General features: G+C 65.0%; 49 protein-coding genes (2 of these 49 cut by a window edge). 25 read left to right on the top strand and 24 right to left on the bottom strand.

Annotated elements, in window-relative coordinates; all coding sequences use genetic code 11:
* From FHR21_RS02935 to FHR21_RS02915, 5 genes are all read left to right on the top strand, one after another.
* Positions 1-1,074: the 3' portion of a putative bifunctional diguanylate cyclase/phosphodiesterase gene (locus tag FHR21_RS02935; RefSeq protein WP_184095114.1), read on the top strand. Its footprint begins 567 nt before the window's first position; only the last 1,074 of its 1,641 coding nucleotides appear in the window; the start codon falls outside the window, past its left edge; the stop codon is at positions 1,072-1,074.
* An 82-nt stretch (positions 1,075-1,156) separates the two neighbouring features.
* Complete coding sequence (gene dapF, locus FHR21_RS02930) at positions 1,157-1,963, top strand: diaminopimelate epimerase (protein ID WP_184095112.1); 807 nt, start codon at positions 1,157-1,159, stop codon at positions 1,961-1,963.
* Positions 1,960-3,258, top strand: coding sequence for a MiaB/RimO family radical SAM methylthiotransferase (locus FHR21_RS02925; RefSeq protein WP_184095110.1), 1,299 nt, complete (start codon positions 1,960-1,962; stop codon positions 3,256-3,258). Before dapF ends, FHR21_RS02925 begins: the two co-directional genes overlap by 4 nt.
* Complete coding sequence (ftsY, locus tag FHR21_RS02920) at positions 3,255-4,181, top strand: signal recognition particle-docking protein FtsY (RefSeq protein ID WP_184095108.1); 927 nt, start codon at positions 3,255-3,257, stop codon at positions 4,179-4,181. Before FHR21_RS02925 ends, ftsY begins: the two co-directional genes overlap by 4 nt.
* Positions 4,178-4,840, top strand: coding sequence for an inner membrane-spanning protein YciB (locus FHR21_RS02915; RefSeq protein ID WP_184095106.1), 663 nt, complete (start codon positions 4,178-4,180; stop codon positions 4,838-4,840). Before ftsY ends, FHR21_RS02915 begins: the two co-directional genes overlap by 4 nt.
* Before the next feature lie 79 nt (positions 4,841-4,919).
* On the opposite strand, the gene FHR21_RS02910 is transcribed toward FHR21_RS02915, so the two are convergent.
* The 4 genes from FHR21_RS02910 to FHR21_RS02895 form a co-directional block, all read right to left on the bottom strand.
* The gene (locus tag FHR21_RS02910; protein WP_184095104.1) at positions 4,920-5,477 is read right to left on the bottom strand and encodes a gamma carbonic anhydrase family protein; all 558 of its coding nucleotides are present in this window, start codon (positions 5,475-5,477) and stop codon (positions 4,920-4,922) included.
* Positions 5,474-7,723, bottom strand: a complete 2,250-nt coding sequence (locus FHR21_RS02905; protein ID WP_338113034.1) for a spermidine synthase — start codon at positions 7,721-7,723, stop codon at positions 5,474-5,476. Before FHR21_RS02905 ends, FHR21_RS02910 begins: the two co-directional genes overlap by 4 nt.
* Before the next feature lie 13 nt (positions 7,724-7,736).
* Positions 7,737-8,735 carry a porphobilinogen synthase gene (gene hemB, locus FHR21_RS02900; RefSeq protein WP_184095102.1) on the bottom strand — a complete coding sequence of 333 codons (999 nt, stop codon included), beginning with the start codon at positions 8,733-8,735 and terminating at the stop codon, positions 7,737-7,739.
* Between the two features lie 88 nt (positions 8,736-8,823).
* The gene (locus tag FHR21_RS02895) at positions 8,824-10,350 is read right to left on the bottom strand and encodes a M23 family metallopeptidase (RefSeq protein WP_246427000.1); all 1,527 of its coding nucleotides are present in this window, start codon (positions 10,348-10,350) and stop codon (positions 8,824-8,826) included.
* A 296-nt stretch (positions 10,351-10,646) separates the two neighbouring features.
* Between FHR21_RS02895 and FHR21_RS02890 the strand changes: the two genes are divergently transcribed.
* The 6 genes from FHR21_RS02890 to sppA all read left to right on the top strand — a co-directional run bounded on the left by FHR21_RS02890 (position 10,647) and on the right by sppA (position 19,038).
* Positions 10,647-13,412: a helicase-related protein gene (locus tag FHR21_RS02890; RefSeq protein ID WP_184095098.1), complete on the top strand. Its 2,766-nt coding sequence runs from the start codon at positions 10,647-10,649 to the stop codon at positions 13,410-13,412.
* Positions 13,409-13,705 carry an RNA-binding S4 domain-containing protein gene (locus FHR21_RS02885; RefSeq protein WP_184095096.1) on the top strand — a complete coding sequence of 99 codons (297 nt, stop codon included), beginning with the start codon at positions 13,409-13,411 and terminating at the stop codon, positions 13,703-13,705. Before FHR21_RS02890 ends, FHR21_RS02885 begins: the two co-directional genes overlap by 4 nt.
* A gap of 176 nt (positions 13,706-13,881) precedes the next feature.
* Complete coding sequence (gene fdxA, locus FHR21_RS02880; protein WP_184095093.1) at positions 13,882-14,220, top strand: ferredoxin FdxA; 339 nt, start codon at positions 13,882-13,884, stop codon at positions 14,218-14,220.
* A gap of 607 nt (positions 14,221-14,827) precedes the next feature.
* Positions 14,828-15,934 carry a glutamate 5-kinase gene (gene proB, locus FHR21_RS02875; protein ID WP_184095091.1) on the top strand — a complete coding sequence of 369 codons (1,107 nt, stop codon included), beginning with the start codon at positions 14,828-14,830 and terminating at the stop codon, positions 15,932-15,934.
* A gap of 118 nt (positions 15,935-16,052) precedes the next feature.
* Positions 16,053-16,970 (top strand): SDR family oxidoreductase, encoded by a 918-nt coding sequence (locus FHR21_RS02870; protein ID WP_246427043.1) that lies wholly within the window; start codon positions 16,053-16,055, stop codon positions 16,968-16,970.
* Positions 16,971-17,049: 79 nt separating this feature from the next.
* A complete protein-coding gene (gene sppA, locus FHR21_RS02865; protein ID WP_184095089.1) occupies positions 17,050-19,038 on the top strand; it encodes a signal peptide peptidase SppA in 1,989 nt (662 codons plus the stop codon).
* On the opposite strand, the gene FHR21_RS20775 is transcribed toward sppA, so the two are convergent.
* The 8 genes from FHR21_RS20775 to mdh all read right to left on the bottom strand — a co-directional run bounded on the left by FHR21_RS20775 (position 19,035) and on the right by mdh (position 28,343).
* Entirely contained in the window at positions 19,035-19,283 is a 249-nt protein-coding gene (locus FHR21_RS20775; RefSeq protein WP_338113033.1) for an alpha/beta fold hydrolase, read from the bottom strand. The genes sppA and FHR21_RS20775 overlap by 4 nt on opposite strands.
* A complete protein-coding gene (locus FHR21_RS02860) occupies positions 19,241-19,936 on the bottom strand; it encodes an alpha/beta fold hydrolase (RefSeq protein WP_338113032.1) in 696 nt (231 codons plus the stop codon). Before FHR21_RS02860 ends, FHR21_RS20775 begins: the two co-directional genes overlap by 43 nt.
* 91 nt (positions 19,937-20,027) lie before the next feature.
* A complete protein-coding gene (locus FHR21_RS02855; RefSeq protein WP_184095087.1) occupies positions 20,028-20,663 on the bottom strand; it encodes a trimeric intracellular cation channel family protein in 636 nt (211 codons plus the stop codon).
* A 13-nt stretch (positions 20,664-20,676) separates the two neighbouring features.
* Complete coding sequence (gene lpdA, locus FHR21_RS02850; protein ID WP_184095085.1) at positions 20,677-22,080, bottom strand: dihydrolipoyl dehydrogenase; 1,404 nt, start codon at positions 22,078-22,080, stop codon at positions 20,677-20,679.
* Between the two features lie 116 nt (positions 22,081-22,196).
* On the bottom strand, positions 22,197-23,435 hold the full coding sequence (odhB, locus tag FHR21_RS02845) for a 2-oxoglutarate dehydrogenase complex dihydrolipoyllysine-residue succinyltransferase (RefSeq protein WP_184095083.1): 1,239 nt from the start codon (positions 23,433-23,435) through the stop codon (positions 22,197-22,199).
* Positions 23,436-23,456: 21 nt separating this feature from the next.
* Positions 23,457-26,270 (bottom strand): 2-oxoglutarate dehydrogenase E1 component, encoded by a 2,814-nt coding sequence (locus tag FHR21_RS02840; protein ID WP_184095081.1) that lies wholly within the window; start codon positions 26,268-26,270, stop codon positions 23,457-23,459.
* A 97-nt stretch (positions 26,271-26,367) separates the two neighbouring features.
* A complete protein-coding gene (sucD, locus tag FHR21_RS02835; protein ID WP_184095079.1) occupies positions 26,368-27,258 on the bottom strand; it encodes a succinate--CoA ligase subunit alpha in 891 nt (296 codons plus the stop codon).
* A 122-nt stretch (positions 27,259-27,380) separates the two neighbouring features.
* Entirely contained in the window at positions 27,381-28,343 is a 963-nt protein-coding gene (gene mdh, locus FHR21_RS02830) for a malate dehydrogenase (RefSeq protein WP_184095077.1), read from the bottom strand.
* 330 nt (positions 28,344-28,673) lie between these two features.
* Here mdh and FHR21_RS02825 point away from each other — a divergent pair, with 330 nt between their 5' ends.
* On the top strand, positions 28,674-29,213 hold the full coding sequence (locus FHR21_RS02825) for a phosphatase PAP2 family protein (RefSeq protein ID WP_184095075.1): 540 nt from the start codon (positions 28,674-28,676) through the stop codon (positions 29,211-29,213).
* A 71-nt stretch (positions 29,214-29,284) separates the two neighbouring features.
* On the top strand, positions 29,285-30,334 hold the full coding sequence (locus FHR21_RS02820) for a polysaccharide deacetylase family protein (protein WP_184095073.1): 1,050 nt from the start codon (positions 29,285-29,287) through the stop codon (positions 30,332-30,334).
* Here FHR21_RS02820 and zapE read toward each other — a convergent pair.
* From zapE to FHR21_RS02805, 3 genes are all read right to left on the bottom strand, one after another.
* Positions 30,287-31,426 carry a cell division protein ZapE gene (zapE, locus tag FHR21_RS02815; protein ID WP_184095071.1) on the bottom strand — a complete coding sequence of 380 codons (1,140 nt, stop codon included), beginning with the start codon at positions 31,424-31,426 and terminating at the stop codon, positions 30,287-30,289. The two genes, FHR21_RS02820 and zapE, sit on opposite strands and share 48 nt — an antisense overlap.
* Entirely contained in the window at positions 31,423-31,914 is a 492-nt protein-coding gene (locus tag FHR21_RS02810; protein ID WP_184095069.1) for a hotdog domain-containing protein, read from the bottom strand. The genes zapE and FHR21_RS02810 overlap by 4 nt, the downstream gene beginning before the upstream one ends.
* A gap of 124 nt (positions 31,915-32,038) precedes the next feature.
* Entirely contained in the window at positions 32,039-32,821 is a 783-nt protein-coding gene (locus FHR21_RS02805; RefSeq protein ID WP_184095067.1) for a succinate dehydrogenase iron-sulfur subunit, read from the bottom strand.
* Between the two features lie 117 nt (positions 32,822-32,938).
* On the opposite strand from FHR21_RS02805, the gene FHR21_RS02800 reads away from it, so the two are divergent.
* The 3 genes from FHR21_RS02800 (at position 32,939) to FHR21_RS02790 (ending at position 35,997) form a co-directional block, all read left to right on the top strand.
* Positions 32,939-34,468: a lipopolysaccharide biosynthesis protein gene (locus tag FHR21_RS02800; protein WP_184095065.1), complete on the top strand. Its 1,530-nt coding sequence runs from the start codon at positions 32,939-32,941 to the stop codon at positions 34,466-34,468.
* A 94-nt stretch (positions 34,469-34,562) separates the two neighbouring features.
* On the top strand, positions 34,563-35,303 hold the full coding sequence (locus tag FHR21_RS02795) for a methyltransferase family protein (RefSeq protein ID WP_184095063.1): 741 nt from the start codon (positions 34,563-34,565) through the stop codon (positions 35,301-35,303).
* A 4-nt stretch (positions 35,304-35,307) separates the two neighbouring features.
* Positions 35,308-35,997 carry a hypothetical protein gene (locus FHR21_RS02790; protein ID WP_184095061.1) on the top strand — a complete coding sequence of 230 codons (690 nt, stop codon included), beginning with the start codon at positions 35,308-35,310 and terminating at the stop codon, positions 35,995-35,997.
* A 169-nt stretch (positions 35,998-36,166) separates the two neighbouring features.
* Here the strand turns inward: FHR21_RS02790 and FHR21_RS02785 are convergent, their stop codons facing one another.
* Together FHR21_RS02785 and FHR21_RS02780 are read right to left on the bottom strand one after the other, a co-directional pair.
* Entirely contained in the window at positions 36,167-36,952 is a 786-nt protein-coding gene (locus tag FHR21_RS02785; protein ID WP_184095059.1) for a nucleotidyltransferase family protein, read from the bottom strand.
* On the bottom strand, positions 36,949-37,872 hold the full coding sequence (locus FHR21_RS02780; RefSeq protein WP_184095058.1) for an alpha/beta hydrolase: 924 nt from the start codon (positions 37,870-37,872) through the stop codon (positions 36,949-36,951). Before FHR21_RS02780 ends, FHR21_RS02785 begins: the two co-directional genes overlap by 4 nt.
* 89 nt (positions 37,873-37,961) lie before the next feature.
* On the opposite strand from FHR21_RS02780, the gene FHR21_RS02775 reads away from it, so the two are divergent.
* The 6 genes from FHR21_RS02775 to FHR21_RS02750 all read left to right on the top strand — a co-directional run bounded on the left by FHR21_RS02775 (position 37,962) and on the right by FHR21_RS02750 (position 44,516).
* Positions 37,962-38,798: a diacylglycerol/lipid kinase family protein gene (locus FHR21_RS02775; protein WP_246426999.1), complete on the top strand. Its 837-nt coding sequence runs from the start codon at positions 37,962-37,964 to the stop codon at positions 38,796-38,798.
* Complete coding sequence (locus FHR21_RS02770; RefSeq protein ID WP_184095056.1) at positions 38,795-39,649, top strand: metallophosphoesterase family protein; 855 nt, start codon at positions 38,795-38,797, stop codon at positions 39,647-39,649. The genes FHR21_RS02775 and FHR21_RS02770 overlap by 4 nt, the downstream gene beginning before the upstream one ends.
* Positions 39,650-39,698: 49 nt before the next feature.
* Positions 39,699-40,790 (top strand): Rv3169 family protein, encoded by a 1,092-nt coding sequence (locus FHR21_RS02765; protein WP_184095054.1) that lies wholly within the window; start codon positions 39,699-39,701, stop codon positions 40,788-40,790.
* Complete coding sequence (locus tag FHR21_RS02760; RefSeq protein WP_184095052.1) at positions 40,787-41,830, top strand: phosphotransferase family protein; 1,044 nt, start codon at positions 40,787-40,789, stop codon at positions 41,828-41,830. The genes FHR21_RS02765 and FHR21_RS02760 overlap by 4 nt, the downstream gene beginning before the upstream one ends.
* 405 nt (positions 41,831-42,235) lie before the next feature.
* Complete coding sequence (locus tag FHR21_RS02755) at positions 42,236-42,439, top strand: hypothetical protein (protein WP_184095050.1); 204 nt, start codon at positions 42,236-42,238, stop codon at positions 42,437-42,439.
* 559 nt (positions 42,440-42,998) lie between these two features.
* A complete protein-coding gene (locus FHR21_RS02750) occupies positions 42,999-44,516 on the top strand; it encodes a DEAD/DEAH box helicase family protein (protein ID WP_276569236.1) in 1,518 nt (505 codons plus the stop codon).
* A 125-nt stretch (positions 44,517-44,641) separates the two neighbouring features.
* Here FHR21_RS02750 and FHR21_RS02745 read toward each other — a convergent pair whose 3' ends face one another.
* Positions 44,642-45,628 (bottom strand): hypothetical protein, encoded by a 987-nt coding sequence (locus FHR21_RS02745; protein WP_184095046.1) that lies wholly within the window; start codon positions 45,626-45,628, stop codon positions 44,642-44,644.
* A 329-nt stretch (positions 45,629-45,957) separates the two neighbouring features.
* On the opposite strand from FHR21_RS02745, the gene FHR21_RS02740 reads away from it, so the two are divergent.
* The gene (locus FHR21_RS02740) at positions 45,958-47,934 is read left to right on the top strand and encodes a type I restriction-modification system subunit M (RefSeq protein WP_184095044.1); all 1,977 of its coding nucleotides are present in this window, start codon (positions 45,958-45,960) and stop codon (positions 47,932-47,934) included.
* A 68-nt stretch (positions 47,935-48,002) separates the two neighbouring features.
* Positions 48,003-49,358, top strand: coding sequence for a restriction endonuclease subunit S domain-containing protein (locus FHR21_RS02735; protein ID WP_184095042.1), 1,356 nt, complete (start codon positions 48,003-48,005; stop codon positions 49,356-49,358).
* 133 nt (positions 49,359-49,491) lie between these two features.
* Here the strand turns inward: FHR21_RS02735 and FHR21_RS02730 are convergent, their stop codons facing one another.
* Positions 49,492-50,028 carry a recombinase family protein gene (locus tag FHR21_RS02730; protein ID WP_184095040.1) on the bottom strand — a complete coding sequence of 179 codons (537 nt, stop codon included), beginning with the start codon at positions 50,026-50,028 and terminating at the stop codon, positions 49,492-49,494.
* Positions 50,029-50,328: 300 nt separating this feature from the next.
* On the bottom strand, positions 50,329-51,390 hold the full coding sequence (locus FHR21_RS02725; RefSeq protein ID WP_184095038.1) for a hypothetical protein: 1,062 nt from the start codon (positions 51,388-51,390) through the stop codon (positions 50,329-50,331).
* Positions 51,391-51,549: 159 nt separating this feature from the next.
* Here FHR21_RS02725 and FHR21_RS02720 point away from each other — a divergent pair, with 159 nt between their 5' ends.
* A complete protein-coding gene (locus FHR21_RS02720; protein ID WP_184095036.1) occupies positions 51,550-52,434 on the top strand; it encodes a hypothetical protein in 885 nt (294 codons plus the stop codon).
* Positions 52,435-52,501: 67 nt separating this feature from the next.
* Here FHR21_RS02720 and FHR21_RS02715 read toward each other — a convergent pair whose 3' ends face one another.
* The 4 genes from FHR21_RS02715 to FHR21_RS02700 all read right to left on the bottom strand — a co-directional run.
* Positions 52,502-52,843, bottom strand: a complete 342-nt coding sequence (locus tag FHR21_RS02715) for a hypothetical protein (protein ID WP_184095034.1) — start codon at positions 52,841-52,843, stop codon at positions 52,502-52,504.
* A gap of 51 nt (positions 52,844-52,894) precedes the next feature.
* Entirely contained in the window at positions 52,895-53,335 is a 441-nt protein-coding gene (locus FHR21_RS02710; protein ID WP_246426998.1) for a DUF2147 domain-containing protein, read from the bottom strand.
* 7 nt (positions 53,336-53,342) lie between these two features.
* Entirely contained in the window at positions 53,343-54,200 is an 858-nt protein-coding gene (locus tag FHR21_RS02705; RefSeq protein WP_246426997.1) for a metal-dependent hydrolase, read from the bottom strand.
* 200 nt (positions 54,201-54,400) lie between these two features.
* Positions 54,401-57,671, bottom strand: the 3' portion of a protein-coding gene (locus tag FHR21_RS02700) for a TonB-dependent receptor (RefSeq protein WP_246426996.1). The gene runs 47 nt beyond the window's last position; only the last 3,271 of its 3,318 coding nucleotides appear in the window; its start codon lies beyond the right edge, outside the window — the gene reads right to left on this strand; the stop codon is at positions 54,401-54,403.

Below are 57,671 nucleotides of genomic sequence, written 5' to 3'. Positions count from 1 at the left end.
CCCGTAGCGCGCGCCGACATCGACGCGCTGGCGGCGCAGCTCGTCGCGACGCTGGAGGCCCCGGTGGCGAGCGATGCGCAGCAGATCCGCATCGGCGGCTCGCTCGGCATCGCGCTCGCCGCCGACGCGGGCGTGACGATGGACACGCTGGTCCGTCAGGCCGACATCGCCATGTATCATTGCAAGGAAAAGGGCCGGAACCGCCATATCTGGTTCGAAACCGGCATGGAAATGGCCGTGCAGGCGCGCAACCAGATCGAGACCGGGATTCGCGCCGGCATGCCGCGCGGCGAGTTCATCCCCTATTTCGAGCCGCAGGTCGACATCGCCACCGGCCGGCTGATGGGGTTCGAGATGCTGATGCGCTGGGATTCGCCCGAACATGGGATGATCCCGCCCGAACGCTTCATCCCGATCGCCGAGGAAAGCGGGCTGATCGGCGAACTGTCGCTGCACGTCGTTCGCGCCGCGCTCGAAGTCGCCAAGGGCTGGGACCCGTCGATCACGCTGGCGGTCAACATCTCGCCGCAGCAGCTCAAGGACCCCTGGTTCAGCCAGAAGCTGATCAAGCTGCTGGTCGAGACCGGCTTCCCGCCAAGTCAGTTCGAGGTCGAGATCACCGAAAGCTCGCTGTTCGAGAATCTGCCGCTGGTCCGCTCGATCGTCACCAGCCTCAAGAATCAGGGCGTGTCGCTCAGCCTCGACGATTTCGGCACCGGCTACAGCTCGCTGTCGCATCTGCGCGCGCTGCCCTTCGACCGGATCAAGATCGACCGCAGCTTCATCGCCGCGATGCGCGGCAGCGCCGACGCCCGCGCGATCGTCGTCGCGATCATCCGCCTCGGCGAAAGCCTCGCCATGCCGATCACCGCCGAGGGCGTCGAGGACGAGGCGACCGCGATCGAACTCACCCGCCTCGGCTGCGCGAAGGGCCAGGGCTGGTTCTATGGCCGCGCGATGTCGGCCGCGGACGCCGCGGACATGCTTGCCGAGCGCGGCCTGCTGCGGGCGCCGCAGACGCCCCGCGAGAGCAGCCCGGCGGCGGACACCGAGTGGCAGCGCAAGGCCGGCTGATCCCCTTCCCCTCATCTTCAGAGGAGGGGCTTACAGAGCCACTTCGCTAGACTTCGCCGCCGCGCCCCCCTAAATGCGCCCCATGGCGGATCGCTTCACCAAGATGCACGGCCTCGGCAACGACTTCGTCGTGATCGACGCGCGCGAGAGCGCGGTCGAGATGACGCCGGCGCGCGCCCATGCGATCGCCGACCGCCGCCACGGCATCGGCTGCGACCAGCTCATCCTGCTCGAACCCTCGGCCAAGGCGGACGTGAAGATGCGCATCTTCAACGCCGATGGCGGCGAGGTCGAGGCGTGCGGCAACGCCACGCGCTGCGTCGCGACGCTGATCGGCCAGCCCGCGGTGATCGAGACGCTGGGCGGCATGCTGCGCGTGACCCCGGCCGACGGCGGCGCTGAGGTGACGCTGGGCGAGCCGGTCTTCGACTGGGAGCGCATCCCGCTCGCGATGCCGATGGACACGCGCGACATGCCGGTCGCGTGGGACGAGCTGGAGCACGGCGCGGCGGTCAATGTCGGCAATCCGCACATCATCTTCTTCGTGCCCGAGGCCGACGCCGTCGCGCTCGCCGACCTGGGCTCGCGGATCGAGACCGACCCGCTGTTTCCCGAGCGCGTCAACGTCAATGTCGCGAGCCTCGACGGCGAGAATCAGCTGCAACTGCGCGTCTGGGAACGCGGCGTCGGGCTGACCCAGGCGTGCGGCACCGGCGCCTGCGCGACCGCGGTGGCCGCGATCCGCGCCGGGTTGGTCGCCTCGCCGGTCACCGTCTCGCTGCCCGGCGGCGACCTGGTCATCCGCTGGGCCGAGGGCCAGCCGATCGTGATGAGCGGCGCCGCGACGCGCGTGTTCGACGGCGAAACCGACTGGGCGCGCTTCGGATGAGCGGTGCCGCGGGCGTCGAGGTCGTCAATTTCGGCTGCCGGCTCAACATCGCCGAGGGCGAGGCCGTGCGCGCCGCGGCGCTGCGCGCGGGCGCGGCCGACACCATCGTCTTCAATAGCTGCGCGGTGACCGACGAGGCCGTGCGGCAGGCGCGGCAGGCGGTGCGCCGTGCGCTGCGCGAGCGGCCGGGCGCGCATGTCGTGGTAACCGGATGCGCGGCGGAGCTGGAAGCCGAGCGCTTTGTCGATATGGGCGCGCGGGTGGTAGCGAACGATGCCAAGGGGCTGGCCGAGAGTTATCGCCTCAAAGAAAAGAACGGTGCTTCGACAAGCCCGGCACGAACGGATTTGGATGACGGTGCAATTCCTTCGCCGTTCGCCCTGAGCTTGTCGAAGGGTCGTTCCTCCCTGCCTTACGCCCCCGCCCTCTCCGGCGCCGACCACGCCCGCGCCTTCCTCGGCGTCCAGACCGGCTGCTCACACGCTTGCACCTTCTGCGCCACGGTGCGCGCGCGCGGGGCTGCGCGGTCGGCGACCATCGAAGCCGTGGTCGACGCCGCCCGCACGGCGCTGACCCGCGGCCAGCGCGAGGTCGTGCTGACCGGGGTCGACCTCGCCAGCTATGGCGACGACAGCGGCACCAGTCTCGCCGCGCTGGTCGAGGCGCTGCTGGCGCTGCCCGTCGAGCGCCTCCGCCTCTCGTCGCTCGACCCCGACCGGGTCGACGACGCGCTGTTCGCGCTGTTGACGGAGGAAGCGCGGGTGATGCCGCACGTCCATCTGTCGCTGCAGGCGGGCGACGACATGGTGCTGACGCGGATGAAGCGCCGCCACCGCCGCGCCGACGCGGTGCGGCTGGTCGAACGGCTGAAGGCCGCGCGTCCCGCCATCGCGATCGGCGCCGACCTGATCGCCGGATTTCCGACCGAGGATGACACGATGTTCGCCAACAGCCTGGCCCTGATCGACGATGCCGACATCGTCTTCGGCCATATCTTTCCCTACAGCCCGCGCGCCGGCACCCCTGCCGCGCGGATGCCGCAGGTCGGCCGCGCCGTCGCGCGCGAGCGCGCAGCGGTCCTGCGCGACGCCAATGCGCGGCGGCGCCATGCGTGGATGGACGCGCAGGCAGGCCGAACGACGCAGATGCTGGTCGAGCGCGACGGGCTCACCGGCCATGGTGAGAATTTCGCCGCGCTGGCGCTAACCGCCCCCGCCGCGCCGGAGAGCATCCTCCCCGTGCGGATCGGCGCGCGCGACGGCGAGCGGATGATCGCCGGAAGGACCGCGGCATGAGCGGCGCGAGCTGGAGCGAGCGGCTGTTCGGCGGGCTCAAGCGCACGTCGGAGCGGCTGGGCGAGAATCTCGCCGGGCTGACCGGCAAGGCGCGGCTCGACGACGACGATCTCGACCGGATCGAGGAGGCGCTGATCACCGCCGATCTCGGCCCCGCCATGGCCGCGCGCATCCGCGAGCGGCTCGCCGCGCGGCGCGATGCGGTCGCAGGCGGGACAGAGGAGCTACGAAAGATCGTCGCCGACGAAATCGCCGCGGTCCTGCGCCCGGTCGCCGAGCCGCTGGAGGTCGACGCCTTTCCGCGCCCGCAGGTGATCCTGGTCATCGGGGTCAACGGATCGGGCAAGACGACGACGATCGCCAAGCTCGCGCATCTGTTCCAGGAACAGGATTATGGCGTGATGCTCGTCGCGGGCGACACCTTCCGCGCTGCCGCGATCGGGCAATTGAAGGTCTGGGCCGAACGGCTGGGCGTGCCGATCATGGCGGGACCCGAGGGCGGCGACGCCGCGGGCATCGTCTTCGACGCGGTGAAGCAGGCGACCGCGACCGGCATCGACGTGCTGATCGTCGACACCGCCGGCCGCCTTCAGAACAAGCGCGAGCTGATGGACGAACTCGCCAAGATCAAGCGCGTGCTCGGCCGCCTCAACCCCGCGGCGCCGCACGACGTGGTGCTCGTCCTCGACGCGACAACGGGGCAGAATGCGCTGTCGCAGATCGACGTGTTCCGCGAGGTCGCGGGGGTCACCGGCCTCGTCATGACCAAGCTCGACGGCACCGCGCGCGGCGGCGTCCTCGTCGCCGCGGCCGAGCGGCACGGCCTGCCGATCCACGCGATCGGCATCGGCGAGACGATCGACGACCTTCGCCCCTTCGACGCCGACGAGATCGCGGGCATCATTGCAGGAAACATAAGATGAGCGACGTCCTCCCCGGCGGCCCCGAGCCCGTCCCCGCGCCGCCGCCCGCCAAGCATGGCTGGCTGAACTTCGCGATCGATTTCGGGCCGCTGCTCGTCTTCTTCCTGACCTATAAATTCACCTCGGGCGGCACCGGCGCCTTCGCGGCGACGACCGGCGCGATCAAGGGCACGCTCGCCTTCATGGTCGCGATCGTCATCGCGATGGCGGTGTCGAAGTGGAAGCTCGGCAAGATATCCCCGATGCTGTGGATGTCGGGAATCCTCGTCCTCGGCTTCGGCGCGCTGACCGTCTGGTTCCACGACGAGCGCTTTATCGTGATGAAGCCGACGATCATTTATGCCGCCTTTGCGGTCCTGCTGCTCGGCGGCTGGGCGTTTAAAAAGCCGATGCTCAAATATCTGCTGCAATCGGCGCTCGACGGGGTGACCGAAAAGGGCTGGCTCGCGCTGTCGCGTAACTGGGGCCTGTTCTTCGCCGCGCTCGGCATCGCCAATCATGTCATGTACGAACTGATCGAGGCGGGGCGGATGAGCTTCGACCTCTGGCTGACAATCAAGGTATGGGGCGTCACCGCCCTCTCCTTCCTCTTCACGCTGACCCAATTGCCGGTGATGCTGAAGAACGGGCTGGCGGTGCCGGAGGGCGAAGAGAAATAGCCGTCGTCCCCGCGAAGGCGGGGCCGCCATCGGCATAGCGCCGAGCTGCCAGCGGCCCCCGCCTTCGCGGGGGCGACGATTATTCTTGCTCCACCGCCGCCTTGTGCATCCGCCCGTTGAGCACATAATGCGCGACCCCGGCCTGCATCCCCGCCGCCTGTGCGTCGTCGATCTCGCGCACGCGGCGCGCGGGCGCGCCGGCCCATAGCTCGCGCGAGGGGATTTCCTTGTGCTCGGTCAGCAGCGCGCCCGCCGCGAGCATCGCGTCGCTGCCGATGCGGCAACCGTTCATCACCGTCGCCTTGAGGCCCACAAACGCCCGGTCGGCGAGCGTGCAGCCGTGGACCATCGCCAGATGGCCGATCAGCACATCCTCGCCGATGATCGTCGGATAGCCCTCCGGCCGGTGCGGCATCGGGCCGTCGCAATGAACGATGCTGCCGTCCTGAATGTTGCTGCGCGCGCCGACGCGAATGTGGCTGACGTCCGCGCGCAGCACGCAATTGTACCAGATGCTGACGTCGGGTCCGATGACCACGTCGCCGATGATGCGGCAACCGGGCGCGATGAAGGCGCTCGGGTCGATCTGCGGCGTCTTGCCGTTCACGCTGATGATAGAAATGTCGCTACGCGTCATTCACGGCCTCCGATAACATGATTCCATAAAAGCACCGGCAGCGTCGAGGCATAGTCGTCGGTCCAGCGCTCGAACCCCAGCCGTTCCTCAAGCGGTACCCAGGCGCCGTTGTCCTGCGCCTGCCCGCGCGGCCGGATACCGCCGGTCAACTCGGTCAGCCGCTGCGGCGTCGCGGTCAGCGCGACCCAGTTCGATCCGGTCAGATTGCCATCCTCCCGCGGTGGCCCCGGGTCCATACGGATCGCCGCCGACCAGCCGCGCGCCTTCGCCTCGGCCGCCAGCACGGGTTCGAGGTCGAAGAAACGGTTGGAAATGTGGATCAGCAGGATGCCGTCGGGCTTCAGCACGCGGGCATAGATGCCGACCGCTTCCCTAGTCAGCAGGTGGAGCGGGATCGCGTCCGACGAAAAGGCGTCGATGACCAATATGTCGAAACGCCCCGGCGGCTGCTTCGCCAGTTCGAGCCGCGCATCGCCGAGGACGATCGGCACGCCCGGCGCGCAATGGGCGAGGAAGGTGAATTTGGCAGGATCGCGCGCAATCCGCACCATTGCCGGGTCGATCTCGAAGATCGTCCAGCGCTGCCCCGGCCGACGATAGCAGGAGAGCGTCCCCGACCCCAGCCCGACGATGCCGATCGCCGCATCCGGCCCCGCGAGCCGGTCGGCGGCGCCGAGCGCCAGCCCGACCCCCGACTGGGGGCCATAATAGGTCGTGGGTTCATATTCGTGCCCGGCGTCGGTGCGCTGCAGCCCGTGCAGCGTCGTGCCGTGCGCAAGCCGGCGCTGGTGGCGCCACGGGTCGTCAGTGACGGTATAGACGCCGAAATAGCTGCGGACGCGCATGTCGGTGAAGCTTTCCTTCACCGTGTCCCAGCCGCCGATGCCGAGCATCAGCAGCGCCAGGACGAGGATGAAGGCCCAGCGCCAGCCGATCACGAACAGCCCGATCGTGAAGATCGCGGCGCTCCACCCGATCGCCGCCCCCTCGAACCGCCCGGTCCAGTCCGCGGCCAGACGCCATGTCGCAAAAGCGGCGACGGCGACGAGCGCCGCGACGACAATCTGGGCGCGGCGAGGCGACAGCACGAAGGCGCTGTCCCACGGAACCAGCCTGGGCAGCGGCAGCAGCAGCGCCGCGGCCAGGATGAGCAGCGGATGCTCATAAACCCAGTCGAACAGCAGCGGCGCGACCAGCGCCGCGAACAGCCCGCCGAGCACCCCGCCCGCCGACAGCACCAGATAAAAGAGCGTCAGGTACCGCGGCGCGGGGCGCAGATGATAGAGATAGCCGTGCAGCGCGGTCGAGACGACGAACAGCATCACCAGGCTGGCGAGCGCTATCAGCATCGACCCGCCGCCCGAGCTGAGCAGCGACAGGCCGCCGACCCCGAGCAGCACCGGCGGCGCCATGAAGGTGACGATCATCGTCACCCGCTCGGCGGTCGAAAAGGCGATGACGAAGCTGAGGAGATAGAGGCCGAGCGGCAGCACCCACAGCAGGGGCATGGCGAAGATGTCGGTGGTCAGATGCGTCGTCGTCGACAGCATCAGCCCCGACGGCACCGCCGCGATCAGCAGCCAGTGGAGGCAGCGCCGCCGGTCGGGGCGCGGCTCGTCGGATGCGCCCGCTGCCTCCGTCGGCAGTGCCGTGTCGCGCCAGCGCGCCGCCGCGCTCGCCGCGACGAGAAGGACCAGCAGCACATAGCCCGCGGTCCAGCCCCAGCTTTGCGCCGCGAGCGGCAGGCTCGGTTCGACGATCGCGGGATAGCTGATAAGCCCCGCGAAGCTGCCGAGGTTCGAGGCAGCATAGAGGATATAGGGATCACCGGCGCGCGCATCGGCGGCGAACCAGCGCTGCATCAGCGGCGCCTGCGCGGCGACCGCAAAGAAGACGGGACCGATCGACGCGGTGAGCAGCAGCGGCACCCACAGCACCTCCTGCCCCGGCGCCGGCGGCGCGATCTGCGCGATGCCGATCGGCAGCCACAGCGCCGCGACGAGCAGCAGCGCGAGATGGATCGCCGCCTGCCGCCGGATCGCGAAGCGCCCGAGCCAGTGCGCATAGGCATAGCCGCCGAGCAGCAGAGCCTGATAGACAAGCATCGCGCTGTTCCACACCATGGGCGCGCCGCCGAGCCGCGGCAGCACCATCCGCGCGACGAGCGGCTGGACGAGGAAGAGCAGGAAACTGCCGACGAGGATCGTCAGCACGAACAGCCAGCGGCGCGGCGAGGCGGCGGTCACCGGCGGCCGATCCTCAGGCGTTCAGCAGCCGCGCCGCGTGGAGCGCGTGATAGGTCAGGACGCCCGAGGCGCCCGCGCGGCGGAAGGCGAGCAGGGTTTCGAGGACGAGCGCGTCGCGCTCCCCCGCCCCGGCGGCCACCGCGGCCTCGATCATCGCATATTCGCCCGACACCTGATAGGCGTAGACCGGCACCGCGAAGGCATCCTTCACCGCGCGCACGACGTCGAGATAGGGCAGGCCGGGCTTCACCATCACGCTGTCGGCGCCCTCGGCCAGGTCCTGCTCGACCTCGCGCAGCGCCTCTTCGACATTGGCGGGGTCCATCTGATAGGTCTTCTTGTCCCCCTTCAGCAGCCCGCGCGAGCCGACCGCGTCGCGGAACGGACCATAGAAGGCCGAGGCATATTTGGCCGAATAGGCCATGATCTGGACATGGCCGAACCCCTCGACCTCCAGCGCCTCGCGGATCGCGCCGACGCGGCCGTCCATCATGTCGCTGGGCGCGATGATGTCGGCGCCCGCGCGCGCCTGGTTGAGCGCCTGTTCGACCAGCACCTCGACCGTCTCGTCGTTGACGACATAGCCGCCGGCATCGAGCAGTCCGTCCTGCCCGTGGCTGGTATAGGGGTCGAGCGCGACGTCGGTCAGGACGCCGATATCATCGCCGCACGCATCCTTGATCGCCGCCACCGCGCGGCACATCAGATTGTCGGGATTGAGCGCCTCCGCCCCGTCGTCGCTGCGCCGTTCGGCCTGGGTATAGGGAAAGAGCGCGAGGCAGGGGATGCCCGCCGCGACCGCGTCCTTCGCGCGCTGAACGGCCAGATCGACCGACCAGCGCGACACGCCCGGCAAGCTCGCGACCGGTTCCTCGGCACCGCTGCCGTCGCAGACGAACAGCGGCCAGATCAGGTTCGACGGGGTCAGGCGATGCTCGCGCACCATCGCGCGGCTCCAGCCGGTGCGGCGGGTGCGCCGCAGGCGCAGGTCGGGGAAAGCGGCATGAGTCATGGCGCGTCCATAGCCGCGCTTGGCCGCGGGGGGAACGGGATATTGGCAGGCCATAAGCCCCTCCTCTTCAGAGGAGGGGTATAGGGCGTCAGATCCCGTCGCCCCGCCGCTTTGCCGCCACATCGGCGAGCGAGCCGAGCTTCGGCCCTTCGGGCTGTTTTGCCGCGACCGGCGCCAGCGCCGCGCCGGGTTCGAGCGCGGTCAGTTCGCGGATACGCGCGCGGAAGGCGGCGAGGTCCTTGCCCTCGAGCTGGGCGCGGGTGACGAAGCTGACCCCCATCGGATTCACCGCATGGCCGTTGCGATAGACCTCGAAATGCAGGTGCGGGCCGGTGGCGAGGCCGGTCGAGCCGATATAGCCGATCACCTGGCCGCGGCGGACGTGCTGGCCGCGGCGGACCGCGATGCGGCTCATATGGCCATAGCCGGTGCCGAGCCCGCCGCCGTGGCTGAGCTTCACATAATTGCCGAAGCCGCCGGTGCGGCCGGCCACCGTCACCGTGCCGTCTGTCGCGGCATGGATCGGCGCGCCATAGCCGCCGGCGAAATCGACCCCGGCGTGCATCCGCTTATAGCCCAGGATGGGATGGCGCCGCATGCCGTAACCCGACGAGATGCGTCCGCCCGACGGACGCACCATGCCGCCGCGCTGCTCGCCGACGCCCGACGCCTCGAACCATTGCGCGCGGCCGCCCTTGGTCCATTCGAGCATCGACAGCTTCGGCTTACCGCCGCGAATCAGCCCGGCATAGAGCAGCTTGCCCGTCTCGATCTCCCCCGTCTCGGCGCGGCGATAGTCGAGGACGATGTCATATTCGTCCGACGCGCGGATTTGCGATATCGGCATCTGCTTGCCGATCACGCGCAGCCAGCTCTGGATCGCCTGCGGGGGCGCTCCGGCCGCGCGGGCCGAGCGATAGAGGCCGGCGCCGACCTTGCCGCGGATGCGCAGCGGCGTCGCGTCGACCGCGATCGGGATGCGGCGCATCACCAGCCGGTCGTCCACCCGCTCCATCTCGATCCTCAGGTCGAAGCGCGCCCGCATCGCCAGCGCCTCGACCGGGCGCGGCATGGTCCGGGCGGCGCGGCGGCCGAGGATCAAGTCGATGCGCGTGCCCGGCGCGATGTCGGCCAGCGGCACCGCGGTCGACACCTGCTCAGCGAGCGCCTGCGCCTCGCCGCGGCCGACACCCGAGCGTTCGAGCAGGCGCGCGAAGCTGTCGCCATTGCCGAGCGTCGCGGTCAGCTCGATCATCGGCCGTTCGGGCGCCTGGGCGAGCGGGCGCACCGCGTCGGTCGCGGCCATGTGGCGGCCGGTGTCGGCGCCCAGCGCCAGCGGCACGATCATCTGCGCGCGCGCCTCGTTGAAATCGGCGGCGTCGAGCGCCGGCGCGCCGCTGGTCGCGAGCGGCCGGATGCCGGGAAAGGTCGCGATCGCGCTGCCGCACAGCAGGGTCAGCGTCACGAGCCCGCGCCACCATGTGCGCGAGCCGATATCGGCGCCGAGATCGGGAACGAGATCGAGTTCGGCGAGCCGCTCGCGCCATTCGGTGCGCCACGACGGCGGCCGCGCCGCGTCGGCACCGTCCCGCGGACGCGGGATGGCCTGCGACATTGCGAGGGCGGCGGCATTGCCGGACATCCCCGCAATGGGTTCGTGACGCTCGAACAAGATGCAACCCCCGCCCGGCAGCCCATCCTGTCAACAGGCGCGCCGCCGCTTCGAATTTCCGTGCCGTTTTCTGTAAACAAAGGCCGTTAAAGTCAATTTAACGCGGGTTTCGCGGTGGGACGCTGCGGCAGGCCGTGGCTGCGGCGGGATCGGCTGCCACCCGCGGAATCCGCCGCCATCCGTCGATCCCCTGTTGCACCGCAACGCCGCCCATGCCAGCATCGCCCCCCATAAAGACCATGCCATCTCCCTCGTCCCATCCGGTCAAGGCCGTCCTTGGCCCCACCAACACCGGCAAGACCCATTTGGCGGTCGAGCGCCTGACCGCCCATGCCAGCGGCATGATGGGCTTTCCGCTCCGTCTGCTCGCACGCGAGGTCTATGACCGCGTCGTCGCGATCAAGGGACCGGCCGAGGTCGCGCTGGTCACCGGCGAGGAACGGATCATGCCGCCGGGCGCGCGCTACCTGCTCGGGACGATGGAGGCACTGCCGGTGGAGCGCGACGTCGCCTTCGTCGGCATCGACGAGGCGCAGCTCGGCGCCGACCCCGAGCGCGGCCATGTCTTCACCGACCGCATGTTGCGTGCGCGCGGGCGCGAAGAGACGATGATCCTCGGTTCGGCGAGCCTGACCGGGCTCGTCCGCACCCTGGTGCCAGAGGCCGAGATCGTCACCCGGCCGCGCTTCTCGACCCTCAGCTACGCGGAGCCGATGAAGCTGTCGCGCCTGCCCAAACGCTCGGCCATCGTCGCCTTCTCGGCCGAGGAAGTCTATGCGATCGCAGAGATGCTGCGCCGCTTCGCGGGCGGCGCCGCGGTGGTGATGGGCGCGCTGTCCCCGCGCACCCGCAACGCGCAGGTCGCGATGTTCGAGGCGGGCGAGGTCGACTATCTGGTCGCCACCGACGCCATCGGCATGGGGCTCAACCTCGACGTCGCCCATGTCGCCTTCGCCAGCCTGCAGAAATTCGACGGTCGCCGCCTGCGCCGCCTGCTGATTTCGGAAATGGCGCAGATCGCCGGGCGCGCCGGGCGGCACCAGCAGGACGGCAGCTTTGGCACCATCGGCCTGCCGCAGGGCGGCATAACGCCCGAAGAGGTCGCCGCAATCGAGAGGCATCATTTCCCGCCGCTGCACAGCCTGTTCTGGCGCAACCCGCAGCCGCGCTTCGACACGCTCGACCGGCTGATCGCCGACCTTGGCCAGTCCCCCACCCATCCGGCGCTCCGCGCCGCGCCGGAGGCGGTCGACCTTGCCGTGCTCAAGCATCTCGCGGGCGACAGCGAGGTCGCGGCGCGCGGCGGCGATGCGGAGGCCGTCGCGCGGCTGTGGGACGTCTGCGGCCTGCCCGATTTCGAGCAATTGGGCGCCGAGCACCACAGCCGCACCGTGCTCCGGCTCTGGCAGTGGCGCACCGCCGGCGACGGGATGATCGACGCCGACTGGTTTGCGCGCCGCCTCGCCCGGCTCGACGATGTCGAGGGCGACATCGACCAGCTCGCCAGCCGCATCGCAGCGGTGCGCACGCTCTGCTTCATTGCCCAGCGCGGCGACTGGATCGCCGACGCTGCGGGCTGGATTCAGCAGACCCAGGATCTCGAAGGCCGGCTGTCCGACGCGCTCCACGCCGCGCTCGCGCAGCGCTTCGTCGACCGGCGGCTCGCGCTGCTTCTGCGCGATGCGGGCCAGCGCCACGCGGCGCTGCCGGTCGCGGTCGGCGCCGACGGCACCGTCGCGGTCGACGGGGAGGCGATCGGCACGCTCAGCGGCTTTCGCTTCAAAGTCGATCCGGTCGCGCGCGCCAGCGACCACCGCCTGCTGCTCGCGGCGGCCGAAAAGCATCTGCGCGCCGAGCTCGCGCGCCGCGCCACCGCGCTCGCCGAGGGCGACGGCAGCGCGCTGTCGCTTATCACCGAGACCGGCGCGCCGCCGCGCCTCGCCTGGCATGGCGAGGCGATCGCAACGCTGGCGCGCGGCACCACGCTCGTCCAGCCAGCGATCCTGCTCGACCCCGCGCTGCGCCGGCTCGACGCGCCGCAGGTGCAGGCGATCGGCGAACGGCTCCAGCGCTTCGTCGCCGAGCAGCTCGCGCGCCACGCCGCGCCGCTCGCCGCGATGGGCGAGGCCGCGGGCGACCTGTTCACGCCGCCGCGCGTGCGCGCGCTGCTCGCGGCGCTGGTCGACGGCGGCGGTCTGGCGGCGCGCGCCGCGGTCGACGACCAGCTTGCGGCGATGAGCGTCGAGGAACGGCCGCAACTCCGCAAGCTCGGCCTGACCATCGGCTCGCTCGACCTCTTCCATCCCCAGCTCCTGAAGCCCGAGGCGGTGCGGTGGCGCGCGGCGCTGCTCGCCGCGCAGCAGGGCACGGCGATGCCGGCGCTGCCGCCCCACGGCGCGGTGCTGCGCAAGGACGGGGCGCCCGAAGGACTGGCCGTCGCGGGCTTCCGCCGCTGCGCCGGGGGCTGGCTACGCATCGACATGGCCGAGAAGCTGGCGCGCCAGGCGCACGCCGCGCGGATGCAGGCCGCCGCGCCGCCGACCGCGCCGATCGCCGGCGCCGCGCCGCACGACGAAGAGGCGCCCGAACCCGACGGCGAGGCTGCCCCGCCCGCGCCGCCGCCGGGCTTCGCGATCGACCCGGCGCTCGCTACCTCGCTCGGTCTCGATGCCGAGGCGCGGCGCGCCTTGCTCGGCAGCTTCGGCTTCCGCGCCGTCGGCGACCCCGCGCTCGAACGCTGGCGCTGGCTCGGGCGCCGGAGCGGCGGCAAGCGCCACCGGCCCAAACACCCCCGCAAGGGGGACGGAAATCCGGCTCCCGCCCTGAACGGAGAGAAGCGGCGGTCCGCGACACCCGTCAAGGACGCCCGCCCAAAGAAGGGCAAGCCCGGCAAGGGAAGCCCGCGGCCGCCGCGCCCCGACCGCACGCCGCGCCGCACCCCCTCGCCGCACAGCCCCTTCGCGGGGCTCGCGGCGCTGCTCGAAGAAGGTCGCAAGGACGCATGACGAGTCCGGGCGCGGCGGGGAGCATCCGGCTCGACAAGCTGCTCTGGTATCTGCGCTTCGCGCGCTCGCGCAGCATCGCGCAGGCGATGGTCGCCGCGGGGCATATCCGGCTCGACGGCCGGCGGGTCACCCGCGCCTCGGCCGCGGTCCACGCCGGCGCGACGCTGGTGCTGCCGCTCGGCGAGCGGATCGAGGTGGTGCGGCTGCTCGCCCTCCCCGGCCGCCGCGGCCCCGCCAGCGAGGCGCAGGCGCATTATGTCCGCCTCGGCACCGACGCGGCCGCGACGAGTTGAACTATCGGCCACCAAGAAAAAGCTGTCGCCACCCTGGCCGGCCTGCCGCCTATGGAGTGAGAGTGATTCGCAACTGTCGCTAGGCGTTGACGCACCGCCGCCGCGCGGCATAGAGGCGAGGAATCAGTCCAGTCGAACGGCGCCGGTGCGCCGCCGCGATAAGGGAGCCGTTACCCATGACCTACGTCGTCACCGACGCCTGTATCCGCTGCAAATATATGGATTGCGTCGAGGTCTGTCCGGTCGACTGTTTCTATGAGGGCGAGAATATGCTCGTCATCAATCCGAACGAGTGCATCGACTGCGGCGTCTGCGAGCCCGAATGCCCGGCCGAGGCGATCCTGCCCGATACCGAGAGCGGCCTCGAGCAGTGGCTCGAGCTGAACAACAAGTTCAGCGCCGAATGGCCGAACATCACCACCAAGAAGGACAGCCCCGCCGACGCCGACGAATATAAGGGCGTCGAAGGCAAATATGAGAAATTCTTCTCGGCCGACCCCGGCGAGGGCGACTGATCCGCGAGGGACCAGAAACAGGACAAAAGGGGCGGGTAATTCCCGCCCCTTTTGTTTGGCGGAGCGGTACGTTCCGCTACATTCGGCCGATTGCGGCCTATCGTTGATCGTCATCCCGGACTCGATCGGCGATTCTCCCCTCCGCATCCGTACAGCGTCATTGCGAGCGGAGCGAAGCAATCTCCTGCTATCGTCCTGCATTGTCGATGGCTGGCGATTGCTTCGTCGCACCGCTCCTCGCAATGACGAAGGGGGCCTACGGATGTCGCGGGGATAATCGCCGATCGAGTCCGGGATGACGAATATCGGGAATCGGCCGATAGGCGATGATCGGCATTTCATAACCTTGTCATTCCCGCGAAGGCGGGAATCCAGAGCGTGCGTCGGCCGACCCACACGGGATTCCCGCCTTCGCGGGAATGACGAAGCTGGGTATGACCACTCCCCACCCGAAAGGCGTCCATCCGACCATCCACTTTCCGCATGGAAAAGGAGGCCAGCAAAGGGCGCGGGCCGTGGCCTTCGTGGCCTTTGAAAGAAAATTACGCGACTCGGACCCCCGATATTCGCATTGGCGGGCCGCGCGGCGCGCGCTATCGGCGGCGACATGACGCTTTTCCCTCCCGCCGCCTGCTCGCGCCTGATCGTCAAGATCGGATCGGCGCTGCTCGTCGATCCGGCGGGCGCGGTGCGGCGCGACTGGCTCGCGGGGATCGCCGCCGACATCGGCGAGCGGACGAAGGCGGGCCAGCAGGTCGCGGTCGTCTCTTCGGGCGCCATCGCGCTCGGCGCGCGGCGGCTAGGGCTGACGAAGGGCGGCCGCGCGACGCTGGAAGACGCGCAGGCCGCCGCCGCGACCGGGCAGATCGCGCTGTCGCAGGTCTGGGCCGAGGTGCTCGGCGCCGAAGGGCTGACCGCGGCGCAGATGCTCGTCACCTTGGACGATCTCGAACATCGCCGCCGCTACCTCAACGCCGCCGCGACCCTCGACCGGCTGCTCAGCCTCGGCGTCGTGCCGATCATCAACGAGAATGACAGCGTCGCGACCGAGGAAATCCGCTTCGGCGACAACGACCGGCTCGCGGCGCGCGTCGCGCAGGCAGCGGGCGCGGGCGGCGTCGTCCTGCTGTCCGACATCGACGGCCTCTACGACCGCAATCCGGCACAGCCCGGCGCGCGGCACATCGCGCGGGTCGAGCGCGTCGATGCCGCCATCGAGGCGATGGCCGATGGCAAATCGGCGTCGGGCATGGGGTCGGGCGGCATGGTATCGAAGATCGCGGCGGCGCGCATCGCCAACGCCGCGGGCGCGCATCTCGCCATCGCCTCGGGCCAGGCGGCGCGACCGCTGTCCGCCGACGCGCGCCATACCATCTTCGTCGCCGAACGCGGCGCGAGCGCGCGCAAGGCGTGGCTCGCGGGCGGGCTGACCGCCAAGGGCCGGCTCGTCATCGACGCGGGCGCGCTGCGCGCGCTGCAGGGCGGCGCGAGCCTGCTCGCCGCCGGCGTCACCGCGGTCGGCGGCGCCTTCGTGCGCGGCGACATCCTCGACATCGCCGGCCCGGACGGCCGCGTCGTCGCGCGCGGCCTGTCCGAATATCCGACCGCCGACGCCGCCGCGATCCTCGGCCTCGGTCGCGACGCGCAGGAGGCCGCGCTCGGCTACGCCCCGCGCGCGGCGATGATCCATCGCGACCATCTGGTGCTGCTATGAATAGGGGCGCTCTGAAAGCCCCCGCCCTTCAGGGAAGGGGTTGGGGTGGGGTCTCGAACCCTTGCGCTAGGCCGATGGACCCCGCCCCCGACCCCGCCCCTGAAGGGGAGGGGGGATGATGACGCCCATCCTCGCCATGACCGGCGCGACTGGCTTCGTCGGGCGCGCGACGCTGCGCCGGGCGGTGGCGGCGGGCTGGCACATCCGCGCCCTGACCCGCCGGCCGCAACAGCCCGTCGATGGCGTGACCTGGATCGCGGGCGCGCTCGACCGGCCCGACAGCCTGGCGGAGTTGACGGCGGACAGCGAGGCGCTGCTTCATATCGCAGGCGTCGTCAATGTCCCGACCCGCGCCGATTTCGAGGCGGGCAACGCGACCGCGACCGCGCATGTCGTCGACGCCGCGCGCGGCGCCGGCGTGACCCGCTTCGTCCATGTCTCGTCGCTCGCGGCACGCGAGCCCGGCCTCTCCGACTATGGCTGGTCGAAGGCGCGGTCCGAAACCATCGTGCGGGCGAGCGGACTCGACTGGACGATCGTGCGCCCGCCTGCGGTCTTCGGCCCCGGCGACACCGAAATGCTCGACCTGTTCCGCATGGCGCGGCGCGGCATCGCGCTGCTCCCGCCGCGCGGGCGGATGTCGGCGATCTATGTCGAGGAGCTCGCGCGCCTGCTCGTCGCGCTCGCCGCCGACCGCGACGCGAGCATCGGCGCGGTCTACGAACCCGACGACGGCAAGCCCGGCGGCTGGTCGCACCGCGGTTTCGCGCGCGCCATCGGCCACGCGGTCGGGCGCGCGCACGTCTCGACCCTCGCCATTCCCGCCGCGCTGCTCCACGCTGGCGGCCGGCTCGACCCGCTGGTCCGCCGCCGCGCCGCCAAGCTGACCCCCGACCGCGCGCGCTATATCGCGCACCCCGACTGGGTCGCCGCCGAGGGCGCCTGCCCGCCGCCGGCGCTCTGGACCCCGGCGCTCGACACCGGCGAGGCGCTCGCCGAAACGGTGCGCTGGTATCGCCGCGAAGGCTGGCTGTAGATGTCGCCGGTGGGACCCGGTCGCACGCCGGTCGAAGCGTGCATTGCAACCGCCGGGCCGCGGCCCTAGATTCGCGCGCATGACCGACACCACCGCGACACCACCGAACGGAAACCAGGGTCCCTGGGCCATCCCCGTGCGCCAGCCGCAACCGCCGGCGGCGGAGGCGCGCCCGCGGACAAGCTTCCCGCGCAAGGTGTGGCACCTGCTCGTCGCGATCAAGGATGCGCTGGCGCTGCTGTTCCTGCTGCTCTTCTTCGTCGCGCTCTTCGGCCTGCTCGCCGGGCGGCCGAGCGCGTCGCTGCCGGTCAGCGACGGCGCGCTGCTGCTCAAGCTCGACGGCGTGGTGTCGGAACAGCCGGCCGAGGTCGACACGCTGTCGGCCCTCTCGGGCGGGCAGGATCTGCGCGAATATCGCGTCCGCGACATCGTCCGCGCGCTCGAAACGGCGGCGGACGACAGGCGCGTCACCTCGGTCGTGCTCGATCTCGATCATTTCCTCGGCGGCGGGCAGGTCTCGCTCGCCGAGATCGGCGCCGCGATCGACAAGGTCCGCGCGAAAAAGAAGCCGGTTCTCGCCTTCGCCACCGCCTATACCACCGACAGCTATCAGATCGCCTCGCACGCCAGCGAAATCTGGGCCGACCCGATCGGCGGGGTCGCGCTCGCCGGGCCGGGCGGGTCGCATCTCTATTACAAGGGGCTGATGGATCGGCTCGGCGTCACCGCGCACATCTATCGCGTCGGCACCTTCAAGAGCGCGGTCGAGCCCTTCCTGCGCGCCGACCAGTCGCCCGAGGCCGAGGAAGCCAGTCTCGCCTATGCCAATGTGCTGTGGGGCAAGTGGCTCGACGATGTGAAGACGGCACGCCCCAAAGCGAAGGTCGATGCCTTCATCGCCGACGCGCCGGCCATGGTGAAGGCGGCCGGAAACGACCTGTCGAAGGCGTCGCTCGACGCAGGCCTTGTCGACAAGCTCGGCAGCCGCATGGCCTTCGGCGAGCGCGTCGCAGAGATCAGCGGCACCTATGACGACGACAAGCCATGGGATTTCAAGGCGATCCCGCTCGACAACTGGGTCGCCGCCAATCCGCCCAGTGAAGCGGGCAGCGCGATCGGGGTCGTGCCCGTCGTCGGCGAGATCGTCGACGGCAAGGCGTCGAACGGCACCGCCGGGGGCGAAACGATCGCCAAGCAGATTCTCGACGCGGCGGACGACGACGGGGTGAAGGCGATCGTGCTGCGCGTCGATTCGCCCGGCGGCTCGGTCCTCGCGTCCGAACAGATTCGCCAGGCGCTACTCGCTGCCAAGGCGAGGAAGAAGCCGATCGTCGTCTCGATGGCGAATGTCGCGGCGTCGGGCGGCTATTGGGTCTCGACCCCCGCCGACCGCATCTTCGCCGAGCCCGATACGATCACCGGCTCGATCGGCGTCTTCGGCATCTTGCCCAGCTTCGACAAGGCGCTCGCCAAGATCGGCGTGACCGCCGATGGCATCGCGACGACCCCGCTGTCGGGCCAGCCCGACATCCTCGGCGGCGTGAACGCCGAGTTCGACCAGCTCGCGCAGGCGAGCGTCGAGGACATCTACGGCCGCTTCACCGGCCTCGTCGCCAAGAGCCGCAAGCAGCCGATCGAAAAGGTGGAGACGATCGCCGAAGGGCGCGTCTGGGCCGGCGGCACCGCGCGCCAGCTCGGTCTCGTCGACCAGTTCGGCGGCCTGCCCGACGCGCTCGCCGCCGCCGCGAAGCTCGCAAAGATCGACGGCGATTATCACGCCAAATATTTCGAGAAGGAACCGAGCGAATTCTCGAAGCTCCTCGTCGGCCTCTTCGGCCCCGACGAGGACGACAGCACCGCCGCCGCGCCGCGCGGCTGGTTCGGTCTCGCGGCGATGAAGCGCGAACTCACCGAACGCCGGCTGGTGCAGGACCTGTCGCTGCTGACCCGCGCCGGATCGGTGCAGGCCGCGTGCCTCGACTGCCGCGCCTATCGCCCCACCATTCCCGCGCCGAAGGGCGCGGAGGCAAAGGGCTGGCTCGCCGGCCTGACGCTGCTGCTCCGCTAGGCGGAGACCGCCACGCCCTTCGCATGGGCCGCGATCGCATCGGTCAGCGTATCGACCAGCGCCAGCGGCAGATCGTGCCCCATGCCGGGGATCGTGATCAGCCGCGCGCCCGCGATGCTCGCCGCGGTATCGCGTCCGCCGGCGAGCGGGACGAGCGGATCGTCCTCACCGTGGATCACCAGCGTCGGCGCGGTGACGCGCTTCAGCATCGCCCGCCGGTCGCCGTCGGCGACGATCGCCGCCATCTGGCGGCCACACCCTGCGGATAGAAGCCGCGCTCGAAATCGGCGCGCACCCGGCGCTGCAGCCGGTTCTCCTCGGCCGGATAGCCGGGGCTGCCGATCACCCGCGCCGCGTCCACCGAATAGGCGATCAGATCCTCGGGATCGCCGCTCATCGGCCGGTTGGCGAGCACCCGCATTGCCTCCTTGCTGGCGCGCGGCAGGCGGCGGTTGCCGGTGGTCGACATGATCGAAGTCAGCGTCAGCACCCGCTCCGCATGGCGCGCGGCGATATGCTGCGCGATCATCCCGCCCATCGACGCGCCGACGATATGCGCCCGCCCGATGCCGAGATGGTCGAGCAGCGCCATGCCGTCCGCCGCCATGTCGGCGAGGCCGTAGGCGCTGCGCACCGGCAGGCCGATCGCCGCCTTGACGAACATCCATTTGAGGTTCGGCACGCCGGCCGCGGCGAAGCGCGTCGACAGGCCGACATCGCGATTGTCGTAGCGGATGGTGCGAAAGCCGTGATCGTTCAGCGCCGCGACGAACTCGTCGGGCCAGAGCGTAAGCTGTCCGCCGAGCCCCATCACCAGCAGGATCGCCGGCGCCCCGCGCGGCCCCTTGTCCTCATAAGTGATGTCGATGCCGTTGACCCGTGCCTGCGCGATCGTCATGCCGCCCCTTCCTTCCATCCCTGCGGCCGAAGCCGAGCGCCCTGTTAAACAGGACGCGCACCCGCGGTGCAAGTCGAAGGATCGGCGCGGCTCAGCGCGGTTCGTCGTGCCCCGCGCGATAGGTCGGCAGCGCGAGCGACCAGCGGATCGCCGCGCCGCGCAGCAGGAAGCCGGCGAGCGCGCCGACCAGCGCCGCCGTCGCGGTGCCGGCGCCGATCCACAGCAGCAGCAGATAGAGGCCTGACGCCAGCGCCGCGGCGGTGACATAGATTTCGGGCCGCATGATGATCGACGGCACCCCTGCCAGCACGTCGCGGATCGTGCCGCCGACGCAGCCGGTGATGACGCCCATCATCAGCGCCGGCGCGGGCGGAACGCCCCACGCCATCGCCTTGGCGGTGCCGAACACGGCGTAGCCGGCAAGGCCGACGGCGTCGGCCCATTCGAGTACGTGCCCCGGCCACCAGCGCTCGGGCATGATCCAGACGATCAGCGCGATCGCGATACACATCGCGGCGATCGCGCCGTCCTGCACCCAGAAAACCGGCGCACCGATCAGCAGGTCGCGCACGCTGCCGCCGCCGACCCCGGTGACGAGCGCGAAGAAGGCCGCGGTGACCAGCGTCTGGCGCAGCCGCACCGCCATCAGCGCGCCCGACAGCGCGAACACGCCGATGCCGACCAGGTCGAGCAGGCGGACGATCAACGCATTGTCGAGCTCGGGCATCGCCGCCCCTTCGTCAGATGTGAATGGGCTTGCCCGTCACCGCCATCGCGGCTTCCTTGATCGCCTCGCTATGCGTCGGGTGCGCGTGGCAGGTGTAGGCGATATCTTCCGACGTCGCGCCGAACTCCATCGCCTGCGCCGCCTGCGCGATCATCGTGCCCGCGACGCTGGCGATGCACCACACGCCCAGAACGCGGTCGGTTTTCGCATCGGCGATCACCTTCACAAAGCCATCGGGTTCGTGATTGGTCTTGGCGCGGCTGTTCGCGAGCATCGGGAATTTGCCGACCTTGACCTCGCCCTTCTCCTTCGCCGCCTCCTCGGTCAGGCCGACGCCGGCGATCTCGGGCCAAGTGTAGACGACCGACGGGATGACGTCATGGTTCACGATGCCGGTCTGGCCCGCGATATTCTCTGCGCAGGCGATGCCTTCGTCCTCGGCCTTGTGCGCGAGCATCGGGCCGGGAACGACGTCGCCGATCGCCCAGATGCCGTCGACCGCGGTGCGGAAATCATGGTCGGTCTCGATCTGGCCGCGCTTGTTGAGCTCCAGTCCCGCCTTGTCGAGCGCCAGCCCGTCGGTGTTCGGGCGCCGCCCGATCGACACCAGAACGACGTCGGCTTCGAGCGTTTCGGCGTCGCCGCCGGCCGCGGGTTCGAGCGTCAGGACGGCCTTCTTGCCCTTCACCTCGGCACTGGTAACCTTGGTCTTGAGCTTGAACTCGATGCCCTGCTTCTTGAAGATTTTGTTCGCTTCCTTGCGGACGTCGCCGTCCATGCCGGGCAGAATCTGGTCGAGGAACTCGACGCAGGTCACCTTGGCGCCGAGGCGGCGCCACACGCTGCCGAGTTCGAGCCCGATCACGCCGCCGCCGATCACGACCATATGGGCCGGAACCTTGGCGAGTTCGAGCGCGCCGGTCGAATCGACGATGATCCCCTTGGCATTATCGACCTCGACGCCCGGAAGCGGGGTCACCGACGATCCGGTGGCGATGATGATGTTCTTCGCGCGCACGGCCTTGCCCGCCACGTCAACGGTGTCGTTGGACGTGAACTGCGCATAGCCCTTCAGCCAGTCGATCTTGTTCTTCTTGAACAGGAACTCGATGCCGCCGGTCAGGCCCTTGACCGCGTCCTTGCGCTGGCCGTGCATGGTGTCGAGGTCGAGCTGGGGCTTCACCTTGATCCCCATCTTCTCCATCGCCCCGCCGGCCGCAGCTTCATAATATTCCGACGCGTGCAGCATCGCCTTCGACGGGATGCAGCCGACGTTGAGGCAGGTGCCGCCCAGCGTCTCGCGTCCCTCGGCGCAGGCGGTCTTCAGGCCAAGCTGCGCCGCGCGGATCGCCGCGACATAGCCGCCGGGGCCGGCACCGATGACAAGGACGTCATAGTCGTAAGCTTCGTTCGCCATTCCAAACTCCGTTCGCCCTGAGCCTGTCGAAGGGCCGTTCTTTTCTTCGTCCGTCGTCCTAAAAAGAAGAACGGGGCTTCGACAAGCTCAGCCCGAACGGACTTGTATCCACCAGGTTAAAGATCGATCAGCAGGCGCGTCGGGTCCTCGATCGCCTCCTTGATCGTCTTCAGGAACGTCACCGCCTCGCGGCCGTCGACCAGCCGGTGGTCGTAGCTGAGCGCGAGATACATCATCGGGCGGATCACGATCTCGCCGTTGCGGACGACCGGGCGATCCTCGATGCGGTGGAGGCCGAGCACCGCCGACTGCGGCGGGTTGATGATCGGGGTCGACATCAGGCCGCCGAACACGCCGCCGTTCGAGATGGTGAAGGTGCCGCCGGTCATGTCGTCCATCGTCAGCGTGCCCTCCTTGGCGCGCTTGCCGAGGTCGGCGATCGCCTTTTCGATTCCGGCGAAGGACAGGCTTTCGGCATTGCGGACGATCGGCACGACGAGGCCGTTGGGCGCGCTGACCGCGATCGAAACGTCGAGATAGTCGTAATAGACGATCTCGTCGCCGTCGATGCGGCCGTTGACCGACGGAATGTCGTGCGCCGCGAGCGCCACCGCCTTGGTGAAGAAGCTCATGAAGCCGAGGCGGACGCCATGCTTCTTTTCGAAGCTGTCGCGATATTTCTCGCGCGTCTCGATCACCGCCGACATGTCGCAGTCGTTGAAGGTGGTCAGCATCGCTGCGGTTTCCTGCGCCGACTTCAGCCGCTTCGCGATCGTCTGGCGCATCCGCGTCATCTTGACGCGCTCCTCACGGCGGCCCGGCGCGCCGCTCGCGGCCGGGGTCGGCGCGGCGGCGGCGAGCGCTGGCGTCGCAGCCGTATCGGGGGCCGCATTGGCGGCGGCGAGCACATCTTCCTTGGTCAGCCGGCCGTCCTTGCCGCTGCCCTTGATCTTCGTCGGGTCGAGCCCATGCTCGAGCACGAGGCGGCGCACCGCCGGCGACATGGTGGTCACCGTATCGACGCTCTCCTCGCTCCTGGCGGCGGGTGCGGGCGCGGCGGCTTCGGCCTTCGCCGCCGGGGCGGGCGCCGCAGCCGGGGCGGGGGCAGCCTTGCCTTCACCGGCTTCGATCGTCGCGATCACCGCGCCGACATTGACCGTGTCGCCGACGGCAACGATCTGCTGTCCCATCACGCCCGCGACGGGGGACGGGACCTCAACCGCAACCTTGTCGGTTTCGAGGCTGGCGATCGGCTCGTCGACCGCGACCGCATCGCCCGGCTGCTTCAGCCATTCGCCGATCGTCGCTTCGGTGACGCTTTCGCCGAGGGTGGGAACTTTGACTTCGGTGCTCATGGGGTCATTCCTTGCGGGAGGTCAGGCTTTTTTCTTGGTACGGCGGATCTCGGCGCGAACGCTGAGGGCGAGCGCGTCGGCGACGAGCGCCGCCTGCTCGGTCTGGTGACGGCTCATCAGCCCGGTCGCGGGCGAGGCCGCGGCGGCACGGCCGGCGTAGCGCGGCCGCATCCCCTTGTGCCCCGCCTCGTTCAGACTTTCCTCGATCAGCGATTCGACGAAGAACCAGGAACCGTTGTTGCGCGGTTCTTCCTGCGCCCACACCACCTCTTCGAGATTCGTCATCCGCTTGAGCCGAATGGCAAGCGCCTCGCCGGGGAAGGGATAAAGCTGTTCGATGCGCACGATGCTGACATCGTCGAGACCCGCGCTGTCGCGCGCTTCCATCAGGTCATAGGCGACCTTGCCCGAACAGAGCACCAGCCGCCGGATCTTGTCGTCGGCGGGCGGGGTCATGTCGGACTTGATCCGCATGAAATGGCTGTCGCCGAGGAATTCGTCGCGGCTGCTGACCGCGAGTTTGTGCCGCAGCAGCGACTTGGGCGTCATGATGATCAGCGGTTTGCGGAAGTCGCGCAGCATCTGGCGGCGCAGGACGTGGAAATAATTGGCCGGCGTCGTGATGTTGCAGACCTGGATGTTATCGCCCGCGCAAAGCTGAAGGAAGCGTTCGAGGCGCGCCGAGCTGTGCTCGGGCCCCTGCCCTTCGTAGCCGTGCGGCAACAGCAGGACGAGGCCGTTGGCGCGCAGCCACTTGGCTTCGCCGCTGGCGATGAACTGGTCGATCATGATCTGCGCGCCGTTGGCGAAATCGCCGAACTGCGCCTCCCACAGCACGAGGCTCTTCGGATCGGCCATCGCATAGCCATATTCGAAGCCGAGCACGCCATATTCGGACAGCGGGCTGTCGAGCACCTCGAAGCGGCCGTGCGGCAGCGTCTTCAGCGGCACATATTTGGCCTCGGTCGTCTGGTCGACCCAGACGGCGTGGCGCTGGCTGAAGGTGCCGCGTCCCGAATCCTGGCCCGACAGACGGACCTGATAGCCTTCGCTGAGCAAGGTGCCGAAGGCGAGCGCCTCGCCGGTCGCCCAGTCGAAATTCTCGCCGGTCTTGAACATCTCGGCGCGGCCTTCGATCACGCGGCGCAGCGTCTTGTGGGCGTCGAGGTCGTCGGGAATCGTCGTGATCGCGCGGCCGACCGCGTCGAACAGCTTGCGCTCGACCCCGGTTTCGACGTTGCGGCGGTTGCCGTCGTCGTCCTTGGGCGCATAAAGGCCCGTCCAGCGGCCGGCGAACCAGTCGGCCTTGTTCGGCTTGTAATCGGCGCCGAGCTTGAACTCGTCGTCGAGGTGAGCGATGAATTCGGCGCGATGCTGCGCGACGAATTCGCCGTCGATCACGCCTTCCTCGACCAGCCGCGCGGCGAACAATTCGCTGACCGGCGGATGCTTGCGGATCGTCTTGTACATCAGCGGCTGGGTGAACGACGGCTCGTCGCCCTCATTGTGGCCGAAGCGGCGATAGCACCACATGTCGATGACGATATCGCGCTTGAACTGCTGGCGGAAATCGATCGCAAGCTTGCAGGCGAAGGTCACCGCCTCCGGATCGTCGCCGTTGACGTGGAGGATCGGCGCCTGGACGCCCTTGGCGACATCCGACGGATAGGGCGACGATCTGGCAAAGGCAGGGCTCGTCGTGAAACCGATCTGGTTATTGACGATGAAATGGATGCAGCCGCCGGTGTTGTAGCCGGGCACCCCGGAAAAGCCGAGGCATTCCCATACGATTCCCTGCCCCGCAAAGGCGGCGTCGCCGTGGATCAGCACCGGCAGCACCTGCTCGTGCTTGGCCAGATCGTCGCGGTCGACCTGCTGCGCGCGTACCTTGCCGAGCACGACCGGATCGACCGCCTCGAGGTGCGAGGGGTTGGGAACAAGCGACATATGGACGCTGATCCCGTCGAACTCGCGGTCGGTCGAGGTGCCGAGGTGATATTTGACGTCGCCTGACCCGCCGACGTCGGTGGGGTTGGCGCTGCCGCCGTGGAATTCGTGGAAGATGACGCGATAGGGCTTGGCCATCACGTTCGCGAGCATGTTGAGCCGGCCGCGGTGCGCCATGCCGTACACGATCTCGCGCACGCCGTACTGGCCGCCATATTTGATGATCGCTTCCATCGCCGGGATCATCGCCTCGCCGCCGTCGAGCCCGAAGCGCTTGGTGCCGACATATTTCTTGGCCAGGAATTTTTCCCATTCCTCGGCGTCGATCACCTTCTTGAGGATCGCCTGCTTGCCCTCGGGGGTGAACTCGACATGCTTGTCGGCGCCCTCCATCCGGTCCTGCAGGAAACGCCGCTCCTCGACGTCGGCGATGTGCATATATTCGAGGCCGACATGCCCGCAGTAATTGGCCTGCAGGATCGCGACGATCTCGCGCACGCTCGCCTTTTCGAGGCCCAGCGTGCCGCCCAGATAGACGGGCCGGTCCTGGTCGGCGCCGACGAAGCCGTGATATTCGGGCGTCAGGTCGGCGGGCTGCTCACGCTTCGACAGGCCGAGCGGATCGAGATTGGCCGCGAGGTGACCGCGCACGCGATAGGTGCGGATCAGCATCATTGCGCGGATCGCCTCGTCGGCGGCGCGTTCGACCTCGGCATTCGAGAGCGGCGCGCCAGCCTTGGCGGCCGCGGCCTTCACCGCGATCTGCATCTGCTGCGGGTCGAGCGCCGCGGTCAGATCGTCGCTGTCGAGGACGGGCCAGTTCTTCGGCGCCCAGCTCGGGCCGGGCTGCACTTCGTCGATGTCAAAGCTCTGTCGTTCGAGGTTCATTGTCTGATTCCATTCTCGGGGAGGAATGGCGGAGGGGAGAGCCGTTTCCGTTACCAACGCCCGCCGGCCGCTTTGCGTTGCCGGCGGGCCCTGGCGATCACACGCGTTCCTTGAGCACCTCGGCCAGCGTCGTGCCCAGTTCGGACGGGCTGGCCGACACGGTGATGCCCGCCGCTTCCATCGCCGCGATCTTGCTTTCGGCGTCACCCTTGCCGCCCGACACGATCGCGCCGGCGTGGCCCATGCGACGGCCCGGAGGCGCGGTGCGGCCCGCGATGAAGCCGACCATCGGCTTCTTGCGGCCGCGCTTCGCCTCGTCGATCAGGAATTGCGCCGCCTGCTCCTCGGCGTCGCCGCCGATCTCGCCGATCATGATGATCGACTTGGTGGCGTCGTCCGCGAGGAAGAGTTCGAGCACGTCGATGAAATTGGTGCCGTTGACCGGGTCGCCGCCGATGCCGACCGCGGTGGTCTGGCCGAGCCCGACGTTCGAGGTCTGGAACACCGCTTCATAGGTCAGCGTGCCCGAGCGCGAGACGACGCCGACGCTGCCCTTCTTGAAGATCGAACCGGGCATGATCCCGATCTTGCATTCGTCGGGGGTCAGCACACCGGGGCAGTTCGGACCGATCAGTCGCGATTTCGAGCCCGACAGCGCACGCTTCACCTTGACCATGTCGAGCACCGGAATGCCTTCGGTGATGCAGACGATCAGCTCCATCTCGGCGTCGATCGCCTCGAGGATCGAGTCGGCGGCGAACGGCGGCGGGACATAGATGCAGCTCGCGGTCGCGCCGGTCGCGGCCTTGGCTTCCGCGACGGTGTTGAAATTCGGCAGGCCGATATGCGTCGTGCCGCCCTTGCCCGGCGTCACGCCGCCGACCATCTTGGTGCCATAGACAAGCGCCTGTTCGGTGTGGAAGGTGCCGGTGGCACCGGTCATCCCCTGGGTGATGACCTTGGTATTCTTGTCGATCAGGATAGACATAATTTGGTTCCGTTTCCCGTGCCCCCTGCGACGCAGAGGCCCATCTCCAGACATTGGTTCACCCGCAACCCTGTTTCGAGGGTGCGGGTGATCCTCCCCCGCGTTCGCGGGGGTACAGTAGCTTATGCGAGGCTCGAATCCAGATTCTTGCAAGCCTCGAGCAGTTCCTTGACCGCGTCGACCGAAACCTGCAGGCCCGCCTTGTCGGCACCGTCGAGTTCGATCTCGACGATCTTCTCGACGCCGCCCGCGCCGATCTGCACCGGCACGCCCACATACAGGCCATCGACGCCATATTCGCCGTCGACATAGGCGGCGCAGGGCAGGATGCGCTTCTGGTCGCCCAGATAGGCTTCGGCCATAGCGATGCCGCTCGCGGCCGGAGCGTAGAAGGCCGAACCGGTGCCGAGCAGCGCGACGATCTCGCCACCGCCGCCGCGGGTGCGCTTGACGATCGCGTCGATCTTCTCCTGCGTGGAGAGACCCATCTTGACGAGATCGGGGACGGGGATGCCGTTGACGGTCGAGTAGCGAACGACCGGCACCATCGTGTCGCCGTGACCGCCGAGAACGAAGGTGTTCACATCCTTGACCGACACGGCGAACTCGTCGGCGATGAAGTGGCTGAAGCGCGCCGAATCGAGCACGCCGGCCATGCCGACGACCTTATTGTGCGGAAGCCCCGAAAATTCACGCAGCGCCCAGACCATGGCGTCGAGCGGGTTGGTGATGCAGATGACGAAAGCGTCGGGAGCGTTGGCCTTGATGCCTTCGCCGACCGCCTTCATCACTTTCAAATTGATGCCGAGCAGGTCGTCGCGGCTCATGCCCGGCTTGCGGGCGACGCCGGCGGTGACGATGATGACGTCGGCGCCCGCGATATCCTTATAGTCGTTCGTGCCGGTGATCTTCGCGTCGAAACCCGCGATCGGGCCGACCTGCGACAGGTCGAGCGCCTTGCCCTGCGGCACGCCTTCGACCACGTCGAACAGGACGACGTCGCCGAGTTCCTTCTGCGCGGCGAGCAGCGCCAGCGTTCCGCCGATATTCCCGGCTCCGATCAAAGCGATCTTCTTGCGTCCCATGGCGCGCGGCACTCCCTTCTGGCAAGCCCGGCAAAGCTTCACGGGGCCGGCGGGGGCACGGGCCATTACCGCCCAGCCGGCCAAAGACTGGCGACGCCCCTACGCCGATTCCCTTAAGGAAACAACCACCAAAAGGCCGGAAATCCGCCTTTTTATGCAAATAGTTCGCAATAGCGATAAAACAAGAGGCGGCGGCCTCCCCGATATCCTTTGACGGCGTGAACGGCCGCCGTGAACGGCGCTTGCGTTCGCTTGCGCCCCGCGTAAGACGAATGACGGCCGGCATCGAAGGGCGCGACGAAAGCAGCCGGAACGAAGGAGACCGGTGAGATGAAAAAGCTGCTTGTCTCGATCGGCATCGCCGCCTCGGTCGGCCTTGCCGCACCCGTGCAGGCGGGCGAGAAGGGATGGGACGACGCCGGGTCGATCGCGCGCGACGCGCTGGTCGTCGCGGCCTTTGGCGTCCCGGCCGTGCAGGGCGACTGGGACGGTGTGCTCCAGGCGGGCGGCAGCCTCGGCGGCACGATGCTCGTCACCCAGGGGCTGAAAGAGGTTTTCCCATCGCGCCGCCCCGACGGCAGCGACGACAAGAGCTTTCCCTCGGGTCACACGTCGACCAGCTTTGCCGCCGCGGCGACGCTACACAACCGCTATGGCTGGGAAGCCGGGTTGCCCGCCTATGTCGTCGCGTCCTTCGTTGGCCTGAGCCGGGTCGAGGCGAAGCGGCATCGTGTCGGCGACGTGCTGGTCGGCGCCGCGATCGGCACCATAACGGGCCACCTGATCACGACCAAGGCGAACGATCGCGTCCACATCCTTCCTTGGGGGGACACCCAAGGCGGCGGGGTCGCGGTGACGATGCGCTTCTAGGGTCGCGGCGCTACGGAATCGCCGCGGGCGCGATTAACCCGTTTTTATCGTCGCGTTGCTACGCTTGCCCCATGACGAGGGCGATTGTCAGTTTCGACACCGAACTGTCTGCCGGGCTTCACCGGCGGGGCATCGACGCGCGCGCCAATTTCGACAGCTCGATCCTCGGCCGCTGCCGCGACGGCGATTTCGGCATCCATTTCCAGATGGACATGCTCGATCGCCACGATTTGACCGGCGTCTTCTTCGTCGATCCGATGCCCGCGCTCGTCTATGGTCCGAAGATCATTGCCGAGATCGTCCGCCCGATCGTCGCGCGCGGGCACGAGGTACAGCTTCATATCCATACCGAATGGCTGCGATTCGCCCGCTTCAACCCGGCCGGCAAGCTGACCGGCCGCAACATTGGCGATTTCCCGCTGTCGGCGCAGAAAAAGCTGATCGGCCTCGCGCGCGACATATTGGTGAGTGCCGGCGCGCCCGAGCCGATCGCCTTTCGCGCCGGCAATTTCGGCGCCAACGACGACACGCTGCGCGCGCTCGCCGCGCTCGGCTTTCGCTTCGACAGCAGCTTCAACGCCGCCTGGCACGGCCGGGGATGCGCGATCACGCTCGATCCCGGCAATATGGGGATGCGCTTTCACCACGGCGTGTGCGAAGTGCCGGTCAGCGGGTTGATGGACGGACCGGACAGCTTTCGCCCCGCGCAGCTTTGCGCGATGTCCCGGGAAGAGATGCGCGATGCGCTCGACCATGCGGCGGCGAGCGGCGCGATCCAGTTTTCGGCCTTCAGCCACAGTTTCGAGTTGCTGAGCCGCGACCGCCGCATCGCCAATCGCTTCGCCGTGACGCGGCTGGCCGCGCTGTGCGCGACGATCGCCGGCGATCCCCGGATCACCAGCGGGGGCTTCGACCGCCTGCCGCTGCCGCCGCAGCGGCCGGGGCGGATCGCGGCGGCCGAACCGCGCCCGCTGCGCACGCTGAAGCGCAAGATCAGCCAGGGCGTCGGCCATCTCGCGCACGAGGTGCGCTACGTCCGCAGCCTCGCCTATGTCGCGCTCAACAGTTCGCGCTCACGCTGGAGCAGGATCGTCGGCGGCATCATCCTGGCCGTGGCCTAGCGCCAGATAGTCGCCGGACTGCATTTCGGCGAGCCGGCTCGCGGTGCGCTCGAATTCGAAGGCACCGTCGCCCGCGACATAGAGGCTGTCGGGTTCTGCCGCGGCGCTCGCGAGCAGCTTGACCTTATATTCGTAGAGCGCGTCGATCAGCGTGACGAAGCGCGCCGCCTCGTTGCGGTTTTCCGGCCCCATGCGCGGGATGCCGACGATGATGACGCTATGGAAATGGCGCGCCACGGCCAGATAATCCGGCGCGCCGCGCGCTTCGCCGCACAGCCGCTTGAACGAGAAGACCGCGACGCCCTTCAGCGCCTTGGGCACGTGCAGCGTCCGCCCGCCGCCGACGTCGAGGTCGAGCGAGGGAACGTGCGCGCGGTCCTCGGGCGGATAGTCGGTGAGGCGGAAGAAAGCGGCCGACAGCGCCTCGGTCGCCGCCGCGTCGGCGGGAACGAACCAGCGCTTGCCGTCGCCCAGACGATGACGGCGATAGTCGGTCGGACCGTTGAGGCCCATCACGTCGAGCCGCGCCTCGATCAACGCGATGAAGGGCAGGAAATGCTCGCGGTTGAGCCCGTCCTTGTAGAGATCCTGCGGCGGCCGGTTCGACGTCGCGACCACCGTCACCCCGCGCTCGATCAGCGCGGTGAACAGGCGCGACAGGATCATCGCGTCGGCGCTGTTGTTCACCACCATCTCGTCGAAGGCGAGGCAGCGGACGTCGCGGGTCAGGGCCTCGGCGACAATGGGGATCGGGTCGCCCGCCTCCGCCTTGCGCACCTCGCGCATCCGCGCGTGGACGTCGAGCATGAAGGCGTGAAAATGCACGCGACGCTTCCGCTGGATGTGCAGCCGGTCGTAAAAGAGGTCCATCAGCATGGACTTGCCACGCCCGACCGCGCCCCACAGATAGACGCCGCGCGGCGAAGCGGGCTTGCGCCCGGCGATACGCCAGAGCAGGCTGCCGCGTGGGGGCGCCGCCTCAAGCACCTCCTGCAACTGGCTCAGCCGTGCCGCCGCGGTGCGCTGTTCGAGGTCGGCCTTGAGCTCGCCGGCGGCGACCAGCGCATCATAGACCGCAAGAACCGATGTCACGTCCGGCTTGCCTTCCGGATCGTTCCCGCAAAGCTCAGCACGATATGGGCGTCGCCTTCGCCCTGCACCACAAGGCCGCGCAGGAAGATGAGCCGGCCCGTCTCGCGCACCAGTTCGACGAGCGCGTCCATCGGCTCACCCACTCGCCCAGCGCCGACGAACTGGGTCGAAAGGTCGAGCGTCACCGAATGGCCGGCGTCGAGCGAGCCGAACTGATGCGAAGCGGCAAAGAGCGCGATATCGACGAGCGCGAGCGTCACTGCGCCATGGACGTTATCGCCAAGATTGCTGTGCTTGCGCTCGGGGAGCATCCGCACGCGGGCGCGCGGGCGGCCGTCGGACGTCGGCGGCTCCACGCGCACCGACAGCGGTTCGATGAAAGCGTTGAAGCGGCTGGGGTCCTTGAGATTCCAGCTTACCCAACCGTCGTCCAGCGACTCGGCGCTGAAATTATCGCGGCGCTTCGGCTCCTCGATACTGTCGTTCACGAATAGTCATCCGCCAAGGCGGAGCGGCACCGGCCCGCTCCCCCACCCGGCCTCCCATAGGTTACTATCGTCAGGGAGGCCGGGTGGGGGAGCGGGCCGGTGCCGCTCTTGGCGTCAGCCAACATCAAACCTGCCGCTCGGCCTCGAGCTTCTTGATCTCGGCGATCGCGCGCGCCGGGCTCAGCCCCTTGGGGCAGGCGTTGGCGCAGTTCATGATCGTGTGGCAGCGATAGAGGCGGAACGGGTCTTCCAGCTCATCGAGCCGCTCACCGGTATATTCGTCGCGGCTGTCGGCGAGCCAGCGATAGGCCTGAAGCAGGATCGCGGGGCCAAGGAACTTGTCGCTGTTCCACCAATAGCTCGGGCAGCTCGTCGAACAGCAGGCGCACAGGATGCACTCGTAAAGCCCGTCCAGCTTTTCGCGCTCTTCGGGCGATTGCAGCCGCTCCTTGCCGCTCGGGGTCGTCGTCTTGGTCTTCAGCCACGGTTCGATCGACGCATATTGCGCATAGAAATGGGTGAAGTCGGGAACCAGATCCTTGATGACCTCCATATGCGGCAACGGGGTGATCGTGATCTCGCCCTTCAGATCCTCGATCGCGGTCGTGCAGGCGAGGCCGTTCTTGCCGTTCATGTTCATCGAGCAGCTACCGCAGATGCCCTCGCGGCACGACCGGCGGAAGGTCAGCGTCGAATCCTGCTCGCTTTTCATCTTGATCAGCGCGTCGAGCACCATCGGACCGCATGCCTCGAGGTCGATCTCGAAGGTGTCGAAATACGGATTCTCTCCGCTGTCGGGGCTGTAGCGATAGACTTTGAACGCCTTGACCTTGCTCGCGCCCTCGGCCTTGTGGACCGTGCCGCCCTTCTGGATGCGGCTGTTCTTGGGCAGGCGGAATTCGGCCATGTCGCGGGCTCCCTTGTGCAATTGCGGGCTGCCTAGACCCGATGAACGGCAACGGCAAGGGGGTGAAAGCGCGAAAGCCGCTGGCGAGCGCGCGGGCAAGCCGCTAGGGGCGCTGCGATGAGCGAAGAGACCACCGCCGCCGCCGTCACCAGCCGCCACGTCGCGCGCGGACTGGGGACGACCGTGCTCGCGCGGCTCGGCGCGGTGGTCGAGATCGTCGCGCAGCCCCTCTATGTGCTGATGTTCGGGCTCGCCGGCTACGGCCTCTATGCGGTGCTGTGGGCGACGATCAACCTGCTCGAGAATATCTTCGACACCGGCATGACGAGCGCGATGCAGCGTACGGTGCCGCAATCGGCGACCGATGCCGACGCCGCTGCGGCGCTGCGCACCGCGATGCTGTTCGGCGTCGGCCCGTGCCTGGTCGTCGCGGCGGTGATCGCGGGCTTCGCCGCCGACCTCGCGCCCTTGCTCAACGTCGCCGACAAGGACCGGCCGCTCGTCGTCCCGGCAATCCAGCTTTTCGTCTGGGCGCTGCCGCTCTGGGCCTTCGTCGAGATCGCGACCTCGGCGATGCGCGCGCGCATGGTGTTCGGGGCCGAGATCCGCCTGCGCATCGTCTGGGAACAGATCCTGCGACTGGTCTTCGCGGGACTGTTCTTTGCCGGCGGCCTCGGGCTCAAGGGGCTGTTCATCGCGCATCTCTGCTCGCTCGCCGTCACTGCCTTCCTCTGCGTCCGGCTGCTCGCGCGCTATTACAGCTTCGCCGACCTCTGGCGCGGTCCATGGGGGAGCGATACCGCGCGCAATACCTTCTGGGCCGGTCTGTCGATCTTGCCGTCGAACATCATCGCACGGCTGTTCGGCGATGCACCGGCACTGATCCTGAACCTGCTGCTTCCCGACGCGTCGGGCGCGGCCGCGGCGGGCCTCTTCACGATCGCACGCAAGCTGTCGAGCGTCGTCCAGCTCGTCCGCATCGCCTTCGTCTATGTTCTCGCGCCGCTCGCAGCCAGCGCCGAGCGCGCCGATCGTGCGCAGGTCGCCAACATCTATGCCTATGCGACGCGGCTGATCCTTGCGATCGCCCTGCCGCTCGCTGCGGTGCTGGCCGCGGGCAGCGCTTCGCTGCTCGGCCTGTTCGGCCACCAGGCGCAGATCGCTCAGGGCGCCCTCGTCATCCTGCTCTTCGCGCGCGCGCTCGAGGCGGTGCTCGGCATCTCGCTCCCGGTGCTGCAAGTCGTCGCGGCCTTCCGCGACCAGCTCACCGCGAGCTTCGTCGGCGTGGTCGTCGCGGTCAGTGCCGGCTGGCTGATCGTCGGCCATATGGATGCGCTGACCGGCGTCACGCTTGCCATGTCGATCGGGCTCGTCGTGATGGCGGGCATCCCGATGCTCCAGCTCGCGACTGGCGAGCGCCTCCATCCCTTCGACCGGCAGTTTCCGAAGGTCGCGCTGATCGGTATCGGCATCACCCTCGCCGCCGGCCTGCTCGCGTTGGGGGTCAGCCGCCTGCCCGACGCGGTCGCGCTGCCGCTGATCGCGCTGATCGCCGTGGGCGCGATCTGGCTGTCGCTGCGCTTCGCCCTGCCGCACGCCGACCGCGCGTCGCTCGGCAAGACGGCGCGGCGGCTGCGGCTCGTTTGACCTCGGTCTTATTTTCGCCGCAATATCTGCTAGAGGGGTCGCCACTTTTTACGCCGCGCAGGGTCCGACCCCGGCGGCCAACAGGCGGAACTCGATGTATCAGCAAGAACTCGCCCGCAGCGGCAAGCGCCTCTTCTTCATTCGCGGCACCTATATCTACATCACCATCGCGATTTCGGTGCTGATTGCATGGTGCAGCAAGGATTGGGGTCCGTTCAGCAGCGCGAGCGGCGACTGCGCCTGGTTCTGGCTGTCGCTCGGCGTCGCGAGCGCGGGCGCGATCGTCCGCGTCTTCACCAGCGGCTGGGCCGCGCTCGGCACCTCCGGCCGCGCCAAGGTCGCCGCCGAGGCGAGCGAACTCAACACCACCGGCCCATACAGCCTGGTGCGCAATCCGCTCTATGTCGGGCGCATCCTCAACTTCACCGGCCTTGCGATGCTGTCGGGAAGCTGGGTGTTCGGCGCGATCGTCTTCCTGCTCGCGATCCTGATCTACGAACGCATCTCGATCTATGAGGAAGAATTTCTGCGCGAAAAGTTCGGCGCCGCGCACGCCGAATGGGCGAAGGACGTCCCGGCGCTGCTGCCGCGCCTGCACGGCTGGGTGAAGCCCAAATATCCCTTCTGGTGGAAGCGGATGATCTGGCGCGAGCAGAACAAGCTGTTCCTGCTTGCCACCACCGTCTTCCTGACCTGGTTCGCGCGGCTCGATTTCAACTTCGACGCGCTGACCCCGGTGCAGTGGAACTGGGTCTATGCCTTCGCCGCGCTCGTCGTCGTCCGCTTCTTCATCGGCGGATTGAAGATGGTCGGCTTCTTCAAGGAATTGAGCTGAGCGCATGGGGAGCGAGCTCGCTCCCCTGATCGCAGTCGTCGGCAGCGACGGGTCGGGCAAGTCGACCCTATCGGCCGACCTGCTCGCCCATATCCAGCAGACCCGCCGCGCCGAGGCCGGCTACCTCGGCCTCGGGTCGGGCGAGCAGGGGCGCCGGATCGGACGCTGGCCGATCGTCGGACCGCCGCTCCACCGCTGGCTCGACGGCATCGCCGACCGGCTGCGCGATCCGGGCGAACCGATCCCCGGCCTGTTCGCGGCGCGTTATGCCCTGCGCCGGTCGCGGCGACGCCGCGCGAAGTTCGACGCGCTGGTCGCGCAGCGCCGCGCCGGCATCACCGTCGTCACCGACCGCTATCCGCAGCTCGAAGTACCCGGCCTCCACGACGGACCGATCCTCGCGGGCCGGGCGACCACACTGCGCCTCGCCGCGATCCAGGCGGAGGAAGGCGCGCTCTATGCCGAAATGGCATCCCATGTTCCGACGCTGGTCATCCGCTTGCATGTCGACATCGACACGGTGATGGCGCGCAAGCCCGACCACGACCGCGCGCTGATCGCGCGCAAGGTCGAGACGGTGCCACTGCTGGCGATGGGCGGGGCGCCGATCGTCGATATCGACGCGACGATTCCCTATGAAGAGGAACTGGCGCTGGCGACGGCGGCGGTGGACAAGGCGTTGGCCGAAGCCTGATCCGATCAGCCTAGAGCGGCAAGCCGTAAATCTGTATCACCCTTTTTTCCGTTCGTGCTGAGCTTGTCGAAGCACCGTCCTTCTTCTTGCGGCGCCTGAAGCAAAGAACGGCCCTTCGACAAGCTCAGGGCGAACGGGGATGGGGCATGCCGATTTAACGCACGCCGCTCTAACGACTTCTTTGCTCGAAAATCTTCTCGATCAGTTCGATATCGACGGGCTTGTCGGCGTCGATGCACGCCTCGGCCTCCGACATCGGCACCACCTTGGCCTTCAATCCGAAGCGCAACCCCGCGCGCGCGACGCCCTGATGGATGGTAATTAATCGCAGCACCGCCGCGAGCAGCAGCGCCGGGCCGAAAGCGGCGATGATCTTCAGCCCCTTCTTGCGGTCGCGTTCGATCCGGCCCCAGAAATCGAGCAGCGGCAGCACCCGCCGCCCGCGCAGGCGGAACAGATTGGCCCCCGACCACCAGCCGCCGCGGAACCTGAGCCAGGTGCGCTTCGATTCGGGATAGCGGGCGAGCAGCACGCCCCGTTCGACCATCGCGACAGCGACGTCGCTGTCCGCGGCGCCGGTCAGAAACTCGGCGATCATCGACGGCGTGAGCAGCACATTGTCGGCGGTGGTCACCAGTAGCGGCGCATCGCCCACGGGCAGCGCGGCGGCGAGCGAAGCGCTGATCCCCTGTCCCGAATCCGCGAAATGCAGGTCGGCGAAGCCGCCCAGCGCGGGTTCGGCCGCAAGCGCGGCACTGTCCTGCGCGAGGATGGTGATCGGCCCGATGTGGGGCGAGGCGCGCAGCGCCGCCACGACATGGGCGAGCATCGGCCGCCCCGCGACCGGCAGCAGCGCCTTGGTCGCGACGCCGGTGCCCGCAAGCAGCGGGTCGGGTCCGGGCCGGCTGCCGGCCATGACGATGGCGGGAATCCGAGCGGGGATCGGGCCGGTCATTGCGCCGCGGCCTCGAACGGCGACACCCGGCGCGCGGTCACCCCGCGCAGGAAATCGCTCGCTTCATCGAGCACTGGCCCCTTGGACCGGAAGGGAGTCGCGAGCGCCATGACGATGCCCTTGTGACCCATGTCCCGATAGATGCGAAGGCTTGCCGAACCGCCCGCCGCCTCGATCGCCGCGGCCAGATTCTGGCTGTTGCGCGGGCGCACCACCGTGTCGCCGTCGCCCGTCGCGAGCCACAGCGGCGGCGCGTCGCCGCGCGCGAAGGCGATGGGCTGCGTCCGCTCGGCCGGACGGATCTTGCCCATCGCCTTGTCGGCATGGCCGCCCTTTTCCATCGGCAGGAAATCATAGGGGCCGGCGAGTCCGACGACGCCGCGGATCACCGCCGGGTCGCTCCCCGCGCCGCGCAGCCATTGGGGATCGAGCGCGAGCATCGCCGCATTATAGGCGCCCGCGGAATGGCCCATCAGTGCGATGCGGTCGGGGTCGCCGCCGAGGGTCGCGACATGGCCCCTCGCCCACGCGACCGCGGCGGCGCCGTCCTGCAGGAAATCGGGCCAATGCGCGCGCGGCACCAGCCGATAGTCGGGAACGACCGCCACGAACCCCTCGTTCGCCAGCGCCCGTCCCACGAAGCCATAGCTCCCTCGGTCGCCGCTGTCCCAGCCGCCGCCGTGGAAGAAGACGACCACCGGCAGCCGATCGTCCGCGCGTGCCGCTTCGGGCACCCAGATGTCGAGCGACTGGCGCGGGCCATGGCCATAGGGCTGATCCTGGAGCAGCAGCCGCGCGCCCCGGCCGCCAAGCAGCCGGTCGGCCATGTCGAGCGACTTGGCGCCGCCCGCGGCGACCCGCTTCGCGCCGCCGCCGAGCAGCAGGACGAGCAGGCCGATGAAGAGGAGAATCTTGAGCAACCGCCGCCATTCCTTGCTTGCGCGCCGAGGCGCCCTACAGGTCCGCGCGGCGGCGGACAAGCGCCGTCACCTTTTGCGTCCTCGTGCGTATGCAGGACATGACCGCCATCGCCCGCCCCGCCCTCGTCTGCAACAGCCAGAGCGGCAGCCACGACGAAACGCTGCGCGAGACGATCGCCGGGCATTGCCGCGCTGCCGGCGCGCCGCTCGCGGCGACCTTCGCGCTGCCCGAGGCCGACCTGCCCGATGCCGCTGCGCTGACCGAAGCGGGCATCGACGCGCTGCTGGTGTGGACCGGCGACGGCACGATCAACGCCGCGGCGGGCAAGGCGGCGGGGTGGGACGGCGCGATCCTGCCGCTGCCTGGCGGCACGCTCAATCTGCTGTCGAAGGCGCTGCACGGCGACCGGCCGGCCGAGGATATATTGGCCGACGCACTCGCGGGTCGCGGCCGGCGCCTGCATCCGCCGATCGTCCGCTGCGACGCGGGCGATGCCTATATCACCATCGTCGCCGGCCCCGCGACGCGCTGGGCCGAGGTGCGCGAGACGCTGCGCCAGGATGGGCTGATCGAGGCGAGTCAGGAGGCGCCCGAGGCGCTGTCCGCGATGCTCGACGCACCGGGCGTGCGCATCGCGCCCGACGGCAGCGGCTATCAGGCGGTCATCCTCACCCCCACCGCGCGCGGCGTCCGCGCCGACGGCGTCCTGACCGAATCGGCGACCGACGTGCTGCGCCACGGCCTCGCCTGGCTCGGCGGCGATTTCCGCGACGGCCCGAGCGAGACGATCACGACCGCCGCGATGCTGACGCTCGAAAGCGCACAGCCGATCGGGCTGGAACTCGACGGCGAGATGGCCGAGCTCGGCCGGCGCGCGAAATTCTGGGGCGATGTCAGCAAGGTCGCGTTCCTTTCGACGGCATGACCACGCTCTTCCACATCAGCGACCTGCACTTCGGGCTGGAAGACCCGGCGGCGCTCGCCTGGGTGGCCGACTGCGTGCGGCGCGAGGCGCCCGCCGCGGTGCTCGTCACCGGCGACCTGACGATGCGCGCGCGGTCGCGCGAATTCGCCGCCGCCTGCGACTGGATCGGCGCGCTCGACGTGCCGGTGACGGTCGAGGTCGGCAATCACGACCTGCCCTATTTCAACCTCGTCGAGCGTTTCCTCGATCCCTATCGGCGGATTCGCGGGATCGAGGCGCTGCTCGAACGCGAGCTCGACCTGCCGGGGCTCGCTATCGTGCCGCTCAAGACCACGGCGCGCGCGCAGTGGCGGATCGACTGGTCGAAGGGCCGCGTGGCGCCGAAGGCGTTGGCAAGGACCCTCGCCGCGATCGACGCGCAGCCGCGCGACACGCAGATCCTCGTCACCGCGCATCATCCGCTCGTCGAGGTCGGGACCAGGGGCCGCGCGCTGACCCGCGGCGGCGCGCAAGCCCTGCGCGAACTGGCGGCGCGCGGTGTCGCGGCGGTGCTCAGCGGCCATGTCCACGACGCCTTCGACCTTGTCGAACAGACCGCGGCCGGGCCCATCCGCATGATCGGCGCGGGCACGCTGTCGCGGCGGCTGCGCTCGACCCCGCCGAGCTTCAACGCGCTGCACGTCGATCCGGCGGCGGGCACGGTCGACGTCACCGTCCGCAACCTTGCCGCGGTTCCAACCCCCGACATGCAGATCCACGATATCCCGCCCGACGCGCTGCCGCCGCGCGAGGCCGGCGAGCCGGTCGCGCCGGTGCAGGCCGTACCCCCGGTCGATCCGCCCGTGCATTGACGCGGGCGCCCATCCCGTTAGGTTGCAAGAAAAAACGGGATGAGGGACGATGCTGACAAAAGGCGACGATTATCCGCTGCACCAGACAAGCGAGCCGGTGGCCTTCGCGGGGACCGACCGCAATTTCTACGACCGCTATTTCTTCAACGGCACCAGCCCCGACGGGTCGGTCTTCTTCGCCTCGGCGATGGGATTCTATCCCCAGCTCGGCATCGTCGACGCGAGCTTCTGCGTCATCGTCGATGGCGTGCAGCATAATCTGCGCGCGAGCCGGCGTTCGGGGGGCGAGCGGCTCAACCTGACCGTCGGCCCGATCGCGTTCGCGATCGACGCGCCGCTGGAAAAAGTGACGCTGCACATCGCGGCGGAGGGCGGCCCGCTGGCCGGCGAACTCACCTTCACCGGCCGCCATTTCCCGATCGAGGAACCGCGCTTCGTCCGCCGCAACGGCACCCGCCTGTTCATGGACTATACGCGCATGACGCAGAACGGCCGCTGGGCCGGCTGGCTGTCGGTCGACAGCGAGCGCATCGCGGTCGGCACCGACTGGACCGGCACGCGCGACCGAAGCTGGGGCATCCGCCCGGTGGGCGCGAGCGAGCCGCAACCGCCGCCGGAGGGAAATTTCAATCAATTCTTCTGGCTATGGACGCCCTGCAATTTCGCCGATCACTCGCTCTTCTTCCACAGCAACGACGATGGCGAAGGCCATGCCTGGAATCGGCGGGCCGTCATCGTCGGCGACGGCGGAGCGGAGCAGCATTTCGACGCCGCGACCTTTGCCGTCCAATGGGCGGCGGGAACGCGGCGCATCGCGCGGCTCGACGCCGAGCTCGGCAGCGGCCGTAGCCTGAGGCTGATCCCCTCCGGGCCGGTCTTCGCGATGAGCGGGCTCGGCTATACTCATCCGGTCTGGGGCCATGGCCTCGACCATGGCCCCGACCTCGCGGTGGGGCACGACAGCCTGTCGGAGGCCGAGCGCGGCTGGGGCAATCCGCTTGCGATGCACATCCAGGCGCTGGTGACTGCCGAACTGACCGATGGCAGCGCGGTCCATCGCGGCATCGGCGTGCTCGAGCAATTGTTCGTCGGCCCGCACGCGCCGACCGGCCTTTCGGGCCTGATGGACCCGGCGCGATGAGCTTTCCGACGGCGCCGGAGACGATGACCCCGGCCTGGCTCGCGGACAAGCTCGGGCGGTCCGCCGGAGCGCTCCGCGGCTTCACCGCGGCGAAGGTCGGTACCGGCCAGATGTGCGACAGCTTTCGCCTCGCGCTCGACTGGGCCGAGGGCGTCGACGCGCCCGCGACCGTCGTCGCCAAATGCCCGAGCCACGACGAGGCGAGCCGCAACATCGCGGCGCTGACCGGCACCTATGTCAAGGAGGTAAACTGGTATCGCGAACTGGCGGCGGGCAGCGGCGTCGCGGCACCGCATTGCCATCACGCCGAAATCGCGGCGAACGACGTCGATTTCGTCCTGCTGCTCTCCGACCTCGCACCGGCGCGGCAGGGCGATCAGCTCGCGGGGCTTGGGCTGGACGGGCTCGCGCCGTGCATCGACGCGGCGGCGGGGCTCCACGCGCTGCTGTGGAACGACGCGCGGCTCGATGCGCTGCCCTGGCTCGCACGCGACAGCGGCGCCATCGTCCGCGCGCTGTTTCCGCAGCTCTATCTCGGCTTTCGCGAGCGCTACGCCGCGCGGCTTGCGCCCGAGGTGCTCGACCTCGGGGCGGGACTGGTCGAGCGGCTCGACGCCTGGCTGACGCGCGAACCCGCGGCGCGCACGATCGTCCACGGCGACCTCAGGATCGACAATATCCTCTTCGCCCCCGACAGCGCGCGTTGCTGGCTCGTCGACTGGCAGACGCTCGGGCGCGGCAGCGGCGCGACCGACCTCGCCTATCTGATCGGCACCAGCATCGCCAACCCGGCCGAGCGCGCCGCCGCCGACCGCCCCGCATTCGACCGCTGGCTCGCCGCGCTCCGCGCCCGTGGCATCGCCCCCGACGCGGCCGCGCTGTGGACCGACTATCGCATCGGCGCGCTCAGCGGCTATTTCATGGCCGTCTTCGCCTCGATGAACGTCGAACGCACGGCGCGCGGCGACGAGATGTTCGCGGTGATGGCCGAACGCCCGGCGCGCCAAGCGTTGGCGTTGGGGAGTCTGGATTTACTTTAGCCGGATGAAGCATGCCGGGAAACGGCCGTTATACGACGATCGGCGCTTTATAACCTTGTCATTCCCGCGAAGGCGGGAATCCAGAGCGTGCGTCGGCTGACCCCACACTGGATTCCCGCCTTCGCGGGAATGACGAAGCTGGGGTATGGCCGCTCCCCACCCCAAAGTCGCCGTTCGCTGGCCGTTTCCGCATGAAAAAGGGCGGCCCGTCGCCGGACCGCCCTTTCCTTCTCCACCCGTCGGCGGAAAAAGCCTTTAACGCTTCGATAACTTAAATTATGAGTTATCGCGTTGAATTATAAAGATTAAACAAAAATAACGCAAATCTGCTGCATATCTGTTGCGGGCAAATTCATAGCTAAGTTATTAAAATCAATATTGAAACTTGGCAAGCATAAATACGATATGAGATTCTACGAATTTGCCACCACCAAACCCAAGAAACCAAAGAAGCCGCTGACACCTGAGCAATCCGTTGTCGCCGCCCGCAAGCGCGATGTGGATCAGGCCAAACAGGCTTTGGATCGGACGAAGGATCAGCAGAAGCGGCGCAGGGAATTCGAGAGGGCGATCAAGGCGTCCTATATCTTCAAACTGCAAAACCGCTGATCGCAAACCATTCCATCAACGCCAGCCTCAAGTCATTTACTATGTAGATAATTCCTGACGCCTTGGCTTGGTCTGTAACACGGCAAACAAGCGCCAAAGGCCGCCCCAATCTCATCACGCGGCGTTGCCGCTCGTCGTCTGAGATCGAAAATTCAATCCCGAAGGGCTGAGCAATGGACGCAGAAGGGAAGCATCTGCAGATGCGTGCCGTCGCGGCCAATTGCTATCTCGCGCCAAGGGCCGACAGGCCATTGGGGGGAGATATTGATGTCTGCATCTACTGGCCTTGCTCAGACCGCGCTCCTCGCAAGTCCAGAAAACGCCGACGCCGCTACCCCATCCAGTTCGCTTCGCTCCGCTCACGACTGGATGGATTGCTCTGCGTCGGTTTTCGGCTTTTCGCGCATCTGACAGGCGTAACGAAAATCATCTTATAATAGAATATTATCGTTACATTCCATCAGGCTGCCGCGTTACTCCCACCCCCAGAACGCCCTATTTTCAGACGCCCCGTATAAATAGAAATGGGCGGCGAGCTTTTCCGTGCTTTTGTCAGATAATGTTCTGTTCGCCGCCCCAATCGGAACATCGGATCAGACAGAGCGCGGAAAACAAGGCCCAGACAAAGGGCAGTCAGACACGGAAAACGAAGGAGAACATTTATCGGATGAAAACACGAATATACTATGTTTCTGCGCCCGCAGGATCGGGCAAAACACATCGGCTGGAACAATATGCAGCCACGATGGCGAGCAGCGGAAAACGCAAAATCCTCATCGCTCAGCCGACCAAGGAATTGATCCAGCAGACAGCTAACCGGATCAGCAATCTTTATCCCGGCGTTGCCGTCCACACCATCTATTCCAGTTCATCAGGCGATAGCGTGCTGCCGCGCATTGAACGCCACATGGCCCATGCGGAGCGTGCCAAGGGGCAAGTGCTGCTCATCACGCATGAAGCGCTAAAACGCCTGCCGCCCGCGCACCGCATTCATTGGGACTTGATCGTCGACGAAATCCCAGCCGTGTTCGGCTGTATTCCGCTCAAGATCGTGGACACTCACCGTTACCTCACCGATCATCTGGCGCTGGAAGACCTCGCCGCCGGGATCAGCGCGGTAAAAATTGCGGACGGGCATGAGGCCGATGTCGAAGCGCTCAAGCGCAATGACAGCGACGATGAGCTGCTGGAACATTTCCAGCGCATCGCCACTCATCTTCTCGATGACAATCGCACCGTCATGGTCGAAACCGCAGCCTATCTGGATTTGATCGAAGGCCGAAAGACCATCGGGGAAGTCAATTTCTTCTCCCTGCTCCGTTCGGAGTTCGTGGCAGATTTTGAGTCCGTCACCTTTATGGGCGCCAATGCGCTCGAAACCGAATTATTCATCCTATGGGATGCGCTGGACGATGTGGAATTTCGGCAGCACCCCATATTGTCCAAGGGGCTTCGCTATGACCGGCATCAGAATGGCAATCGCCTGACCGTCCATTATCTGTTCGAGCAACAATGGTCGATCAGCCGCTCACTAAAAGTGGGGAACGAGATGGGGCCGACCCTGCTGGAAAGCGTCGGCATTTATATCGAGAGATTTTTCAGCGGTCAGCGCTTCCTGTGGGTTGCCAACAAGTCGGCCGATATGTGGATGTTCAACCAGAATGATCGCCTGCCCCCTGTCAGTCACGGGCTGAACAAGCCGCACTTCATGAATTGCCACGCGGTCGCCAGCACCATCGCGCTCGTCCATGACAATGCCAGCGCGAAATTCCTGGGGATGCTGGGGCTGACCAAGCAGCAAATCCGCACCATCATCTGTTACCAGAGCGAATATCAGGCCATTATGCGCTGCTCGCTGCGCGATTCCGAAGCCATTGCGCCGGTCACAATCATCGTTCCCAGTCAAGATAGCGCCGAATGGATCGCCAGCAAGTTTGACGGCTGTTTGGTCAGCAAGCTCGATACAGGGCTGGATTGGGAAGCACGTAAGGCTGGCCGTCCCAGAGCCGTGCGGGCCATGTCAGGTGCGGAGAGGGCTAGAAAGTGCCGCGAACGAAAGAAGCTGAAAGCAGCCTGATCGATCTTGGCTGGAAACGACCCAATTGTCGTCATTGGATTCTTCCGTGCCCTCTGGAACCTGTCGTTCGTTCAATTCCCGTCGGACGGCTACGCAGATCGCCAACCATATGCCGGTTCCGGTGCTCAAAATCCCGAAGACCCGCGGACGATTTCAATCAGGCGACGGAACTCAGTGTCATCGCGGTTCGATTTCCACATATTGATGAACTTGCAAACGATCTGAAGATTGCCTGGTACATAATGTCCTTGGCTGTCGATGCGATCTAACGAGCAACATAGCTGGTGGTCGTCGCCGTCCCTGAATTGCAACGTCAGGCCCGTGATGGCGCACAAACCCTCTTGGGCTTCGTAGAGGTCGGCGATGTAGGCCGCGAGTTCGTCCCGATTTGCAAACCCAAAATCCTTATTCTTGACGTTCCGCATCTCCTTCTGGCCGTTAGCTTTTAGCGCCGTATCCCATGCGACATTTGCCATGTTGAAAAAGGCGATCTGCATTGCGCTGAATGTTCGAACCGGCTGCTTTCGCGAACCGGCCTCCGTCTTCGCTTTCCATTCAGCGCGACCGTGCCACGGGCTAAGGTCACCGCCCTCGATCAGAGTAAGGGCATATCCCGCATAATCGTCGCTAAGCTTTTGGAGGGTTGCTTCCGTCACCAGAAAGTCTGGAGCCTTCGGGTGCAGCCCCTTCCATTCTATCGGCTCGCCCTTCCGGTTCATGTTCGACCACGGCTGTGCGGGTTTCCGGTAATAATAGACGTTTGGCGGTCCATCGGGATTGGGCTTGAGGTCGGGGCCAGGCTCAATGATCGGTAAGCCATCAGTCGTGACGGTCCACCACAGATGTTTGCCATCTTGATGAAGCCACATGTCGCCGCTGCTCTCGGTGACGATGGAGCCTAAGTTGAACCAGCGGCCAGCGACTGGACGGGTCGGAGCAATGCCTTTCATGGTTTTCAGGTTCGCAACGCAGAAATCTATATATCCCTTTCGGTCACCATCTCTCCAGAGGTCGTGGACCCTTTCGTCCTGCATCGTCACGATCTCATGGCGAGCGAGACAGTCCGGCCACGCGTAATTTTCGCGTCCGAAGTTGGCGATATAAACCTTCATCTCGTCCTTCCCACTCCGCAAGGCGCTCAAAAACCCACGAAAATAGACATATCTATTGAGGGCATTGCGGTTCCATCCGTAACATTTATAGCAGCGCTTCAAGTGTCACATGTTGACAGGGAGGGAAACATGGCTCGCTTGGCTGTCAACCCGGATATCCGGCCTGAACCAAGAATGGTTCATGTACGGCTCGACCCTGCACTTCATCGGAGAATGCGGATGGTCGTCGCGGCAGAAGACACCACAGTCCAAGATTGGCTAGCCCGCGTAGTAGCTGATGCAGTGGCCGACCGTTGGTCGAATGTAACCGATGTTGAAGGGGCGGCGTGATGGCAACCAACGCTGAGCTTCCGCTCGCTCAAGCTCGGCCAGTTGCCGTTATCGTGCAGCAAGGCAGACTACTCGATTTCATCGACGGCCTGACCCAACGAAACGAAACGCCTGAGGAATATGTTAGGCAAGAAATCGCAAAATCCCTCGTTCGCGAGTATCAATACGCGAAAGCCGAAATAGCGGTCGAGTGTACCCTGGCCGTTGGATCGCGGAAGCCGCGGGCGGATTTGGTGGTATTTGAACCGGGGCAGCCCCACAAACAGGAGCGAGCCCGGATCATCGTCGAATGTAAATCTCAGAAAATAAGGTCGAACGACCGCAAGGACGGCGTAGGCCAGTTACAAAGCTATATGGCTGCGTGCCCCAATGTTCTTTACGGCATGTGGACGAACGGCTTAGAGCGGTTCTGCTATAAGCGGGTCGACACTGACGGACAAATTGAATTCGCCGAAATCCCCGACCTGCCTACCAAGGGCCGTTCCGAGGACGAGGCCGAGCGCCCACGCTTTGATCAGCTCAAGGCGGCGTCATCGGACGCATTGTTGTTCGCTTTTCGACGCTGCCATAATTACATTGCTGGTAACCAGGGCCTGCAGAAGCCGGAAGCATTTTGGGAACTGTTGAAGCTAATTTTCTGCAAAATTCACGATGAACGAAACTCAGACGAAGTGCAGTTCTTCGCTACCTCAGTTGAGCGCCACAGCCTCAATGGCCAAATTAAAGCGAAACAGCGCATCAGCGGCCTTTTTGATGAGGTAAAGGCCGAGTACAATACGATTTTTCGCGACAATGAGGCCATCGACCTGAATGGCGAAGTGCTCACGTACATCGTCAGCCAGCTTCAAATGTATTCGCTTCTGGAAAGCGATATCGACGTGAAAGGTCGGGCCTACGAAGAGATCGTGGGTTCGAACCTCCGTGGAGATCGCGGCGAATTCTTCACGCCGCGAAACATCTGCAAGATGGCCGTGCAGATGCTTGATCCCGGTGAAAAGCAATTAATCATCGATCCGGCATGTGGAACGGGCGGCTTCCTGATCACGGCAATGAACCATGTAATTGAAAAGATCAGAGCGGCAGAAACCGAAAAGTGGGGCGGAAACCTGAGCCGGGCCGAAGAGGCTATTCGGTCGCGAGTGGCGAAGTATGCCCAGGGCTGCATCGTTGGCACTGATCTCAATCCAAACTTGGTCAAGGCGGCCAAGATGAACATGGTCATGAACAACGATGGGGCCGGGGGCCTGTATCAGGCCAACGCGCTGCAGTCGCCGGCGCGCTGGGAAGATGCTCTTCGCAACCGGCAAATCATTGGGCAGATCGATTTGCTTTTTACGAACCCGCCATTTGGTTCGAAAATTCCCATTGACGATCCCGCAATTCTCGAAGCTTACGATCTCGGTCATGCGTGGAGCTACGATGCTGGGGCTGACACCTGGTCAATGCAGACGGGAATACAAAAATCCCAGCCCCCAGAAATCCTCTTCATTGAGAGGTGTATCAAGCTTTTGAAGCCGGGCACTGGTCGGTGCGCGATGGTGTTGCCTGACGGCATTCTTGGGTCGCCTGGTTTGGGCTATGTTCGGGAGTGGATACTCAAACACACTCGTGTGCTTGCGAGCATTGATCTGCACGCAGATACGTTCCAGCCACATGTCTCGGTCCAGACCAGCGTCTTAGTGCTCCAACGAAAAACACCGGAGGAAATTGCCGTAGAAGCAGCCGCTGGCCGCTTTAATGATTACCAGGTTTTCATGGCTGTTGCCAATCACATTGGGCACGATAAGCGGGGCAATGTCACCTACGTCCGTGACCGGCAGGGCAACGAGATAGTCGAAGAGATCGAAGAACACGCCATCGAATATCAGGATGGCCAAAAAGTGTTAAAGCGACAGCGAACGCAGAAGAAGGTGATTGACGACAACACTCTCCAAATTGCTCAGGCGTTCCGGTCATGGCTATCAGAGCAAGATTAAGCGCCCCGAAGGTCGAGAGATCAGAATGGGCCTTTCATCAAGTTAAGGCCCATTCACTCCCAGCGTCGATGATGTTTGGCGCTGATCGGCGAATGGAGGCGGGGACGTACCTCGCCGCAGGTTTCGCTACGCGTCAAGCCATCGCGGCTAAATTAGAGGGCTGGGTTGCGCTTCATGAAATTGCCAATGTCAGCCAGCCCAACCGCCTCAAGGGTATCCTTGTCGATTCAGACTATGGTGTTCCTTTTTTGGCGGCGACGCAGGTTTTCGACATCGAGCCGACACCGAGGAAATGGCTATCGCGCAATAAGACCCCGAACATTCAAAGCTTTTACGTCGAGCAGGGTACAATCCTTTTGACCCGATCCGGGACCGTAGGACGGTCAATCGTGTCGCAGAAAAAGCACGAAAATGTTATCATCTCGGACGATCTCCTTCGTATCCGGCTAACTAACCCAAACGATAAGGGGTGGCTTTTTGCGTACCTCAGATCTCCATCTGTCATGGCAATGCTGCAATCCGCGCACTACGGTCATGTTATTAAGCACCTAGAAGTGTCCCACGTTAATGCATTGCCGGTAGTGACAATATCGGACGAACTGAAATCGAAATTCTGTGAGGACGTTGCCTCCATCGTGGACATGCGGGAAGAAGCCGACCGGCTCGTTGCCTCCTTCCGGAAAATGCTGAGTGATAGATTTCACCTCGACCAAATTGAGGTGAAGGGCGTACACCATTCGACGGCAAGCCTTTCGGCCTTGGCAGGAAGGCGGCGCAGATTTGAAGCAAGCTACCATTCATACCGCGCCCAGTCGTTGGTTCAGGCGCTCGCTCTGAACTCCGTGAAAATGGACCGGCTGGGAGATGTGACCGAGAGAGTTTGGTGGATGACGCGCTTCAGTCGGAACTTTGGTGACACAGGCGTTCCTTACATGAGCTCCGATGATTTATTCTCTTTAAGCCAACCCGAAACCAAGAAAATCTTCACGGATCCCATTCCCAATTACAGCGATTTCTTCGTGAAGCAGGGGTGGCTGCTAATGGCATGTTCAGGTCAGACCTACGGCCTGAACGGTAGCGTTACACTAGCCACCAAGCACGACGAGAGTTTCTTTTTTACCCACGACCTGATCCGGATATCGCCAAATTCTGATCGAATAAGATCGGGATATTTGTACGCCTTTTTATCTCACCCGGATATTGGACAGCTACTCGCCAAACGCGCAGCTTACGGCTCGTCGATCCCTCATATCGATCCGACCGACGTCGAAGAGATACCTCTCGCTCGCCTCCCGCATGACATTGAAAACAATATTGCGGATATGGCTGAAAGAGCCTCGCAACTGCGCGCCGACGCCGCTGAGCTGGAGCGCGAGACCGTCAGTCGCGCCGAAGCCATTATCAACGCATTCCTCTCAAGGTAGAGACCAAGCAAAACCAATGCCCTGATAATGTTCCTTTTGGAAAATTGAGCTGACACATCAGATGACTGAAACGAGGCGCATAGCCGCCGGAACGGGTTGCGCAACCTCCCACTAACCGTCTCAAACTTGCCATTTAGACATTGAGCAAGCGATAGACGCTCTGCCTGTTGATCCCCATCTGTCTTGCGATAGCAGATGGACCAAGCCCCGCATCTTTGAGATCGTGGAGCATGGCAAGGTCAATGTTGGGCTTCCTGCCTTTATAGGTTCCGCTCGCCTTGGCCTTAGCGATCCCCTCGCGTTGCCGCTCCTTGCGTAGGTCGTTCTCGAACTCTGCTACCGCGCCCAAGATCGCGAGCGTCAATTTTCCTGTGCTGGTGCCGGTATCAATGGACTGGTGCAGGCATTGAAACGCAACGCCCTTGGCGGTCAGCGTATCGAGCATCTGGAACAGGTCGGACAGCGAACGGGCGAAGCGATCCAATCTGCTGACCACGATCATATCGCCCTCGCGCACGAAGCCGAGCATTTCCGTCAGGCCGGGGCGATCCCTGTTGGTGCCTGTCGCCTTGTCCTCGAAGATGCGTTCGCATCCATGTTTGGCAAGTTCGTCCTGCTGGACGGCCAAGCTTTGCCCGGTGGTGCTGACGCGCGCATATCCGACAATCATGTTTCCTCGTCACTTTTGGGTTTAAGACCCTAAGCGTCTGCTGTCTGATATGCGCGAGGTCGATCCAAAAGTGACAGAAAACGGCCATTTCCTGGCCGTCTGGCATGGGTTTACCCAAATGTGACAGGCGCAGCCCACTACTAGTGGAAAAGAAAACGCTCCCACGGACAGGGGTCCGTGAGAGCGCTTCAACGGCCATCGCTAGGTTTACGCATTGCGCGCTCCTATGGGCTAATATGTGCCGCCACACTGACGTAGTGGCGGATTACGTTTCAGCAGTTGGCGAAACCCTACACGCAATCACACATCAGCAACCTCCTGCGAGGCAGGCACGTTCTTGACGAGTGCGATCAGCTTCTTTGGCGCTGGCTCATCACAATCATTGTCAAACAAATTATAGAGTGACTTCATGCGGCTCGCATAATCAGCAGTTGATTCAGCATTCTTCTTCGACTCCTTCTTATCATCGAGCAACCATTGCGCCCATTCTTTGTCACCCAGCAATCGCTTTTTCAGAGCTTCAAGTTCAGGGTCAGTCTTGATGAGTTTGACGGCCTTAGTGAACGTGCTTTTGGATTGCTTCGCAAGCTTGTCAGCTTCCTTGGCCTTCCTGTTCCACTCCATCGTAATTGTACGTCCGCGCTTGGCAGCCAGTTCGTTGAATTCAGCTTCTTCCAGCTTCTTCGTTCCAAACACGACTACCTTGCCGTCAATCACTTCAAAGAAGCAGCTACCATATTTCACGTCAGCCAATTCCGTCGGCGCGTCGAATGTGAAAACGTCAGCTTCCTTTGCATTCGTGCCAACTGCAATTGCTTGCTCTGACATTTGCTTCTTATCGCTCGCTTTGCGATTTGCTTCCGTGTCTGCGCGTTCGATGCCAATCAGACCGTTGCCAAGTTCATCATGTGTGAAATTGAGGATGAAATCAGCAGCGTTTTCAGCAGCAACCTTCTTGTCATCCAGATAGCGAAAAATCTTGCTGTATTTTTCTGCTGACCTGTTGCGCTCGTAAACCTCAAACACCGTCTTTGATACGTTCTTCTCTTTCCATTCTCCGTATAGAAGATGCGTTACAAAGTTCCATGCGTTTGTGTAGTTGTTGTTGCCGTATTTCTTCGACTGATCTGCCATCCCGTTGCTTTCCATAAGATGACAAAACATTGTCCCATTTCCGCGAGTCAGCAAAATCAAACCAATGCGATATGCTTCTGCCAACTGATTATAGAGGATAGAGCGACCTTGAACCTGTAACCCAATCATGTTTGTTTCATCATTGAGCAAGCGGATCGTTTGGAAATCACTCACCATTTTTTTCAGGTCGTCAAAGTTTACCTGCTTTGCGTTTACATTCTTAGACACTTCATATTCTCCTGAGCGATGTGAAAAAATTGAGCAGCCTATCGCCCGTCGCGCTCACTCAAACGACGATGCGCTGTCGCAACGTCGTGAGATATTGATACGCCAAGGTTGTCCTGATACGTGATTATCCAGATTATATTTGGATAATGAGATAACCTTTTGAACGAGAAGGCCGCAGCAAAAGGCGCTAAAAGCAGCCTGTTCCATGGCGGCGGCCGTTGGGCGCAGCGACGCGAAGTGGCCTTCTACCTGCTTTGGAAGGAGTATCTCGCGATGAGTCCCAGCTACGATCTGGCAAGGCAGATGCGAGCGGGACAATTGCCAGCGGAAACCAAGCTGCCAGACGATTTCGAGGCAGTGCTGTCGGTGTATGATGATCTAGGGGACGTGAGACACGTCTCGTTCGATGATTGGTGGGTTGGCACTGGAATGGAATTCTTCGGCCATCACGGCGACAAGCCAAGAGTTGGATTTGTCGCCACCCTGAGCGCCAAACGGGCTGATCTGGCCGAGCAGCTTCAACAGAAGGCGGACGAGTATGTTCAAGGCCGCTGGGTCGAACAGGGCAAGCAGCGGTCTGCTGTAGTGGCTATTCCACTTGGTCTGACGAAAGCGCAGGTGGCAAAGCAGGTGGCTGCCATCCTCGGCCAATATCCTGAAAATCAAAAAGGCTTCGTCCGCGAAGGCCCAAAATACAGGCTCAGCGGCACGAAGCTCGATAGCAAAAGCCTGTTCAAATATATCGCGTGCCTGTGGCTGAAAGCAGCCAAACCAGATTATACACTGTGGCAGATTGGCGCAGAGGCGAAGCTGAGCACCACTTATAGTGATCGACTCCGTGGACCAAAGCCATCGCGGCATCAACAAACCGATGACCGCACGGCGCTGAAAATACTGACCAGCCGTGCGCTCAATCGTGGGCATATGATTGCGGAGAACGCGGCCAGGGGCATTTTCCCTAGCTATGCCAAATGCGAACAGGCCATGCCTGTAGATTTTCCGTTCATCCAACGGCAGCGCGTTGGGCGGCTCAAGACGGTATGATAATATCCCGCCGTCGGTGCAAGCCGGTCCGACCCACTACTAGTGGGACGAGATATGTCCGCGCCCCTCAAACCCTCCTTCGGACGAGGGTGCTAAAGGTTCTATAGGCGTCCAGTTCGGCTTGCGTGATCTGCCCGCAATCGCAGTAGGTCTTGGCGATGCTCTGATAATAATCGAACTCGATCGGGCATGGTTCATAGGCAAGCGTCTTCACGCCGAGCCAGACGCGGTAGAGCGTGCGATCTTCCGTGCTACACGGCTCCGGATGTTCCTGCCCGATTTTCTCCATCACGGCGGCGATCGCCTTGCCGAATTCGTCATACATGGCGTCGGTGATGTCGAGGTGCGGCAGGCCACCCTCCCTTTCCGCAACACATTCACGGAAAAACGCAGTCCACAGTTCAGCCAACAACGACAAAATTCATTCTCCTGAAATTGATGCTTTGTCCGCCCGCATTTGTCAGCGAACGCGGGTCCAGACCTTGGTACGGCAGAAGATTGCTGCCTTGCAGCCCGTCACTTCCAGCTTTCCGTCGGCGCGCAGGTTCAGATAGCCCTTGGCCGCTCCCTCGCCCGTTTCCGGGTCATAAAGCGGGCCACCGCTCCATTGCGCGGGACCACCCTCGAAACCGCGCAACACGACCAGACCTTTCAGCCGCCGATCACGCAACGCCTTGTCGGGGTTTTTCACGTCGCGCTGGTCGGGATTGGCACGCAGGGGAGCGGCGTCGTCCACTTTGCCGCAGATCGCGGTGCCGCAGCGATAAAGCTCGACCCGTCCCCCTTGGCTGCCGGTCGACCACAGACCGGTGATGGTGCTGCCGCTCCCCTGCTGCGCTGTAGCCGCCGTCCCTCCCCCGGCGACCACAATCAATGTCATTGCGAGTAAAAGCCTCTTCATCCCGCCCTCACTTCGGCATCGGCGCGATGAGCGGCGGCGACAGGGTTGCGAGAGCGCGCTGCGCCAGCGCGCGGTCGTCGTGCTGCCACGGATGAAAGTTTGGACGGAAATAGGCGAACAGGTCGCGCAGCAAGAAGCGCATCAAGCCGGGCGTGCCATAAAGATAGGAAAGCAGCCCTGCCCACGTCCGCAGGTTGTTCTTTCCATCCTGCCGCAGCAGGTCGGCGGTGTTACGAAAGACGACATAATGGAAGCGGACACCCGCCGCGAGCATGGTGAAGCTCCGCAAGGTCCAGCGCCGGAACGGCGAACGATCACGCATCGCGAGCAAGAGCGTGTCATAGGCCACCGCCTTATGCTCGATCTCCTCGATCGCGTGCCAACGCCACATGCGCTGCACTTCGGTATCGGCTCCTGCAAGATGCGCGGGATCGGCTAGCAAAGCATGGGCCAGGGTCGCGGTGAAATGTTCAAGCGCGCAGGTTCCGGCAAGTTGCATGATAGGTGGGCGGCGCTTGGCCCATGCGATCGTGCGCGCGGCTCGATCCTCCGAGGAGGTCAGATCATAGCCAGCATCGCGCGCCTGCCGGTTGAAAAACACATGCTCCCGCGAATGCGTCGATTCCTGAAAGATGAAATCGTCGATCTGTTGCTGGAGCGCTTCGGGCGCTTCGTCGCGATAATGGCGCACCGCCGACATGAAGAATTTTTCGCCGACTGGGAAGGTCGAGGACAGCGCATTGTAGAAGGCCGTCCGGCCTGCATCCCCGCCGTGCCACCAACGGCGCGCGGTCGTGCCGCGACCGAATTTCCAGTTGCGCCTTTCTATGGCGAGAGCGGGTGGCGTTTGCGTCCTGTCGATCATCATGATCTCCTTGTCGTCGGTCCGAAGATAGGCCGCCGTCCGTGCCGGGGTGACAGGACGACGGCCCAGTTTCCCTCCGGAGTGAGGGGAGTGCCCGAGAAACCGCTTGTCTGGTCCTTTTGAAAAACCGGGCCGATGTTTGCTCGGGAGCAAACAGACATCGGCCCGAGGTTATCCCCCAGTGGAGTGGGCGGAGAGGATCAGAACTTTTTCGAGATGCTGAACCCGATGATGCGGGGATCGAGCGTGAAGACGTTGGTGGTCAGGCCGCTGTCGTCGCTGTTCAGGAAGGCATCGGTGATCGGCGTCGAGTTGAAGACGTTCTTCACATAGGCCTCGACCGACAGGTCATCAGGGCCATCGACGCGAAGCGAGATGTTGAAGTTCGTCCAGTCTCGCAGCCGATCATAGGGGTTGAGGTTGTAAACTCGCGCCCAGCTTTTCGCCTGCCAATATCCGTCGCCGCGGATCGTCGCGCTCCAGTCGCCGTCGAACGGGATTGTATATTCAGCACCGAGATTGACGGTCCAGCGCGGCGAGTTGGGCAGTTCGTTGCCTTCCAACTCGGTATAGAAGCCAGCACCGCCGTTCAGCTCGGGATAGTTGGCAGGGTTGTATGGCTGGCCCGTAAGCGGGTCATTGGTCGTTAATCCGCCGAATCCTGCGATCAGACCGCCCAATCCTCCGCACAATGTCCAACTATACTGAACACCTTGGCCTCGACTGAGTAACGCCTCGCCCATATGCACCGGGACAACGCAGTTCGAGGGTAATTGGACCCACGGCTTGAAGACAATATAGTCGGGGTTACCCAGATTGCGGTTCATCGGGTCGATCGACCTTTCTCCCTTTCCGATGCGCGTCCGAAGATAGCCGACATTGGCGTTGAAGCGCAGCCGATCGACGGGCTCGAACTGCGCCGACAGTTCGGCACCCCAGACCTTGGCGTCGAAATTCTCGTTGACTGCCGTGCGGTCGCGAATCTGTGACACCTGATAATTTTTGTAGTCGTAGAAAAAGGCGCCCGCGTTCAGCGTCAACCGCCCGCCCATCAGTACGTTCTTGGCGCCGATCTCGAAGGAATTGACGAATTCGGGCTCGAAAGTCGGGCCATAGTTGACGGCGGTCAATTGCAGGACCGGGAGCACATTCTGAAAAACCGGCACCAAATTGGGAGGAAAGGCAGGGTCGTCGATACTCTGCTGAGAAGTAGCAAATCCGGGTGTCGGCGGGTTGACGCCACCAGCCTTGTAACCGCGACTGTAGAACGCATAAACCAAGCTGTCGTCGGTGAAGCCGAAATCAGGTTTCCAATCGATGCCAAATCTGCCGGTAAACTCCCCTCCCTTTACCGTTACGTCGCGATCGACCGGATATCCCGTTCCGACCACACCTCCAGCATTAATTGTAGGCGCTAGCAAAAGCTGACTAGGAACCAACGTGAAACGCTTGTTATCATTGGTATAGCGCAATCCTGCCGTCAGCTTGAGAGCCGGGTTAACATTATAATACATCTCGCCAAACGCAGCGTAGCTTTTTAGTTTATAAGGATTGGAGCTTCTGAAATAATTATGCCCTTCCCCATCAATGTTTTCAACAGAATTGGGATCAATATATGGGCATCTTGAATCTCGAATTGGAACATTTGGACCAGTAGCAAATACTCCGATGTATGTATCCCAATTACACTCGGTTTGATTGCCTGTAAAATTGAACGGTGGCATCATCGCCAAAGCCGTGAGAATATTACTCATAACATAATAGTCATTTTGAGTTTTGAATCGAGTATAGTTACCGCCAACGCTAAAATTAAGCGGTCCATCGAAATCGGATTGAAGCCTCACCTCTTGGGAGAATTGCTTGGAATCCGACGAGGAAATGTCGAACACGCCAAGCCGGTCCGAACACCCAATTTGAGGGTCACAAAAGACTCCACCCGGCGCCATGCCCTGCCAAGGGCTGGGATTTCCATCAAAGTAAATCCACTTCGATGTGTCATTAAATATTGGAACTGTATTGAAACGATTGAAGTCCTGAAAGCTATAAACTGAATCCCATGCTAACACGGACTGTGAAGAAAGCGTGAGACCGTCTAATACATCAAGGTCGAGGTTGAATTCGAGGATGTCCGAACTTGCACGATATCTCGGATCGCGGACCGAGGCGATTTCGCGAAGATCGCGCGATTGCATCATGCCACCATATGGATCAACGCGAGCAAGCAAATAGCCAGCGTCAGGTGAACTGCCTGGCACTCTGTTATAACCGAAGATGGACTGTGCAGTGTTAAGGCCAGCAATATATGCCAAGGCCAAGCCGTTTGGTGTCCCAAATGCATTGTCATCATAGAGGCTGCCAGCCTTACATCCTGTACTGAACATGGCCGCGCGCTGTTCCTGCAAACCAGCGTCCAAAGGTCCGGGATTCGGCACACGGATAGTTGTTGAGCCGATTACTTCGGGGCTGTCGTCGCGGTGGCAGAGCTGCTTGCCGGTACGCGAGCGATTGTCGTTCTCGCGGAAGCGTTCCCAAATTACGTTGCCTCGAATCCCCGGCTTATCGAAGCCTAGCGTCGTGCGGAGCGACCAGAGGTCGCGCCCGTTGATCTGGTTGTCTGTCACCGAGTTATAGTCATAGCCGTCGCGCTGGGTCATTGAGCCGGCGACACGAAGGCCAAGTTCATCGGGAACGATCGGAACGTTGAGCATCCCAACCAAGCGGCGGCTGTTGTAGTTGCCGACTTCGCCTTTGAGGCTGCCCTCAAATTTGTTCAGTTTCGGCTTCGCCGAAATGAGGTTGATAACGCCGCCGGTGGCGTTCCGGCCATAGAGCGTTCCCTGCGGCCCGCGTAGCACTTCAAGTCGCTCAAGGTCGAAGAACTCCTGCTCGAAAAAACGGTTGGTTATAAGGCCGGAGTTGTTGAAGCTGACGGCCACGCCCGGATCGGTCGATGCCGACACTGCTTTGGTGCCGATGCCGCGGATCGAAACGTTATAGCTGGTGAAGTTCGATTTAGAGAAGGTCAGGTTCGGCACCGCGCGCATGATGTCCGGGCCGCCCTCGATCTTCTGCTCTTCGAGATTCTTCTGAGACAGCGCAGTGATGGCGATCGGCACGTCCTGCGCCGATTCCACGCGCTTCTGCGCGGTGACGATGATCTCGTCGGCGCGGTAGCCGCCGTCGTCGGTGGTGGCGTTATCCGCCACGGCGCGCGTGACAACGAACACACCCTCGGCATTGCGCTGGGCGCTCATACCGCTGCCCCGCAGGAGCGCCGTCAGCGCGGCATCGGCCGAATAGCTGCCCCGCAACGCCGGACTGCGCTTGCCGCGCAACGCATCACCGTCGAAGATGACCTGCACGCCGCTGGCCTGAGCAAAGGCACGAAGCGCCGAGCCGAGGTCTTGCGCCGGAATGTCAAAGTTGACGGCTTGCTGAGCATAAGCAGGCGCCGGAAGGGCGGAAGCGACG

Origin of the sequence: Sphingopyxis panaciterrulae (assembly GCF_014199295.1) — a bacterium.
GTDB classification, from domain to species: Bacteria; Pseudomonadota; Alphaproteobacteria; order Sphingomonadales; family Sphingomonadaceae; genus Sphingopyxis; species Sphingopyxis panaciterrulae.
The sequence above is the reverse complement of the archived record's forward strand: the minus strand, read 5'-3'. Positions and strand labels throughout refer to the sequence as shown.

What these genes read in the sequence shown, in the direction of transcription:
- FHR21_RS02705 (WP_246426997.1), bottom strand. Translation starts at nt 54,200, where the DNA reads ATGATCGACAGGACGCAAACGCCACCCGCTCTCGCCATAGAAAGGCGC.
- FHR21_RS02910 (WP_184095104.1), bottom strand. Translation starts at nt 5,477, where the DNA reads ATGACGCGTAGCGACATTTCTATCATCAGCGTGAACGGCAAGACGCCG.
- FHR21_RS02915 (WP_184095106.1), top strand. Translation starts at nt 4,178, where the DNA reads ATGAGCGACGTCCTCCCCGGCGGCCCCGAGCCCGTCCCCGCGCCGCCG.
- proB (WP_184095091.1), top strand. Translation starts at nt 14,828, where the DNA reads ATGACGCTTTTCCCTCCCGCCGCCTGCTCGCGCCTGATCGTCAAGATC.
- FHR21_RS02730 (WP_184095040.1), bottom strand. Translation starts at nt 50,028, where the DNA reads ATGATTGTCGGATATGCGCGCGTCAGCACCACCGGGCAAAGCTTGGCC.
- FHR21_RS02855 (WP_184095087.1), bottom strand. Translation starts at nt 20,663, where the DNA reads ATGCCCGAGCTCGACAATGCGTTGATCGTCCGCCTGCTCGACCTGGTC.
- FHR21_RS02800 (WP_184095065.1), top strand. Translation starts at nt 32,939, where the DNA reads ATGAGCGAAGAGACCACCGCCGCCGCCGTCACCAGCCGCCACGTCGCG.
- FHR21_RS02890 (WP_184095098.1), top strand. Translation starts at nt 10,647, where the DNA reads ATGCCATCTCCCTCGTCCCATCCGGTCAAGGCCGTCCTTGGCCCCACC.
- FHR21_RS02790 (WP_184095061.1), top strand. Translation starts at nt 35,308, where the DNA reads ATGGGGAGCGAGCTCGCTCCCCTGATCGCAGTCGTCGGCAGCGACGGG.
- FHR21_RS02735 (WP_184095042.1), top strand. Translation starts at nt 48,003, where the DNA reads ATGATGTTTGGCGCTGATCGGCGAATGGAGGCGGGGACGTACCTCGCC.
- sucD (WP_184095079.1), bottom strand. Translation starts at nt 27,258, where the DNA reads ATGTCTATCCTGATCGACAAGAATACCAAGGTCATCACCCAGGGGATG.
- hemB (WP_184095102.1), bottom strand. Translation starts at nt 8,735, where the DNA reads ATGACTCATGCCGCTTTCCCCGACCTGCGCCTGCGGCGCACCCGCCGC.
- FHR21_RS02755 (WP_184095050.1), top strand. Translation starts at nt 42,236, where the DNA reads ATGAGATTCTACGAATTTGCCACCACCAAACCCAAGAAACCAAAGAAG.
- FHR21_RS02820 (WP_184095073.1), top strand. Translation starts at nt 29,285, where the DNA reads ATGACGAGGGCGATTGTCAGTTTCGACACCGAACTGTCTGCCGGGCTT.
- FHR21_RS02895 (WP_246427000.1), bottom strand. Translation starts at nt 10,350, where the DNA reads ATGTCGCAGGCCATCCCGCGTCCGCGGGACGGTGCCGACGCGGCGCGG.
- FHR21_RS02760 (WP_184095052.1), top strand. Translation starts at nt 40,787, where the DNA reads ATGAGCTTTCCGACGGCGCCGGAGACGATGACCCCGGCCTGGCTCGCG.
- sppA (WP_184095089.1), top strand. Translation starts at nt 17,050, where the DNA reads ATGACCGACACCACCGCGACACCACCGAACGGAAACCAGGGTCCCTGG.
- FHR21_RS02710 (WP_246426998.1), bottom strand. Translation starts at nt 53,335, where the DNA reads ATGAAGAGGCTTTTACTCGCAATGACATTGATTGTGGTCGCCGGGGGA.
- FHR21_RS02885 (WP_184095096.1), top strand. Translation starts at nt 13,409, where the DNA reads ATGACGAGTCCGGGCGCGGCGGGGAGCATCCGGCTCGACAAGCTGCTC.
- FHR21_RS02775 (WP_246426999.1), top strand. Translation starts at nt 37,962, where the DNA reads ATGCAGGACATGACCGCCATCGCCCGCCCCGCCCTCGTCTGCAACAGC.
- dapF (WP_184095112.1), top strand. Translation starts at nt 1,157, where the DNA reads ATGGCGGATCGCTTCACCAAGATGCACGGCCTCGGCAACGACTTCGTC.
- FHR21_RS02765 (WP_184095054.1), top strand. Translation starts at nt 39,699, where the DNA reads ATGCTGACAAAAGGCGACGATTATCCGCTGCACCAGACAAGCGAGCCG.
- FHR21_RS02805 (WP_184095067.1), bottom strand. Translation starts at nt 32,821, where the DNA reads ATGGCCGAATTCCGCCTGCCCAAGAACAGCCGCATCCAGAAGGGCGGC.
- ftsY (WP_184095108.1), top strand. Translation starts at nt 3,255, where the DNA reads ATGAGCGGCGCGAGCTGGAGCGAGCGGCTGTTCGGCGGGCTCAAGCGC.
- FHR21_RS02770 (WP_184095056.1), top strand. Translation starts at nt 38,795, where the DNA reads ATGACCACGCTCTTCCACATCAGCGACCTGCACTTCGGGCTGGAAGAC.
- FHR21_RS02785 (WP_184095059.1), bottom strand. Translation starts at nt 36,952, where the DNA reads ATGACCGGCCCGATCCCCGCTCGGATTCCCGCCATCGTCATGGCCGGC.
- FHR21_RS02740 (WP_184095044.1), top strand. Translation starts at nt 45,958, where the DNA reads ATGGCAACCAACGCTGAGCTTCCGCTCGCTCAAGCTCGGCCAGTTGCC.
- FHR21_RS02840 (WP_184095081.1), bottom strand. Translation starts at nt 26,270, where the DNA reads ATGAACCTCGAACGACAGAGCTTTGACATCGACGAAGTGCAGCCCGGC.
- mdh (WP_184095077.1), bottom strand. Translation starts at nt 28,343, where the DNA reads ATGGGACGCAAGAAGATCGCTTTGATCGGAGCCGGGAATATCGGCGGA.
- FHR21_RS02745 (WP_184095046.1), bottom strand. Translation starts at nt 45,628, where the DNA reads ATGAAGGTTTATATCGCCAACTTCGGACGCGAAAATTACGCGTGGCCG.
- FHR21_RS20775 (WP_338113033.1), bottom strand. Translation starts at nt 19,283, where the DNA reads ATGGCGGCGATCGTCGCCGACGGCGACCGGCGGGCGATGCTGAAGCGC.
- FHR21_RS02795 (WP_184095063.1), top strand. Translation starts at nt 34,563, where the DNA reads ATGTATCAGCAAGAACTCGCCCGCAGCGGCAAGCGCCTCTTCTTCATT.
- FHR21_RS02870 (WP_246427043.1), top strand. Translation starts at nt 16,053, where the DNA reads ATGACGCCCATCCTCGCCATGACCGGCGCGACTGGCTTCGTCGGGCGC.
- FHR21_RS02860 (WP_338113032.1), bottom strand. Translation starts at nt 19,936, where the DNA reads ATGACGATCGCGCAGGCACGGGTCAACGGCATCGACATCACTTATGAG.
- odhB (WP_184095083.1), bottom strand. Translation starts at nt 23,435, where the DNA reads ATGAGCACCGAAGTCAAAGTTCCCACCCTCGGCGAAAGCGTCACCGAA.
- FHR21_RS02750 (WP_276569236.1), top strand. Translation starts at nt 42,999, where the DNA reads ATGTTCTGTTCGCCGCCCCAATCGGAACATCGGATCAGACAGAGCGCG.
- fdxA (WP_184095093.1), top strand. Translation starts at nt 13,882, where the DNA reads ATGACCTACGTCGTCACCGACGCCTGTATCCGCTGCAAATATATGGAT.
- lpdA (WP_184095085.1), bottom strand. Translation starts at nt 22,080, where the DNA reads ATGGCGAACGAAGCTTACGACTATGACGTCCTTGTCATCGGTGCCGGC.
- FHR21_RS02925 (WP_184095110.1), top strand. Translation starts at nt 1,960, where the DNA reads ATGAGCGGTGCCGCGGGCGTCGAGGTCGTCAATTTCGGCTGCCGGCTC.
- FHR21_RS02825 (WP_184095075.1), top strand. Translation starts at nt 28,674, where the DNA reads ATGAAAAAGCTGCTTGTCTCGATCGGCATCGCCGCCTCGGTCGGCCTT.